This window comes from Sodalis ligni (genome assembly GCF_016865525.2).
GTDB lineage: Bacteria > Pseudomonadota > Gammaproteobacteria > Enterobacterales > Enterobacteriaceae > Acerihabitans > Acerihabitans ligni.
Map to the genome: position 1 here is coordinate 1,038,090 of NZ_CP075169.1, position 57,671 is coordinate 1,095,760.

The window sequence follows — 57,671 nt, forward strand, 5'->3', positions numbered from 1 at the left end:
CTGCAGGCGATCCGTGCTGTCGGATATCGGATGGCTTGAACAGATAAAAGCGATGCGCCGGTGGCCCTGCTGAATCAAATGCCGGGTGGCCAGCCAGGCGCCATACCGGTCGTCCAGCGCCACGCAGCGGTGGACATAATCCGGCAATATGCGATTAATCAGCACCATCCCGGGAATATGCGCCATCAGCGCGCTGAGTTCCGCCTCTGGTATCATCTGGGCGTGCACCACCAGCGCAGCGCAGCGGTGCCGTATCAGCTGCTCGATGGCCTGACGCTCTTTGTCGATGATATGATAGCCGTTGCCGATCAATAAAAAATTGCCGGTGCGGTACGCAACCTGTTCCACCGCCTTGACCATCGCGCCAAAAAAAGGATCGGAGACATCCGCCACAATCAACCCCAGGGTTTCCGTCGACTGTTGCGCCAGTGCGCGGGCATTGGCATTCGGATGGTATTGTAGCTCTTCCATGGCGCCGAGCACCGCCTGACGCGAACTATCACTGGCTTTTGGCGAATTATTGATAACCCGCGAAACGGTGGCGACGGATACGCCCGCCAGTTTCGCTACGTCCTTAATGGTGGCCATATCGCTTACAGGCTCTCAAAGAAAAATCGTTTACCCGTTAAGTTTTACGGAAAAGGCCCGACGATGCAAGGCGTTAGCGCACAGGTTGAGCAAACAGTTCACAAATAGGATTATCGGCAACGCCGGAATGCCGGTGTTCCCGGTTTCCTCTCCCTCTTCATGACGCCAAGGCCCGCGCCAAACCGGCGCCGCGGCTTTAAACCGGCTGTGGATATAATCCTGGGGTAAATTTTACAGTTGGTTTCATTTCGAGCAGCAATCTTTCGATTGAGCGGTAGTTTATTCATATCACCCCCATTAGAGTAGGTATTCCCAGAGGTATTGATTGGTGAGAAATCAGCATACCTTGTATGCTGAGACCATTTCAGTTGCACCAACCTACGCGGATGCGTAGGTTTTTTTTTGTGTGCGCCGGGCATGGCGCGTAGCGCCTTGACGGGCGCTGTCCCTGGACCGTGGTGGTCAAGGGGCGACTTGGAGGTGAAAGTCCTTTGCACACCCGGCAAGGGGAAGTGCTAGCCGAACGGCAAGGGTGCCCACCGCGAGGCGGGATCTGAAGGAAGCCGAAGGCAAAATGCTGGCCTGACGAACAGGAAGCGACTTAGGCGTGACAGCGGGGTAAGGCGGCACATATCGTCAAAGCCCGATACTTGCACGGAACGCTGTTACGTAGAGTCGACAGGTATAAGCATGAAGGTCGCGCGAATTACCCCGGGAGGTCTGTACGTCTGCCTTGGTGCTACCGGGCGTCGAGAGGCGACGGGATGAATGTACAGAAGTCAGCCGAGGCCATAGTAGCGGTGCAAAACCGGTATCGTGAAGGGCCGAACATTTACAACCGTGATTAGGACAGGTTATCTCGATGGGTATTGATGAGGCACAAGCGCAGGACACTGCGGCCCGGACAGGAGGAAGCGAACAGTATTCGCAAGGGCCTGACACGGGTGCTGAAATACCCACGGCGAAAGCTGAGCAAACGAAAGCGGAACAACCGTTGTCAATCGAGGCGGTGATAACACGCGGCAACCTGATGCTGGCCTATCAGCGGGTTCTTGAGAATAAAGGCGCAGCAGGGTCGATAATCTGGGCGTCGGCGAACTTAAAGACTGGCTGAAATGGCACTGGCCGACGGTGAAAGCGGCCCTGCTGGACGGAAGCTACCTGCCGCAGGCGATACGCCGGGTCGAACTGCCCAAGCCTAACGGCGGAGTCAGGGTCCTGGGTATCCCCACGGTGGTGGACCGGCTTATCCAGCAGGCCATCCAGCAACACCTTACCCCCTATTATGAACCTGAGTTCTCCGAATCCAGCTACGGCTTCAGACCGGGCCGCAATGCGTGGCAGGCGGTGCGACAAGCACAAGCCTACGTGCAAGGCGGCCGGCGCTGGGTGGTGGACATGGATCTGGAGAAGTTCTTTGACCGGGTTAACCACGACATCATGATGTCGAGGCTAAGCCGCAAAATCAAAGACGTCAGACTGCTCAGGCTCATCAGGCGTTATCTGGAAGCGGACATGGTCAGCGGCAAAGTGGTGACAAAACGGCGGGAAGGGATGCCGCAAGGCAGCCCGTTATCGCCGTTGCTCTCCAACCTGCTGCTGACCGACCTTGACCGTGAACTGGAGCGCAGGGGCCACCGGTTCTGCCGTTATGCGGATGACTGTAATATCTACGTGAGCAGCCGCAAGGCGGGAGAACAGGCGATGAACTCGATAAGCCGGTATCTGGAAAAGCACCTGCGGTTGACGGTGAACCGAGATAAAGCGCGGTGGCCAGGCCCTGGGAGCGCAAGTTCCTGGGATATAGCCTGACGTGGCACAAGCAGGCAAAACTGAAGATAGCGGCGAGCAGCGTGTCCAGGCTGAAGGAGAAAATCCGCAGCCTGACGACGGAAACAGTTCAAAAGCGCTGAAAGCGGTTATCGACGGGCTTGCTCCGGTGCTGCGAGGTTGGATAAGTTACTTCCGGCTGACCGAAGTCAAAGGGATACTGGAAGAACTGGACGGCTGGGTCCGCCGTAAGCTGCGTTGTCTGCTGTGGCGGCATTGGAAAAGGCCATACAAACGGGCAAGGATGCTGATGAAAGGCGGCCTGAGCGAAGAAAGGGCGTGGATATCGGCGACGAACCAGCGCGGACCCTGGTGGAACGCGGGGGCAAGTCATATGAACCAAGCGCTGCCGAAGAAACTCTTCGATCGTGCAGGTCAGTTATCGCTGCTGGAGTTGCACAGGCAGTTCCAGTGTTGTAAATGAACCGCCGTATACGGAACCGTACGTACGGTGGTGTGAGAGGACGGCGGGAGTAATCCCGCCTCCTACTCGATCTGTCGTTTACCTCCGGATTTTCCTCGGACCTATCGAGTTTGCGGTATTGATCGCGTCTTTCACCGGCTTTTCCTGAAGTCGGTTGCGCAGGTTCCCTGTTTTAAGGCAAGTTATTCAAAGGCGAATCTTTTTCAGCTCATGCCAAATTCCTGCTTTCCAAGGAGATCCAACCGATGCCTGCCGTGAATCAATATGATCAGCCCCTGGGTGACGCCCTGCCTGACTGGCAACCCAGGGAACGCCCTGAAAAACGGATACTGACGGGCCGCTTTTGTCGTCTGGAGCCGCTGTCCCTCAAGCATAGCGCCGCGCTGTTCAATGCCTGGCACAGCATCAACGATGAGCGGGACTGGACCTATTTTTCCATCGCGCGCCCGGCCACACCGTCGGCGTGCGATACACTGATAGCCGGCAATGCGGCTTCCGGCGACCCGATGCATTATGCGGTGATTGATTTGACCACCGGCCTGGCGGTGGGTACGGTGGCGCTGATGCGCATCGACCCGGCCAACGGAGTGCTGGAGATTGGCTGGGTCAACTGGTCGCCGCTGATGAAACGTTCGGTATGCGGTACCGAAGCATTGTTCCTGCTGCTGAATTATACCTTCGATACCCTGGGCTACCGGCGTTGCGAATGGAAATGCCACAGCCTGAACCAGGCCTCCGCGCTGGCGGCCAAACGCCTGGGCTTCCAGTACGAAGGAACCTTTCGCCAGGCGGTGGTCAATAAAGGCCATAATCGCGATACCTGCTGGTATTCCATTATCGATAAAGAGTGGCCGGCCATCAGCCGGGCGCTGCAGGGTTGGCTGCGGGCGGATAATTTCACCGCCGTGGGGGGACAAAAGCGGCGGCTGGGAGATTTTATGGCCGCCAGGAGCGGGTCTTAGCCGTTGGCGTACGCGGGCAATCGATTGTGTGCCATGTGTTCCCCGGCGCCGTTATCACTATGCCGTTGATTAAAAGGCCTCTTAACCTGCTAATATAAACTTTACCTGATTCTGCTTGCGGGAAGCCGGCTTAGGGCGCTCTTATGCCAGCCACACTATTCAATGACAAGGAGACGGCATGCTTTTTTCCCTGCTGCGACATTTTTTCCGGCTGCTTTACCGGGTGGAGATCATCGGCGATACGCAGGTGCTGGAACAGCCCGGGGTAATGATTACCCCTAACCATGTGTCCTTTCTCGACGGCATACTGCTGGCCGTTTTTTTGCCGGTAAAACCGGTATTCGCTATTTATGCCGATATCACCGACGCCTGGTTTATGCCCGTGATCAGGCGTTATGTGGATGTCCTGCCGCTGGATCCCACCAAGCCGCTAAGCATTAAAAAACTCATCAAATACGTCGGTCACGGCCGGCCGGTAGTGGTATTTCCGGAAGGACGGATTTCGGTTACCGGCTCACTGATGAAAATCTATGACGGCGCCGCTTTTGTCGCCTCACGCTCCGGCGCCACCGTGGTGCCCGTCTGGCTGGACGGGCCGGAGCTGACGCCCTTTAGCCGCATGGGCGGCATTATCAAGCGGCACTGGTTCCCCAAAATTACCATCCACGTTCGGGCTCCCACTAAACTACCCATGCCGGAAGCCCCGCGGGCACGGGATCGACGCCGTATCGCCGGTGAAAATCTGCATCGGATCATGATGGAGGCGCGGATGGCGTCCCGCCCGCATCCCACTCTGTACCGGGCGCTGCTGGCGGCGGCATGGCGCTATGGCGCCGGCAAACCCTGTATTGAGGATATCGCCTTCAAAGCGGACAGCTATCGCGGGTTGTTGAAAAAAATCTTCGGCGTCAGCCGCATACTCGAACGTTTGAGCGCGCCGGGGGAGCCCCTGGGGTTATTGCTGCCCAATGCCGCCATTACCGCGGCGGTTATTCTCGGCGCCAGCCTGCGCGGACGCGTCCCGGCCATGCTTAACTACACCGCCGGCGCCAGCGGCCTGAACAATGCCGTGAAAGCCGCGCAATTGAAAACCATCGTCAGTTCACGCCAGTTTCTGGACAAAGCGAAATTGACCGCCTTGCCGGGGCAGGTGACCGGCGTGCGCTGGGTCTATCTGGAAGATCTGAAAGACAGCCTGGGCCTGCGGGATAAGCTTTGGATTCTCTTCCATTTATTGGCGCCTTATCGTGCCGAAGCGCCGCAACAGGCTCGTGGCGATGCGCTCATTCTGTTCACATCGGGCTCCGAGGGCACGCCCAAAGGCGTAGTGCATTCCCACGACAGCATCCTGGCGAATATAGAACAAATCCGCTCGGTGGCGGATTTTACCCCCCGGGACAAGTTTTTATCGGCGCTGCCGCTGTTTCATGCCTTCGGCCTGACGGTGGGATTGTTTACCCCTTTGCTGACCGGCGCCAGGGTACTGCTTTACCCCAGTCCGTTACACTATCGGGTGATACCTGAACTGGTGTATGACCAGAATTGTACCGTACTGTTCGGTACGTCGACGTTTCTGGCCCAGTATGGCCGCCTGGCCCACCAGTATGATTTCGCCCGGGTGCGTTATATCGTCGCCGGGGCGGAAAAACTGGCGGAAAACACAAGGCAGCTGTGGCTGGATAAATTCGGCATCCGTATCCTGGAAGGCTATGGCGTGACGGAATGTGCGCCGGTTGTGTCCATCAATGTTCCATTGGCGGCAAAACCGCATACCGTCGGCCAAATCCTGCCGGGTATGACAGCGCGCATCATCCCCGTGCCGGGCATTGAACAGGGCGGGCAGCTGCAATTGCGCGGACCGAATATCATGAACGGCTATCTTCGGGTGGAGCATCCGGGGGTATTGGAGCCGCCGGCCGCTGAAAACGCGGGCGGACGGCGGGAGGAGGGGTGGTATGACACCGGGGATATCGTCTTTATCGACAGCCAGGGGTTCTGCACCATCCAAGGCCGTGTCAAGCGCTTTGCCAAGCTGGCGGGAGAAATGGTTTCTCTGGAGAGCATCGAAGGGCTGGCGGCGCGCGTTTCGCCGGATGCCCACCATGGCGCGGCGGCGAAAACCGATCGCGTGAAAGGAGAATCACTGGTGCTGTTTACCACCGATACGGCGTTAACCCGCGATATGCTGCTACAGCAGGCGCGTAAAGACGGCATGGCTGAGATTGCCGTACCGCGCGATATCCGCCCTGTCAAGGAAATACCTTTGCTGGGCAGCGGCAAGCCCGATTTTGCCGCGTTGAAAAAGATGGCGGAAACCCCGGAGACCCAGGCATGAGCCAATCGGCGGTATTATCCGATCGCCTGCTGTCACGGCCCATGATAGCGGTGATCAGCGCGCAGTTTTTTTCCGCATTCGGCGATAATGCCCTGCTGTTCGCCACCTTGGCGCTTATCAAGCAGCAGCACTATCCCGCCTGGAGCCAACCGGTATTGCAGATGCTGTTTGTCGCCGCCTATATCTTCCTGGCGCCCTTTGTCGGCAAATTTGCCGATAACTTCCCCAAGGGCCGGGTATTGATGGCGGCCAACGGCCTTAAGCTGGCCGGGGCGTTATTGATTTGCGCCGGTCTCAATCCTTTTTTCGGCTATTGCCTGGTGGGAGTCGGGGCGGCCGCCTACTCCCCCGCCAAGTACGGTATCCTGGGTGAACTCACCCAGGGCGGTCTGCTGGTAAAGGCCAATGGTTTAATCGAAGCGTCCACCATTGCCGCCATTCTTATCGGTTCGGTGGCCGGCGGGATACTGGCGGACTGGCATGTGCTCGCGGCGCTGTCCGTCTGTGCCGTGACCTATGGCGTGGCGGTGGTGGCTAATCTCTTTATCCCGCGGCTGGTCCCGGCGCGCTCCGGCGGTTCCTGGCATCCCGTCCGGATGCTGGGCGCCTTCACCGCCGCCTGCCGCAGCCTTTGGCAGGATGGCGAAACGCGTTTTTCCATTATCGGCACCAGCCTGTTCTGGGGAGCCGGCGTGACGCTGCGTTTTCTGCTGGTGCTCTGGGTGCCGGTGGCGCTGGGCATCAACGATAACGCCACCCCAACCATGCTTAATGCCATGGTGGCGGTAGGCATCGTGTTCGGCGCCGCGGCGGCGGCGAAACTCATCAGCCTGGAAACGGTACGGCGCTGCATGCCGGCGGGTGTCATCATGGGCGGAGTGGTGGTGGCCCTGAGTTTGCAGCACCACCTGATGCCATCCTACCTGCTGCTGGCGTTCATCGGTATCCTGGGCGGCTTTTTTATCGTGCCGCTCAATGCCTTGCTGCAGCATCGCGGCAAACAGAGCGTGGGGGCGGGCAATGCCATCGCCGTACAGAATTTCGGCGAGAATACCGCCATGCTGCTGATGCTGGGGCTTTATTCGCTGGTGGTGAAACTGAATGTTCCTGCGGTGGTGGTCGGTATTGGTTTTGGCCTGCTGTTTTCGGCGGCGATAGCGACGCTGTGGTTTGCGACCCGAGCCGGTAAAAGCACCCGTACCGGCGGCTCCAAGTGATAAGAAAGCCGCCGGACCTTGGGATTAGGGTGCGGGAAAGGTAAAGCGCTGATGGATTTCTTCCAAGGCGTCGATGATTTCGTCATCCAGCCGCAGCGTCAGGCTGGCCAGATTGCTTTTTAACTGATCCAGTGTGGTGGCGCCCAGCAGGGTAGATGCCACAAAGGGCTGCCGGCGTACAAACGCCAGGGCCATTTGCGCCGGGTCCAGGCCAAAACGTCCCGCCAGGGCGACATACTCGGCGATTGCCCGCTGGGTGTGCGGCGAGCTATAGCGCGTGAAACGGCTGAACAGGGTATTGCGCGCGCCGGCGGGCTTTGCGCCGTTGAGGTACTTGCCGGTCAGGGTGCCGAACGCCAGGCTGGAATAAGCCAGCAGCTCCAGCCCTTCAAACTGGCTGATTTCCGCCATGCCGACTTCGAAACTGCGATTGAGCAGGCTATAGGGATTCTGCACCGTAACAATGCGCGGAAGATCGTGTTTTTCCGCCAACTGGAGATAACGCATGGCGCCCCATGGGGTCTCGTTGGAAATACCCAGATAGCGGATTTTACCGGCCCGCACCTGCTCATTCAGCGCTTCCAGGGTTTCCAGTATGGTCACTGCCAGTTTTTCATCGGTGTAGCGGTAATTCAGTTGGCCGAAACAGTTGGTGGCCCGCTGCGGCCAGTGCACCTGGTAAAGATCCACATAATCGGTTTGCAGTCGCTGCAGGCTGTCGTCCAGCGCCTTGCGGATGTTTTTGCGATCGAGAATCTGCTGTGGCCGGATAGATGCGTCATTGCCCCGTGACGGGCCGGTGACTTTGGTGGCCAGGATGATTTTTTCCCGCTGGCCGTGTCTGTGCAGCCAGTTACCGATATAAGTCTCCGTCAGTCCCTGGGTTTCAGGCCGGGGCGGGACCGGATACATTTCAGCCGTGTCGATCAGGTTGACGCCTGCTGCGACGGCATGATCCAGCTGCTCATGGGCCTGGGCCTCCGTGTTTTGTTCACCAAAAGTCATGGTGCCCAATCCCAGAACGCTGACTTCAAGAGAACTGTGGGGGATACGGTGATAATACATTGAGGCTGGTTCCTTAGTGTCTGAAAAGAGCGGGCGTTGATCTTCCTCCGATGTAATCGACTATAACCAAGCCAGGCCGCGGGGAAAAGCAAAAACGGCCCGGCCAATGGGTATTCATCGCCAGGGAGGAATCAACGTTCGATCATTTGCGACACGTCATTACCGTTGATTTGCATTTCATTGCCCTGCTCATCGGTATAGCTTATCACCCCGGTGGATTTATCCACTTCGGGTTTTCCCTTGGTCAGAATCATCCGACCGTCTTTGGGTGGCCATAACATAATCACTTGCACATCCCGACAGTAAACCCGCCAGGAGAATAGCCGAACAGATCATGATGCTTTTTTTCATTGTGATTTTCCGTCCATTGAGCGTTGGGATAGGCAATAAGTTTAGCAAAACACCAGGCTGCTATGCCTTTGCCAGGCTTTTTTAAGACTGCTTTTCAGACAAAAAAAAGCTGTTCAATGGGCCCGGTACCCCATAACAACTACTTCATCCCTCAAGATCCGAGCCGGAGCGCCCGGCCTGATCGGTTTTTTTGCTTCTGGCGAGATTCAGCGCTTCCACCGCCATCGAAAAGAACATGGCGAAATAAATGTATCCCTTGGGCACATGAACATCAACGCTTTCCAAAATCAGCGTGAAGCCTATCAAAATCAGAAACGACAGGGCTAGCATCTTCACGGAAGGGTGCCTGGCGACAAACTCGCCGATGGGCCGGGCGGCATACAGCATTACCCCCACGGAGATCACCACCGCCAGCATCATGATGAACAGATGATTGGACAAACCCACCGCGGTTATCACCGAATCCAGGCTGAAGATGATATCCAGCAGCATAATCTGCACGATGGCGCCGGTAAAGGAGCTGACGCGGCTGTTTTGCGCCTCTTCGCTCCCTTCCAGCGACTGGTGGATTTCCTTGCTGGATTTCCAAATCAGGAACAACCCGCCGAGCATGAGAATCAAATCCCGCAGGGAGATGGCGTTGCCCAGAACGGTGAACAGGGGAAACGTTAAACGGATCACCCAGGAAATAGATGCCAGCAGACATAACCGCATCACCATGGCGCCGAACAGCCCCATGCCGCGAGCTTTGCCTTGCTGGGTAGGGGGAAGCTTGGCGACTACCAGAGAAAGGAAAATGATATTGTCGATACCAAGGACGATTTCCAAGATAGTCAGGGTGCCCAGCGCCAGCCACGCGTTGGGGTCCAGGATCCAATCAAACATAAAGAGTTAACAACCTAAACGAATATTAAACGAATAGTATATACCCAAAAGATTTCATACTGCAGCCAACACAGCTGTAACGTGAAAGATGATGGGTATAAACAATACTGAATGCCCGCGGGCAGGCAATGACTGTCTAAATCAGGAAATGCCGGGCCAGCAACGGGCCGGTGAAGGTTTTCTTCAGGTAGAATCCCCTGGGCAAGGTCATGATCGGCTGCCCGAATTCGCCGATGGCGGCGGTAAGAGCCCGGCTATTAGCGGCTTTGGGACGCAGCTGCAGAACCTCGCCGTGCCGGGCAGTGATTTTTTCCACCTGCCCCAATACGATAAGATCCATCAATTCCTCCCAGTCCTGCTTTAGCCTCAGCTCTTCTTGGGCGTCAGGGCTCCACAGCAACGGCGTGCCGACCCGGCGCGCGGCCAACGGAATATCCCGGCTGCCTTCCACCGGTATCCACAGCACCCGCGCCAGCTTATAGCGTACATGGCTGGTTTCCCAAGTGACGCCGCTATTGCCGGTGAGGGGCGCCACGCAGACAAAGGTGGTTTCCAGCGGCCTTCCCGCGCTATCCACCGGGATGGTCTTGAGTTCAACGCCGATATCGGCAAAGTCTTGTTCCGGTTTGCTGCCGGCGCTGGCGCCGAGATAACGCTCCAGTAGCACGCCGATCCAGCCTTTGTCGCGCTTGAGATTGGCGGGCAGCACCAGTCCGGCATGGGTTGCCAGCTCACCCAGGGTATAACCCGCCAGGGCACTGGCGCGGGCCAATAATTCAACTTCATTGACCGGCGGCGTCACGAGAGTTGAAACCAACGGCAGGGTCATCGCTGTGTTATCCGCATGGTGTTTAAAAACTAGGCTGTCATTTTCAATGAGCCGTATTTAATGATCATATAAATTGACGCCATTAATAATAGCATGATTTTTCTATTATTTTTATTCCATTATCTGAACTCTACAACGGTAAGCAAAAGGGTTGTGCACCAGTAGAGGAGAACAATGAACAGGATCTTACACCAGGTTATCCACAGATTTATGGGATAACCTTAATAAAAACTCACTACTGTAGCTATTTACAGCCTTGACGCCCTGTTATATTGCTGGTTTGTTCCGATATGGCAGTGATTTATCCACGAAATTGTGGATAAAACCAGCATTGACTGATTTTTAGCTTTACCGGCCCCCGGAATGAAGCCACAAGATCCCGATGGATCCCGCCGTGGCGGCATGGGATCCTAGCCGCATGAAATCCCAAAGGATTTCTCCGCCGGGAATTCGTTTCCCGAAGGGTTGGCTAAAAGTTTTCCCCTACTAATTCAGCGTTCTGCACAGTACTATCCACAGAAAAAGTGCATAAAGCCATACGGCGCGGATCGAAACTGTTGATAACCTGGCCGCCAAATCCCGCTGAAACCACGATTGAGGCCGGACATTACTGAAAAGCAGTGGTTTACCCTATTGAGGGGATGTGAAACAATCAAGTCATGTTTGCACTATAAGTAATCGAGGTAGTCCAGTGATCGATGATGATGGCTACCGCCCGAATGTTGGTATCGTAATCTGTAATCGTGACGGACAGGTCTTGTGGGCCAGGCGCTACGGACAACACTCATGGCAATTCCCCCAGGGCGGCATTAATGCCGGCGAGACCGCTGAGCAGGCAATGTACCGTGAATTGTTCGAAGAGGTGGGATTAAGTCGCAAAGATGTGCGCATACTCGCCGCTACCCGCAACTGGCTGCGTTACAAACTGCCAAAGCGGCTGGTTCGCTGGGACACAAAGCCGGTCTGTATCGGGCAAAAGCAAAAGTGGTTTTTGCTACAGATTATGTGTCAGGACGCCGATATCAATATGCAGCGCGGGGGCACACCTGAATTTGATGGCTGGCGCTGGGTCAGCTTTTGGTACCCTGTCCGCCAGGTGGTTTCGTTCAAGAGGGACGTTTACCGCCGGGTCATGAAAGAATTCTCTACCACTGTCATGCCGTTGCAGGAAGGCGCTCCGCAACGGTCTTGTCCTGCTTATCGACGAAAGAGGGGATGAGCTACGCAGAACATGCTCACGCGTTTACGAGAGATCGTTGAGAAGGTTGCCGCCGCGCCGCGTTTGTCGGATACGCTGGATATCCTGGTTAATGAAACCTGTCTGGCGATGAACACTGAGGTTTGCTCGGTTTATCTGGCGGACAACGATCGTCGCTGCTACTACCTTATGGCTACGCGCGGTTTACAAAAACCGCGCGGGCGCACCATCACGCTGGCATTCGACCAAGGGATCGTCGGGCTGGTGGGACGGCTGGCGGAACCCATCAACCTGGCCGATGCCCATACCCATCCCAGTTTTCAATACATCCCCGCCGTAAAAGAAGAACGTTTTCGTTCCTTCCTCGGCGTACCGATTATCCATCGCCGCCAACTGCTGGGCGTGCTGGTGGTGCAGCAGCGCGAACATCGCCAGTTCGATGAAAGCGAAGAGTCGTTTATGGTGACGCTGGCCACGCAAATGGCCGGCATTCTTTCGCAGTCCCAGCTGAACGCCCTGTTCGGCCAGTATCGCCAGACACGCATCCGCGCGCTGGCGGCCGCGCCGGGGGTGGCTATCGCCCAGGGCTGGGTGGATACCAGCCAGCCGTCGCTGGATCAGGTCTTTCCGGCGTCGTCACTGGACAGCGCCCTGGAACGGGAGCGGCTGACCTTTGCCCTTGGCGAGGCGGCGGCGGAATTTCGCCGTTTCAGCAAACGTTTTAACGCCAGCGCCCAGCAAGACAGCGCGGCCATCTTCGATCTTTATTCCCATTTGCTTAACGATGCCCGCCTCAAGCGCGAGCTGTTTGCACAAATCGACGGCGGATCGGTAGCGGAATGGGCGGTGAAATATGTCATTGAACAGTTCGCCGAACAGTTCGCCCAGCTTAACGACAGCTACATGCGCGAGCGGGCCAACGATTTACGGGCATTGGGGCAACGGCTGCTGTTCCATTTGGACGACAGCACCCAGCGCGTGACGCAGTGGCCGTCCCGTTTTGTGCTGGTGGCCGATGAGCTGAGCGCCACGCTGCTGGCGGAAGTGCCGCAAAGTAAAATGGTCGGCGTGGTGGTGCGCGACGGGGCCGCCAATTCCCACGCCGCCATACTGGTCCGGGCCATGGGCATTCCGACGGTGATGGGCGCGGATATCCAACCCTTGCTGCTGAACCAGCGCCTGCTGGTGGTGGACGGTTATCGCGGCGAGCTGCTGGTGGATCCGGAACCGGTGCTGGTGCAGGAGTATCAGCGCCTCATCAGCGAGGAAAAAGAGCTTAGCCGCCTGGCGGAAGATGATGTGGAACAGCCGGCGCGGCTTAAAAGCGGCGAGCGGATCCAAATCATGCTGAATGCCGGTCTAAGCGCCGAGCACGAACAGCGGCTGGGTGACCGGGTGGATGGGGTCGGGCTGTATCGTACCGAAATCCCTTTTATGCTGCAAAGCGGTTTTCCGTCGGAAGATGAGCAGGTGGCGCAATATCAGGGCATGCTGCAGCTGTTTCCCAGCAAATCCGTTACGCTGCGTACCCTGGATGTGGGGTCGGATAAACAGCTGCCCTATATGGCCCCCATCAACGAAGAGAACCCGTGCCTCGGCTGGCGCGGAATCCGCATTACCCTGGATCAGCCGGAAATCTTCCTGATCCAGGTGCGGGCCATGCTGCGCGCCAATGCGGCCACCGGCAACCTCAGCATTTTACTGCCGATGATCACAAGCGTGGACGAAATTGACGAGGCCCGGCGGATGATCGACCGGGCCGGCCGCGAAGTGGAAGAGATGCTGGGCTATGCGTTGCCGCCCCTGCGGGTGGGTATCATGATTGAAGTGCCCGCCATGGTGTTTATGCTATCTTCCCTGGTGAACCGGGTGGATTTTATTTCGGTGGGCACCAACGATTTGACCCAATATCTGCTGGCGGTGGATCGTAACAATACCCGGGTGGCGGCTATGTATGACAGCCTGCACCCGGCGATGCTGCAGGTGCTGCAAAAGATTATCGTGGAATGCGGGCGGCTGGGGCTCGATTGCAGCCTGTGCGGGGAGATGGCGGGGGACCCCATGGGGGCACTGCTGCTCACCGGCATGGGCTATCGGTCCCTGAGTATGAACGGACGCACCGTGGCCAGAATCAAATATCTGCTGCGCAACGTTGAGCTCAGCGATGCCGAACAGCTGGCGGAGCGGGTGCTGGTGGCGCATAACGCCATTGACGTACGCCATCAGGTGGCGGCATTTTTAGAACGTCGCGGCCTGGGCGGCCTGATTCGCGGCGGTCGCTGAATACCGCCGTCAATGAATATAGCGTACACGAGCGACGGGTAAATTTACCGCCGGTCCGCCGCGAAAAATGTATCCCCTATGCTATGATACCCTAAATAATCCAAGTTGCAGGCAGGCCAACGTACCTGCAATTCGACGTATGACGGGTATATACGCCCTGAAATAAACTCTGTTGTGGTGATGAATGACAACGAATTATCTGGCTTTTCCTCAGTTTGACCCGGTGATTTTCTCCGTGGGTCCGGTTGCCCTTCATTGGTACGGTCTCATGTACCTGATTGGTTTCGTCTTTGCCATGTGGCTGGCGGTGCGCCGGGCCAATCGTCCCGGCAGCGGCTGGACCAAAGAGGAAGTGGAAAACCTGTTATATGCCGGTTTTCTGGGCGTGTTTCTGGGCGGACGCATCGGCTATGTGCTGTTTTATAACCTGCCGCTGTTTCTTGACAATCCGCTTTATCTCTTCAAGGTCTGGGACGGAGGCATGTCGTTCCATGGCGGTTTGATTGGCGTAATCTGCGTCATGCTGTGGTTTGCCCACCGCACCAAACGCCACTTCTTCCAGGTGGCGGATTTTATCGCGCCGATGGTTCCCTTCGGGCTGGGGGCCGGCCGGCTTGGCAACTTCATCAATGGTGAACTCTGGGGGCGGGTGACCACCGATACCCCGTGGGCCATGCTGTTCCCCGGATCCCGCGACGAGGATTTAGCGCTGTTGCCGTTTCATCCGGAATGGCAGACGATCTTTGACCGTTATGGGGTATTGCCCCGCCATCCCTCGCAGCTATATGAATTATTGCTGGAAGGGGTAGTGCTGTTTATCATTCTTAACTTTTTTATCCGCAAACCACGCCCGTTGGGCAGCGTATCGGGCCTGTTTCTCATCTGTTACGGCGCGTTTCGCATTATCGTGGAATTCTTCCGCCAGCCCGATGCGCAATTGGGGTTATTCGACGATGCCATCAGCATGGGGCAGATCCTGTCGCTGCCGATGATTATTGCCGGTGTGATTATGATTATCTGGGCCTATCGCCGTCGTCCGCAGCAACAATTGTCCTGAGGTTACATGAAACAGTATTTGGAATTGGTGAGGCTGGTCCGTGAACAAGGCACGCCGAAAGCGGATCGCACCGGTACCGGCACCCTGTCGATTTTCGGCCACCAGATGCGCTTTGATTTGCGGCAGGGTTTTCCGCTGGTGACCACCAAGCGGTGCCATCTTCGTTCGATTATTTACGAGCTGCTGTGGTTTCTCAACGGCGACACTCATGTCGGTTATCTCCATGACCATAACGTTTCCATTTGGGACGAATGGGCGGATGAAAACGGCAATCTCGGTCCGGTTTACGGTAAGCAGTGGCGCGCCTGGGGTGCGGCGGACGGTCGCCAAATCGATCAGTTAAGCCGGGTGCTTGAACAACTGCGCCAGGATCCGGATTCGCGTCGCATCATGGTTTCCGCCTGGAACGTGGGGGAGCTGGACCAGATGAAACTGGCCCCCTGCCATGCGCTGTTCCAGTTTTATGTTGCCGACGGTACGCTTTCCTGCCAGCTTTACCAGCGCTCCTGCGATATTTTCCTCGGCCTGCCGTTTAATATAGCCAGCTATGCGCTGTTGGTGCATATGGTGGCGCAGCAGTGCGATCTGAAGGTGGGGGATTTTGTCTGGACCGGCGGTGATACCCATTTGTACAGCAACCATCTGGATCAGGCGGATTTGCAGTTGACCCGCGAGCCGCGTCCTTTGCCGACGCTGACGATTAAGCGTAAGCCCGCTTCGCTGTTTGATTACCGCTTTGAGGATTTCGATATCCAGGGTTACGATCCCTATCCCGCCATCAAGGCGCCGGTGGCGGTTTAAGCCAGGATTTTGTCTTGACCGGGCATGGTCTCCCTTGAACACGTTCGATGCATGCCCGGTGGCAGCGGGCCAGTCTCCAATTGCAGTTTGCCTCGCATTTTTTTGTCGTTTTGCCTTCTCCTCCTCGATTGTTTGCGCACTGCTTTCCTCCCTGACATTAACCCCATGGCATGGCCGGGCGGTATCGCGTTACGCTTTGCGGCATGAAGAACCCTATTTCCTCGCAGCAGGGTTATACCCTGATAGAAATGATGCTGGTGCTGCTGTTGGCGGCGCTGATGACGCTTTCCGGCAGCGTTTGCTGGCAACACCACCGTAACCAGTGCCGGTTATCCCAGGCCGGCCAGCAGATCGCGGACTTTTTGTCGCGTTTGCAAGCGCACGCGGCGCGTAATAATCACAACTGCCGCATTGCGATGAAAACCGGCGTCGGTGGGGAGCTCTCCGCTGTCTGCACCTCCCGTCCGGATGAGATGCTTCGGTTCGGGCCGCCGCTCTCCGATATGCGCTTGGAGATGTCGTCGCCGGGGTATCTCACCTTCAGAGGGCTGCACAATACCGCCACGCCGGCGCACGTTGTGCTCAGTAATCCGGCCGGACGCATCAAAATCATCGTATCCGGCGCCGGACGGGTGCGATTGTGCAGCGTGAAGGGGAGCTTTGGGGGCATCTCGCCATGCTGAAAGCCGGTGAATCAGGTTTTAGCCTGGCCGAAACCCTGTGTGCGATGGCGGTGGTAAGCCTGGTGCTGTTATCCGGCATGCGTCTGTTACCGGTGATGTACAGCCAATGCTACGGCGGCATCCAGCATATGCGGTTGATTCGGCACCTTAACCACGGCCTGCTGTTGATTGAAAAAGATCTCCGGCGCGCCGGACACTGCTCGCCTTCCTGCGGACGACCGGCCGTGGTCATCGGCCATCGGCGAGGAGAGGGGCAACAATCCTGCCTGGTGGCTACTTACGCTTTTATACCCTCCTCGGGCGTAGCCGCCGGCGGAGTGCTGGAAAACGAAACCTTCGGCTACCGGCTGCATCGGGGGGCGCTGGAGACGCAGCGCGGCGTAACGCACTGCAACGGCCCGGGGTGGGTCAAGATGCACGATCCGAAGTTATGGATAATAAAGCAGTTGCGGTTTGAAACAGTGGGGAACAATGCCTATCGGGTAACCCTGACCGGCGCTGCGCGAAGCACGCCGTCAATCAGGCATCGCGCCAGCCGGATTATGGTGGGGCGTAACGGATGATGCCGGTAGAAGAGCAAGGCAGCGGCGCGCTGGCGGTGTTGCCGATCCTGCTGATTATCGGCTTGACGGCCATGCTGGGCTGGCAGCGTTTTTTAGATGGCGCGGTACCCCTGATTCATGACGAGCAGCGTTATCTGACAGCATTCCATCGCGCTGAATCCGCATTATCCTGGGCAATGACCGTACCCTGGCGGGGGGAGGACGGCGAGTGCCGCCGCCCTGAAGGAGAAGCCTTCCGGGCCTGTCTTTGCGCGCCGCGTCTGACGGTCGGCTGGGTGCTGCATGCGCAAAGCGGCGTCCTGGAAGACGCGCGCGGGCCCGGGGAGATAAACCTCTATCGGCGGGTGGCGCTGACTAGAATGAAAGAAGACCTTGGGGAGACAGGTAAGGAGAGGCGAAGCTGCATGCTGACGCCGCTGGCCAGTGGCTGGCTGGATTATTATCCAGGCTGACTGTGCGTGGCCGGATAGCGTACCGGCACCGCGGCATACCGGCGTCGGTATTCGGCGGCGGATTGAATGGTTCTTCTGGCCGTACACAAGACCGGGGAGCCTTGCATGTAGCCAAGTGTTCAACTGACGGCGAGTTTGCCCCGGGAGCGAGAGCCGGTAGCCGGGGCTGCGGAACCCGACGCGAAGGAGACAGTTTATGCATGGTGGCGATGAGCGGGGACTGGGCATGCCGGAAGCCATGGTGACGGTGCTGCTGTTTTCCGTGATTGCCCTGGCCTTTATAAATTACCTGCAAGCGCTTAAGCAGACCCAGGACGGACTGGTTCAGCGCCAGCAGGCGTTGGCCTTTGCCCACCAGGCGCTTGAGCTTCATCGTCTTGGAGGACGGGACCTCTCATGGGATCTGCCCCAGGGCTGGCGGATAGACAGGGTAGAGCAGCCCCGCGGACCGGCTTGCCGACGGGTTACCGTCGAAGTGCGAATCCCGTCGGGGGGTAGCGCTGCGCTTAGCGAATGGTTTTGTCGAAAAGATTCCGGCGGTGCTCCGCCATAGCAACTGATGACAGCTTGTTTTCAGCGCCAATCCGGTTAAAGTGTCCCCATGAGTAGCGGGGAGCGGCAGGGAAGTCCAGGCTCGGAGGGGCGGCATGTTTAGAATTTATCATTCAAATCAGTTGGATTTACTTAAATCCCTGGCCGCTGCCTTGATTGAAGGGCAACCGCTGCCGGATCCCTTCCAGCCGGAAGTGATTCTGGTGCAAAGCACCGGGATGGCCCAATGGCTGCAAATGGAATTGGCGGCGCGTTTCGGTATTGCCGCCAATATCGAATTCCCGCTGCCGGCCAGTTTTATCTGGCAGATGTTTACCCGTGTATTGCCTGATATTCCCGCGGAGAGCGCTTTTTCCAAGGATGCAATGACCTGGAAACTGATGGCCCTGCTGCCGCAGCTCTGCGAGCAGCCCGGGTTTGAGGTGATTTGCCGATACCTTGAAGACGACGGCGACCAGCGGAAATGCCATCAGTTTGCCGCCAGACTGGCGGACCTTTACGATCAGTACCTGGTGTTCCGCCCCGACTGGCTGGAAAGCTGGCAACGGGGCGAGCGGGTGACGGGATTGGGGGAAGAGCAACAGTGGCAGGCCCCGCTCTGGCTGGCATTGGTTGGGTATACCGCCCGGGCGGGCCAGTCTCCTTGGCACCGGGCCAATCTTTATGAGCGCTTTATCCATGCCCTGGAGCAGGCGGAGCACTGCCCGCCGGGATTGCCGCCGCGCGTGTTCATCTGCGGCATATCCGCGCTGCCGCCCACCTATCTCCACGCTTTGCAGGCGCTGGGCCGCCATATCGATATCCATCTGCTGTTCACCAACCCCTGCCGTTATTACTGGGGCGACATCCGCGATCGGACTTTCCTTGCCAGGCTGCAGAACCGCACGCGCAGCCATTACCAGGACCGGCTGGAGAAGGGTATTTTCCGTCGGCCGGAGCAGGCCGGCAGCCTGTTTAACGACGAAGGGGAGCAGGCGGTAGGGAATCCGCTGCTGGCCTCATGGGGAAAACTGGGCCGGGATAATATTTTTTTGCTGGCCCAGCTCGACAATGCCCAGGAAGTGGATGCGTTTGTCGACCCTTCCGATGAAGGACTGCTCTCCCTGTTACAGCGGGATATCCTTGAACTTGAAGACCATAGCTGGGTGGGAACGAGCGCCGAGACGCTGTCCAACAGCCGGGGCAAACGCCTGTTGGCGGCGGATGATCGGACATTGAGCCTGCATGTCTGCCACAGTCCGCAACGGGAGGTGGAAGTATTGCATGACCAGCTGCTGGCCATGATGGGCGCCGATGCGGAACTCTCGCCGCGGGACATTATCGTGATGGTGGCGGACATTGATCGTTATACCCCCGCTATTCAGGCGGTATTCGGTAATATCGCCACCGGCCGCCAGCTGCCGTTCGCCATTTCCGACCGGCGGGCGCGACAGATTCATCCGGCGCTGCCGGCGTTCCTCTCCTTGCTGGAACTGCCGCGCAGCCGCTTTGCCGCCGAAGAGGTATTGGCGCTGCTGGAGGTCCCGGCCCTGGCTGCCCGCTTCGCAATCAAAGAAGAGGATCGGAAACTGCTCCGGCAGTGGGTGGATGAATCAGGGATTCGCTGGGGACTGGACGACGAAAATATCCGCGAACTGATGCTGCCTGCCACCGGACAGCACACCTGGCAGTTCGGCCTGACGCGCATGCTGCTTGGTTACGCCATGGACAGCCATAGCGGCGATTGGCGCGGAATATTGCCCTATGATGAATCCAGCGGATTGATTGCCGAACTGGTGGGACATCTGGCGGAGCTGCTGGCGCAGCTCAGGCGCTGGCGCGACATCCTGAGCCGGCCACGCATGTTGGAGGACTGGTTGCCCTGTTGCCGGGCGTTGATAACCGATTTTTTCCTGCCGGATGCCGAAGCCGAGATAGCCCTGGCGCTGCTTGAAACCCAATGGCAGCAGATTGTGCAGTTTGGTTTGCAGGGAGGTCTCGATAAGCCTGTTGCCGTGACCCTGCTGCGGGACGAGTTGTCCACGCGTCTGGATCAAGAGCGGGTAAGCCAGAGATTCCTGGCCGGGACCATCAATTTTTGCACCCTGATGCCGATGCGTTCCATCCCCTTCAAAGTCGTCTGCCTGCTGGGCATGAATGACGGCGTCTATCCCCGCTCGCTGCCGCCGATGGGTTTTGATCTCATGGCAAGACAGCCCAGGCGCGGCGACCGCAGCCGCCGCGACGACGATCGCTACCTGTTTCTGGAGGCCATGCTCTCGGCGCAGCGGCGTTTTTATATCAGCTTTATCGGCCGCTCCATTCAGGACAATACCTTGCGTTATCCTTCGGTGCTGGTGAGCGAGCTCACCGACTATATCGCCCAGAGCTTTTATTTGGCCGGGGATGAAGACGCTGATGCGGATGCCAGCGCCGAACGGATACGTGAACATCTTTACCAATGGCATCCCAGAATGCCGTTCGCGGCGGAAAACTTTATCGCCGGAACCGAACTGCAAAGTTATGCCGCGGAATGGTTGCCCGCCGCCAGCGCCGGCGGCACGCCCCATCCCGAGTTCAGCCGGCCGCTGGAGAATCGGCCTATCGCGGCGTTGTCCTTCGACTCCCTCAAACGCTTTTACAGCCATCCGGTACGCGCTTTTTTCCAGCAGCGCCTGGGGGTCTATTTCCGCCTGGAAGAGCGGGAGCTCTCCGCCGACGAGCCCTTTGTCATCGAGGGCCTGACGCGCTATCAGCTTAATGATCAATTGCTCAATACCCTGATTGCCGACGAGGACCCCGGGCAGCTATTCCGTAAAGTCCGGGCCGCCGGCTATCTGCCCTACGGCGCGTTCGGCGAGCTTTACTGGAACCGGCAGTGCGACGAAATGTCCCGTCTGGCTGAAACGGTGCGCGAACACCGCCGCGAGGAAGCGCACAGCCAGGAAGTGTACCTGATGCTGGATGAGGTCGAATTAAGCGGCTGGCTTTCCCAGGTGCAAAGCGACGGTTTGCTACGCTGGCGGCCCGGCGCTTTGTCCATGAAGGACGGACTCTCCTTATGGCTGGAGCACCTGGTCTGGTGCGCCATGGGCGGCATGGGTGAGAGCCGCATGTTCGGCACCAAGGGAGAGTGGCGGTTCGCGCCTTTATCCCCTGAACAGGCAAAATCATTTTTAGTTACGCTGGTATCAGGTTATGTTCAAGGGATGAATTCCCCGCTGTTGTTATTGCACCGTTCAGGCGGCGCATGGCTTGATTACTGTTTTGACCGTGACAAAGGCGACATCGACTGGAGCGAAGAGCGCCAGCGCCAGGCACGGGATAAACTCTTGTACGCGTGGCTGGGGGACGATTATATGCCCGGTGATAGCCAGGATCCCTATATACAGCGCCTCATGCGCCAGTTGGACGGGGATCGTGTCGAGGCGATAATCCAGGCCGCGCAAAACTATTTATTAACGCCGTTCAGCCTTAATCTGGCCGCGACATCGGAAAAGTCAAAGCGGCCCCGGGCGGCTCTGTAGGGATTTGCTGGAGAGTGGAATGCGAAGACTGGTTAGCGGATTATTAAGCGGTATTTTAATTGGCGTTTTTTGCTTTTCAACCGGCTGGGCCGCCACCGGTTGGCAACCCATCAACGAGACGATTCAAAAAAGCAGCAAGGATGCCCGGCAATACCAGGCCGTCAAACTGGCCAACGGCATGACCGTTCTGCTGGTCAGTGATAAGCAGGCGGTGAAATCCCTGTCCGCCATAGCGGTGCCGGTGGGTACGCTGCAAAGTCCCGACAGCCAGCTCGGGTTGGCCCATTATCTTGAACATATGATTCTGATGGGCTCCAAAAAATACCCGCAGCCGGAAAACCTGTCGGAATTCCTTAAAAAGCACGGCGGCGACCATAATGCCAGCACGGCCTCCCACCGCACCGCTTTTTATCTCGAGGTGGAAAACAGCGCCCTGCTGCCGGCGGTGGATCGTCTGGCGGACGCCATTGCCGAACCGCTGCTGGATCCTGCCAGCGCGGACAAAGAACGCCATGCGGTGAATGCCGAGCTCACCATGGGCCGTTCCAACGACGCTTTGCGCATGGCGCAAATCCGGGCCGAAACCATGAATCCGGCCCATCCGGCGGCCCGGTTCTCCGGCGGCAATCTGGAAACCCTGCGGGATAAACCCGGCAGCAACCTGCACCAGACGTTAACGGCGTTCTATCATCGTTATTATTCCGCCAACCTCATGGTGGCGGTGATTTATGGTAACCAGCCGCTGCCGCAGCTGGCGGCGATCGCCACACAAACCTACGGACGCGTCGCCAATCACAACGCCGTGGTGCCGCCCATTACCGTACCGGCGGTGACCAAAAAACAAACCGGCATCGTGATTCACTACCAGCCGGTGCAGCCGCAAAAAATGCTGCGCATAGAATTTCCCATTGCCAATAACAGCCGTGCGTTCCGCAGTAAAAGCGACACCTATATCAGTTACCTAATTGGTAATCACAGCCCCAATACCCTGGCGGACTGGCTGCAAAAGCAGGGCCTGGCGGATGCTATCGACGCCGGCGCGGATCCGATGGTGGATGGAAACGGCGGCGTTTTCTCCATCGCCGTATCCCTGAGCGATAAAGGCTTCGCCCAGCGGGATGAGGTGATCGCCGCGATTTTCAGCTACCTCAAGACTCTGCGCGAACACGGCATCCAGCGGCAATATTTCGACGAAATCGCCCATGTGCTGCAGCAGGATTTTCGTTATCCCATTATTACCCGCGATATGGATTATATCGAGTGGCTGGTGGATTCCATGCTCAAGGTGCCGGTACAGCACGTCCTGGACGCCCCCTATCTGGCGGATCGCTACGATCCCAAGGCAATCGCCGCCCGTCTGGACAGCATGAAACCGGAAAATGCCCGTATCTGGTTTATCAGTCCCGACGAACCCCATGATAAGGTCGCCTATTTCATGAACGCGTCCTACCGGGTGGATGCATTGACGCCGGAACACATGGCGGCCTGGCGGCAAAGAGAACAGAACATCGATTTGTCGCTGCCGACGCTCAATCCGTATATCGCCAGCGATTTCTCCCTGATCAACGCGGGCAAGGTCCCTGCGCACCCTGAAACCCTTGTTGATAAACCCGGACTGCGTCTGCTGTACATGCCCAGCCGCTATTTCGCCGATGAGCCGCGGGCCGATATTACCCTGAATTTCCGCAACCCCAATCTGATGGATACGCCCCGGGATCAGGTGCTGTATGCCATGAATGATTACATCGCCGGCCTGAATCTGGCGGAGCTGAGCAATCAGTCCTATGTCGGCGGCATTAATTTCTCCACCTTTGAAAGCGATGGATTAACCGTCAAAGCCAGCGGTTATACCCAGCGGCTGCCGCAATTGGTGATAAGCCTTATCGAACGCTATGCCGCCTTCACGCCCACCGAAGATCAGCTGGCACAGGCCAAGACCTGGTATCGTCAGCAGCTTGACGGCACCGATAAAGGCAAGGCCTATTCCCAGGCCGTGATTCCGGCCAGGGTGCTTTCCGAATGGCCTTACGTGGAGCGGGATGAACGGCGGGGGCTGATTGACGGCATGACGCTGCAGGATTTGATCGATTATCGCCAGAAAGTATTCAAACCCGCCGCGCTGGAAATGCTGGTGGTGGGCAATTTGACGCCGCAGCAGTCTACGGCGCTGGCCGATCAGCTGAAAAAACACGTCGGCTGGACCGGTATCCGCTGGCAGCGAACTCCCAGGGTGGAAATCAGGCAACCGCAGCTGGCGCTGATCCAAAAAACCGGCAGCACCACCGATTCGGCGCTGGCGGCGGCCTACGTACCCACCGGTTACGATCGGATTGCGGGCATGGTCAATAGCTATATGCTGTCGCAGATTGTCGAATCCTGGTTTTATCAGCAGCTCCGTACCCAGGAACAATTGGGTTATGCCATCTTTATGACGCCGGTTTTTGTCGGCGATCAGGGGGGCGTCGAATTTGTGCTGCAGAGCAGTACGAAACAGCCCGCTTATCTTTATGATCGATTCCAGGCGTTCTTCGGCCAGACCGAACAGCGTTTACGCGCCATGTCGCCGGCGGATTTCGAACAGTACAAACAGGGCGTTATCAGCCAGGTGCTACAGCAGCCGCAGACATTGGGTGAGGAAGTGGATCAATATACCGATGAGATGGCCCGGGACAATGCCGCCTTCGATACCCGTGACAAAGGAGGGGCGGGGCTGCGGCAATTGACCCTGGACCAAATGGCGGAGTTTTTTCACCGGGCGGTGATCGAGCCGCAGGGCCTGGCGTTATTGTCGCAAATCGGCGGCCAGGGTCACGACCCGGTCTCCTTTGCCGCGCCCCCAGGCTGGACGCTGTATCCGAACGCGGCGGCGCTGCAAAAAACCTTGCCGGTCATCCGGCCCCAGTAAAGGAATCGGTTATCCTTGACCCCGTTGACACTTGATCCGCTGACCCTGCCGCTGCGTGGGACGAGCCTGATAGAGGCTTCGGCGGGCACCGGTAAAACCTATACCCTGGCGGCGCTCTATCTGCGCCTGCTGCTGGGCCTGGGACAACAGGCGGCTTATCCCCGTCCGTTGAGCGTGGAAGAGATCCTGGTGGTAACTTTTACCGAAGCGGCCACCGAGGAGCTGCGGGGCCGTATCCGGGATAATATCCATCGATTGCGGCTGGCCTGCGTGCGCGGCGTCAGCCGTAATCCCTTGTTCAGCAGCCTGCTGGAACATATTCCCGATACGGACTATGCCGCCCGTCTTCTGCTTGCGGCGGAACGGCAAATGGATGAAGCGGCGATTTACACTATCCATGGTTTCTGCCAGCGGATGCTTAGCCACAGTACCGTTGAATCCGGCCTGCTGTTTCAACAAACCCTGGTGGAAGACGAATCGGATTTGCGGCGCCAGGTATGCGCCGATTTTTGGCGTCGCCACTGCTACCCGCTGCCGGTGGCCGTGGCACGGGTCATCAATAAAGACTGGGATGGTCCCCAAAAGCTTCTGGCGGAGTTGCTTCCCTATTTGCAGGGGGAGGCGCCGGTGGTGCGCAACCCGCCGGAAAAGGCCGAAACCATCCTTGAGCGCCATGGGCGAATCGTCGCCCGTATCGATGAACTCAAACGGCGCTGGCGCCTGGCCGCCCCAAATCTGTTGCCTCTCATCAGCGGATCGGGGGTGGACAAACGCGCCTACAGCAGTAAAAACCTGCCGGCGTGGCTGGAAAAAATCTCCCTCTGGGCCGCCGCGCCCACCGAAGATTATGATGTGCCAAAGGAGCTTGAGCGTTTCCGGCAATCGGTGTTGGCGGCTAAAACCCTCAAAGGAACGCCGCCGGTCCATGAGGTGTTTGACCATATAGAAGAATTTTTGCGGCAGACGCTGACCCTGCGTGAATTGATTTTTGTGCTGGCGCTGGATGAGCTGCGCCTGGCGCTGGCGCAGGAGAAGCGGCTGCGGGGCGAAATGGGCTTTGATGATTTGCTGAGCCGTTTCGACCAGGCGCTGCAAGGGGAAGGGGGTGAGGCATTGGCGCTGTCGGTTCGCGCGCGCTATCCGGTGGCGTTGATCGATGAATTCCAGGATACCGACCCGCAGCAATACCGTATTTTCCGTCGCCTCTACCAGGGGCGGCCTGACTGCGGACTGGTGCTGATAGGGGACCCCAAACAGGCGATTTATGCGTTTCGCGGCGCGGATATTTTCACCTATATGCGCGCCCGGAGTGAGGTGAGCGCCCACTATACTTTAGACACCAATTGGCGTTCGTCACAGGCGATGATCAATGGAGTCAACCGGCTGTTCCAGTCGCTGCCGCAGCCGTTTATCTTTGAACAAATCCCCTTTTTGCCGGTGCGTGCTGCGGCGGATAACCGCGGCCTGGCGCTGGAAATCAACCAGCAGGTCCAGCCGGCCCTGGAGCTGTGGCTGCAGCCGGGAGCGGGGGTTGGTGTAAGTGAGTACCAACACCTGATGGCGCGCCACTGCGCCGCCACCATTCGCCACTGGCTGAGCGCAGGCCAGGACGGACGGGCCGTTCTGGTGGGCCCTGAAGGGCGCCTGGGGCTGCAGGCGTCCGATATTACGGTGCTGGTGCGTAACCGCAATGAAGCGGCCCTGATCCGCGATACCTTAAGCGCACTGTCGATTCCGGCGGTCTATCTATCCAATCGCGACAGCGTGTATGAAACTCCCGAAGCGAGGGAGCTGCTCTGGCTGTTGCAGGCAATACTGATTCCGGGGCAGGACAACGCCCTGCGCTGCGCGCTGGCTACCAGCCTGATGGGGCTGGATGCCCCGGCCATTGAAGATATCAATAACAACGGGCCGGCATGGGATGCCCTGGTGGATGAATTCGCCGGGTATCGCCAGGTATGGCGGCAGCGTGGCGTATTGCCGATGTTGCGCCAACTGATGATTCGCCACCGCATGGCGGAAAATCTGCTGGCGTCGGTGAATGGCGAGCGGCGTTTGACGGACCTTATGCACCTGGCGGAGCTGTTGCAGGAAGCCTCGGCGCAGCTGGAGAACGAGCACGGTCTGGTTCGCTGGCTGGCGTTGCAGATTGAATTGCCCGATACCCAGGCTGAAAATCAGCAGTTAAGGTTGGAAAGCGATCGCCATCTGGTGAGGATAATCACGGTGCATAAGTCCAAAGGGCTGGAGTTTCCCGTGGTGTTTTTGCCCTTTATCGCCGATTTCCGCCAGCAAAAACGCCCGTTGTTTCACGATCGCCGCGATTTTCAAGCCTGGCTGGATCTTTCCGAATCTGCTGAAAGTCTGCAATTGGCGGAGGAAGAGCGTCTGGCGGAAGATCTTCGCCTGCTCTACGTGGCGGTGACCCGTTCCATCTACCACTGCGGCATCGGCATCGCCCCGCTGTTTCGCGGCCAGCGGAGCAAAACCGGCAACACCGATTTGCACCTGGGCGCGCTGGGTTATCTGGTCCAGGGAGGAGAAGCCTGTGACGCCGCCGCGCTTTTATCCCGCCTGCAGGCGCTGGCGACGGAAGATATTGCCGTCACCGTTATCGGCCAGCCCGATGCTTTGCCCTGGCGGCCGCAGGACAGCGCCCGGCAACGTTTGTCGGCCCGTGAATACCGGCCACGCGCCGCTGAAAACTGGCGTGTTACCAGCTATTCCGGGCTGCAGCAGCATGGCGGAGGCTCATCGCTGATGGATTTGCAGCCCCGGCTGGACGGCGACGCGGTGGGCGAACGGCAACGGGACGCGGAACGGGAGCATTCTCCCCATACGTTTCCCCGCGGCGCGTCGCCGGGGACGTTTTTGCACGGCCTGTTTGAAACGGTAGACTTTACCCAACCGCTGGATCCGGTGTGGCTGGACGCGCAGCTCTTGCAGTACGGCATTGATGAAAGCTGGCAGCCGACTCTCGCCCGTTGGCTGGAGGATGTACTGCACGCGCCCCTCAACCAGGAGGGTATCCAGCTGTCGCGCATCGCCCCGGCGGACCGGCAGGCCGAGCTGCAATTTTATCTTCCCATCGACGCGCTTATCACCGCCGCTGGGCTTGATGCGCTGTGCAAACGTTACGACCCCCTGTCCGCCGCCTGTCCGCCCCTGAGCTTCCCCCAGGTCAAAGGGATGCTGAAAGGCTTTATCGATCTGGTTTTTCGCTACGACGGCCGTTATTACCTGCTGGATTATAAATCCAACTGGCTGGGGGAGGATAATGCCGCCTACACGCCCGAGGCGATGCTGGGCGCCATGGCTGAGCATCGCTATGATTTGCAATACCAGCTTTATACCCTGGCATTGCACCGCTACCTGCGGCATCGCCTGCGGGATTATGATTACCGCCGCCATTTCGGCGGAGTATTTTATGTCTTTTTGCGCGGGGTCTCACCGGACAATCCCGGTGACGGCGTGGTGTTCCGCCGCCCGGAACCGGCATTTGTGGATGCGCTGGACGCCCTGTTCGGCGGGGAAACGCCGTTATCGGCTGAACCTGAGGCGAATAAATGAATTCACTCATTGAACAGGCGCAGCAGCTTAGGCTCTGGCGGCCGTTGGACATCCAGTTCGCCCGCATGCTGGCGGCGCCGGACGAAATAGCCGTCATGCTGGCCTGCGCCTGCCTTAGCGCCGACGCCGGCGACGGACACGTCTGCCTGCCGTTGAGCCGCCTGTTGCCCGAGGGATTGTTTGACGGCCGTTATCCCGAACTGGCCCGCCGGGCCTGGGGGCTTGCCGGCGAACCGTCCCTGGCGGACTGGCGGGAGATATTGCTGGCCTCGCCGGCGGTAAGCGATGGTTCCAGGCCCACGCCCCTGGTACTGGATAACCAGCGGTTATATCTGCAGCGCATGTGGCAAAACGAGTGCCGGGTGGCGGAATTTTTCAACGCCGTCCGGCCCGCGGACCTGGCGGATGAAGCCGGAATCCGGCAGGTTTTGCAGCGCTTTTTCCCTGCTTTCGAGGGGGCGCCGGACTGGCAGAAGGTAGCGGCCGCGGTGGCGGTCAGCCATCCGGTGAGTCTGATTTCCGGCGGACCCGGTACCGGCAAAACCACGACGGTGGCTAAGATACTGGCATCCCTGGTGGTGCTGGGGCAGGGCAAGCGCATGCGCATCCAGCTGGCGGCGCCTACCGGCAAGGCCGCGGCGCGCCTGAGCGAATCCCTGGGAGACGCCCTGGACGCCCTGCGGCTTGACGAAGAGCAAAAGCGGCTGTTTCCGCCGGAAGCGGTGACGTTGCATCGCCTGCTGGGGGCGCAGCCCAACAGCCAGCGTTTGCGGTACCACCGGGGCAATCCGCTCCACGTTGATGTATTGGTGGTGGATGAAGCCTCAATGGTAGATCTGCCGATGATGGCCAATCTGATTGCCGCGCTGCCGGCGCAGGCCAAGGTGATTTTTCTCGGTGACCGCTGTCAATTGGCCTCGGTGGAAGCAGGCGCGGTACTGGGGGATATTTGTTATTTCGCGGAAAAGGGCTACAGCGCGGCCCGCAACCAACAGCTGGCGCGGTTAACCGGCTGTGCCCTGCCCCCTTGCAACGACGGCACGGGACCCGCCGTTGGGGACAGCCTGTGCCTGCTGCAAAAAAGCTACCGGTTCGATGATGGTTCGGGCATCGGCCGGCTGGCCAATGCCGTCAATGCCGGCGATACCGCCGGTTCCCTGGCGTTATTGCACGCCGGCAGGGATGACGATGTCCGCTATGCCCCCGTGCGGGACGGTGATGACTACCGGCGCCTGCTGGAAGGGGCTGTGGCAGGCTATCGGGACTACCTGTCGCGGGTCGGGGCCAATGAAAGCCCGGCGGTTATCCTCAAGGCGTTCAACCGCTTCCGGCTGCTCTGCGCCCTGCGGGAAGGGCCGTTCGGCATCACCGGCTTGAACAGCCGCATCGAGCAGGCCCTGTCCCGGGCCGGCCTGATAAATCCTCCGGCGGATTCTCTGGCCAAGGGCTATGCCGGACGCCCGGTCATGATCGTGCGCAATGCTCCTTCCCTTGGGCTCTCCAATGGCGATATCGGCATTATGCTTGCCGATGAGGCGTCGGAATTGCGGGTCTATTTCTCCTTGCCCGACGGTACGCCCAAGGCGGTTCCCCTAAGCCGGTTGCCCGAGCATGAGACCGCTTTCGCCATGACGGTGCACAAATCCCAGGGGTCGGAATTCTTGCATACCGCGCTGGTGCTGCCCAATCAGTTGTTGCCGGTGTTGACGCGGGAACTGGTCTATACCGCCATCACCCGGGCCCGCCGGTCTTTGTCCCTTTATGCCAACGATGATGTATTGAGCTACGCCATCGCCACGCCGACCCAGCGGCGCAGCGGACTTATCGATCGCTTACGGAAAGGGGCGGCGGGCTAACCCGGCTCAGCTATCAAGCAGGTCCGTCACCAGAATCTTGGAACGCCGGTGGTAATTATAAAGGGCCTGTTTTTGCTGCGGCAGCACTTCCACTTCCGCCGGCGTAAAGCCGCGCTCCTGAAACCAGTGAATGCTGCGGGTGGTGAGCACAAACAGCTTCTTCAGTCCCAGTTGGCGCGCTTGCTGCATGATGCGCTGCAACAGCATTTCCCCGCGCGAGGAACTGCGGTAATCGGGATGCACCGCCACACACGCCATTTCACCTACCTGCTCCTCCGGGAAAGGATACAAGGCGGCGCAGGCGATGGTCAGATTGTCCCGTTCGATAATGGTGAATTTATCGATTTCCATTTCCAGCTGTTCCCTGGAACGGCGCACCAGAATCCCCTGCTGTTCCAACGGGCGGACCAGCTCAAGAATACCGCCGATATCGTTAATGGTCGCCCGGCGAACCTGTTCGGCGCTTTCCATGACAATCTGCGTGCCGATACCTTCACGGGAAAACAGTTCCTGCACCAGGGCGCCGTCGTCCTGGTAGCTTATCAAATGACAGCGCCGCACGCCGCTGCGGCAGGCTTTAACCGCACCGCGTAAAAAACGGACCGTGCCCGAGTAATAATCCCCGGTTTTCTCAAGCGCATCGATATGCTGCTGCGCATCGTTGGGAAACAGCTCGGAGATGATCTCCCCTTTGTTATCTATAACACCCTGGGAAGAGCAAAAACCGATCATTTTCTCTGCTTTAAGCTTTATCGCCAGTTGGGTGGCCACTTCTTCCGCCGTCAGGTTAAAACTTTCCCCGGTAACGGATACCGCCACCGGCCCCAGCAGCACAATGGCGTTGCTGTCCAGTTGGCGATGGATGGCTTCGTCATCGATGCGCCGTATGCGCCCGCTATGGCAATAATCCACCCCGTCGTCGACGCCCAGGGGTTGCGCGATGATGAAATTACCGCTCACCACGTTGATGTGCGCCCCCTGTAGCGGCGTATTGTTCAGGCTCATGGATAAACGGGCGGTGATATCCAGCTGCAGCAACCCCGCCGCCTGCTTCACCAGCTCGAGGGTTTGGGCATCCGTGACCCTGGTATGCTTGTGGTAAATGGGCTCCAGATGATGCACCGCCAGATTGGCGTCAATCTGCGGCCGGGCGCCGTATACCAGCACCAGACGAATGCCCAGGCTATGAAGGAGACCGATATCGTTAACGATATTGGCGAAGTTTTCATGTTCTATGGCTTCACCGCCCAGCATGACGACAAACGTCTTGCCACGATGAGCATTGATATAGGGAACTGAGTGGCGAAAGCCCTGGACCAGTTCAGTACTACGTTCCTTCACGGCAAACCCTCTGTGAATGGTTATTCGGATTTCGTGTATTTTTATGCTATTAACGCCAGGTTGGCAAGCAGCATTTATCGCCAATTTTCATTGTAAAGAAAGGAAAATAACCCCTTGGCAGATAAGCATAGAGTCTTTTGGAGGTGACATAAACCCGCAGATTGGGTAAAGTTTTTGGCGTAGTAAAAAAAAGCCTGATTTATCATTAGAATAACTTCAAGTAAAGGGGGTTCATGCCGGATCATGATTTTTTACCGTCTCGCCGCCGCCTGCTAAAGGGGGCGGCGGCCACCTGGCTGCTGAGTCTCAGCCGGGCGGGCGCGGCCGCGCCGGTGGCGCTGGTTGCGGTGCGTATCTGGCCGGCCACGAGTTATACCCGCATGACATTGGAATCCCAGTCAGTGTTGCAGTACCGTCATTTCATGCTCCGCGATCCCCTTCGTCTGGTGGTGGATATCCAGGGGATGCATTTGAATGCAATCATGCGAGGCGTGGGCGCACTGGTGAAAGAGCAGGATCCCTATATCAGGGGGGTGAGGGCGGGGCAGTTCGACGGCCATACCGCCCGGCTGGTGGTGGAACTCAAACAACCGGTGGAGCCGCGGTTTTTGACCCTGCCGCCGGTGGCCGGTTTCAAACACCGGCTGGTGATGGATCTTTACCCCAAAGCCGGCAGCCGGGGCGCCGTGCAGGACGATCCGCTGCTGGCGCTGCTGGAGGATTACAATCAGGGCGATCTGGCGCGAAATCTGCCGCCGGAGTCTCAGGGACCGCGGGCAGGAAAGGCCGGGCGCGATCGTCCCATCGTGATTATGCTGGATCCCGGCCATGGCGGCGAGGATCCGGGAGCCATCGGCAAGCGGCGCACCCGTGAAAAGGATATTGTATTAAAAATCGCGCGGCATCTGCGGACGTTAATTGAACGCGAAGCCCATATGAAAGTGTATATGACCCGCAATGAAGACGTCTTTATTCCACTGCAGGTTCGGGTGGCGAAAGCGCGCAAACTCCGGGCGGATCTGTTTGTTTCCATACATGCTGATGCCTTTACCGACCGTTCTGCCCGCGGCGCCTCGGTATTTGCCCTGTCCACCAAAGGCGCCACCAGCGCCGCCGCGCGTTTTCTGGCGCAGACGCAAAATGCCGCCGATGAAATAGGCGGCGTGGGCAAGAGCGGCGATAGGTACCTCGATCATACCCTGTTTGATTTGATGCAAACCGCCACCATCACCGACAGCCTGAAATTCGGCCGGCAGGTATTGTCCCGACTGGGTAAAATCGCGCATTTGCATAAAAACACCGTTGATCAGGCCGGTTTTGCGGTGCTTAAAGCGCCGGATATCCCTTCAATCCTGGTAGAGACCGGGTTTATAAGCAACATCGACGAAGAGCGGCGGTTGGCCACCTCCAGGTATCAACGGCAACTGGCGGAATCAATTTTGGCCGGCATCAAGGGATACTTTGCCGCGGGCGGGGTATTGGCGCATCGTTGAAAGGGGACTAAGGGCTGTTTTGCCGCGGGAAACGCCGTGGCGAAGGAAATAACACAAAAACCCGCCTGAAAAGGAGGGGAGAAATACGACTGAATGTTTTACGACAGGCTTGCTTGAAGTTGGTTGCGGGGGCCGGATTTGAACCGACGACCTTCGGGTTATGAGCCCGACGAGCTACCAGGCTGCTCCACCCCGCGTCCGATAATGACATCTGTGAGCAGTCAGATGTTGACTTCGTACGGTATGACGTTTTGTTGATTGGTTGCGGGGGCCGGATTTGAACCGACGACCTTCGGGTTATGAGCCCGACGAGCTACCAGGCTGCTCCACCCCGCGTCCGTGGATGCGCACTATACTCCGGACAGTAACTGATGCAACCCCTTTTTGCGATTAATCGCGTAGAATAATGATTTTTGTTTATACAGAGGCATTTTTGCTGGTTTTATAGACATATCCTCATGTTCTTTTTGAATTAATACATTTATCTATTGATTAACGTTTGCTATCTTTCGGCGTAAATGCAAGAGCATGGTTTTCACATGAGAGCAATATGAACAAGCACTGGCTTCGCTATCTTTCCATTGGTCTGGCTATCGCCATCCTGGCCGGATGTTCGTCCCGGCCCACCGATCGCGGGCAGCAATATAAAGATGGTCATCTTACGGAGCCCTTTGGGCTGGTTAACGAGCCTAACGCCAAAGGCCGACCAGTGAATGCCAAGGATTTTGCCGATCAGGTGACGCAAACCCAGTTTGCCGCCACCGGGCTTTATAACCGCAATTACGCCGATTATGATGCGGTCAAGCGCTGGGCGATGGCGGGAGCCGATACCCGGCAACTGAGCCAGTTCGGTATTAAAGCCTATCAGATGGAAGGTGTGGATAATTACGGTAATGTTCAGTTCACCGGTTATTATACTCCGGTGATCCATGCCCGCTATACGCCGCAGGGGGAGTTCCAATATCCCCTATACCGTATGCCGCCGCGAGGGGCCAAGCGACGGTTGCCCGATCGCGCGGCCATCTATGCCGGCGCCCTTGAGGGCCGGGGACAGGCTATCGCCTATAGTAATTCCATGCTGGATAATTTCCTGATGGAAGTTCAGGGCAGCGGTTATGTGGATTACGATGACGGGCGGCCGCTGATGTTTTTCGGTTATGGCGGCAATAATGGCCATCCTTATCGCAGCATCGGCAAAGTACTTATCGACCGCGGGGAAGTGGCGCGGGAAAATATGTCGATGCAGGCGATACGGCAATGGGCCGCCCGCCACAGCCCGTCTGAAGTGCAGGAACTGCTGGAACAGAATCCGTCCTATGTGTTCTTCAAACCGATTCCCTTTGCGCCGGTGAAAGGCGCCAGCGCCGTACCTCTGGTAGCCAAAGCATCGGTGGCGTCTGACCGTTCGCTGGTTCCGGCGGGAACCACTTTGCTGGCGGAAGTACCGTTATTGGATGATAACGGTAAATTTACCGGCAAATATGAAATGCGGTTGATGATAGCCCTGGATGTGGGCGGCGCCATCAAAGGCCAGCATTTTGATATTTACCAGGGAATCGGTCCGCAGGCGGGCCAGGCCGCCGGCTATTACAATCATTATGGCCGGGTCTGGGTGCTCAAGGGGACGGGGTCGCTGAACGCGGTACCGTTAATGATCGGCAATAGCGGCGCGCCCGCCGCTGCGGCCAATACCGTGCAGGTCAGTTACGATAACTGAACGGCCAACCGAGGTTTCAGCCATGAGCGGTCAATATACAGACGCCTATTTACAACGTTTTGGCGGCACCGCCCGGTTATACGGTCAACAGGCGCTGGCGGTGTTTCATCGCGCCCATGTTTGCGTGATAGGTATCGGCGGCGTGGGGTCCTGGGCGGCGGAAGCGCTGGCGCGTACCGGGATCGGCGCGTTGACCTTAATCGATATGGACGATGTCTGCGTCACCAATACCAACCGGCAGATCCATGCGCTGAAGGAACAGGTGGGGCGGCCTAAGACCGAGGTTATGGCGGCGCGCATCGCCTCCATTAATCCGGAATGCGTCGTGACCAGCGTGGATGATTTCATTACCGTGGATAATGTCGCCGCTTTACTGGATCGCGGTTTTGATTATGTTATCGATGCGATTGACAGCGTGCGGCCGAAAGCGGCCCTGCTGGCCTATTGCCGGCGCAATAAAATTCCGGTGGTGACCATCGGCGGCGCCGGCGGACAAATCGACCCGACGCAAATCCGCGTCGCCGATTTGGCGAAAACCATCCAGGATCCGCTGGCGGCAAAGCTGCGTGAACGGCTTAAGCATGATTTCAACGTGGTGAAAAGCAGCAAGGGAAAGCTCGGCATCGACTGTGTGTTTTCCACTGAGCAGCTGGTTTATCCGCAGGCGGACGGTACGGTGTGCGCGTCGCCTTCCACCGCCGAGGGGCCCAAGCGTATGGATTGCGCCTCCGGTTTCGGCGCGGCCGCTATGGTTACCGCCAGCTTTGGTTTTATCGCGGTTTCCCATGCGCTGAAGAAGATGCTTGCCCGGCAGGCGAGGCTGGCTGAAGCCGCCACGTCGCCTGAATCTCGGCCCGAGCCTGAGGTACAGTGCGCGGCCGGCGGCGGACAATAATCCCGCCGCCTTAGCGCCGGAGTCAACCGCCGTGCCGGCGGCCACATCACCTTCCCGCTATGCCTTTTTCGGCCATGGTTCCATCACCTCCCCACCCTCAATTGGCGATATAGCTGTCGACAATGGCGTTGATGCGGCCGGCAATGGCGGCGAGTCCGCCGGCCCGGCTGACGCTGAGTTCAGCCCGCAGGCCCAGGTCAACGAACGGCGCGAGGGGATCCTGCCCTGCCAGCTGTGCCGGCGTTTTACCTTCCACCGCCGCCAATACGATGGCCAGCAGGCCTTTAACGATACGGCCGTCGCTGGCGGCATAAAAATGCAGGCTGCCGTCCTCTTGCCGCACGTGGCCAAGCCAGACGCGGTTTTCACACCCAGACAGGGCGGTTTCAGGCGTCTTCAATGCTTCCGGTAATTCCGGCAGGGCCTTGGCCAGCAGAATAATCTGTCGCAGGCGCTCTTCCCATTGCCGGCAGCCGGCAAAACGCGCCCTGATTTCCTCGCTGGAAATAGCGTGGCCGAAGGGGTGTCGGTCCGTTATCGGTTCGTTCATGGCGTCAATGTTTCCGTCGGTTTTATCGTGGACTATCAATCCCGCAGCAGCGTCAGCGCTTTTTCCACCGCCGCCGCCAGACGGTGAACGTCCCGGCGGGTGTTATAGGGGGCGAACGAGGCGCGCAGCGTGCCGGTAACCCCCAACGCCGCCATCAGCGGCTGGGCGCAGTGCTGCCCGGCGCGCAGGGCAATGCCTTCCTGTGCCAGTATCATGGCGATATCCTGGTGATGAATACCGGCAAAGTCGAACGAAAGCAGGCTCGAACCGGGACAACGAAAGGCGCGAAAGCCCGGCAGCGCCGACAGGAGTTCTTGCGCCAGGTCCGCCAGGGAGACGCTGTAGCGCTCCGCCCCATCCCGGTCTTGCCATGAAAGCCAGTCCAGGGCGGCGCCAAGCCCTATCACGCCGGCGATATTCGGCGTGCCTGCCTCAAAGCGCTGCGGCGGAGCCATGGGAGTGAATCCCTCGAAAGCGGCCGCGCTCAGCATTTTGCCGCCGCCTTGCCAGGGCGGCATTTGCGCCAAAAGTTGCGGTTTGCCGTAGAGCACGCCAATCCCGGTGGGACCGTACAGCTTATGGCCGGAAAAGGCATAAAAATCAATATCTGCATTTATCAGGTCCGGCGGCCGGTGTACTGCTCCCTGGGCTCCGTCCAGTACGATGACCGCCTGGGGAAAACGGCGGACGAGCGCGATTATCGCTGCCAGGTCCGGGCAGCCTCCGGTTACGTTTGACATTTGCGAGACGGCCACCAGGCGGGTCCGATCGTTCAATAATCGCGCCAGACCGGCCGGCGAGGGCAATAAATCCGCAGCCAGCGGCCATTTGACGACCTTGGCGCCGGTTTGTTGCGCCACCATCAGCCAGGGCACCAAATTGGCGTGATGCTCGGCTTCACTGACAATAATCTCATCCCCCGGCCGCAGGCGAGGTCGCGCATAGCTTTGCGCCACGAGGTTGAGGGATTCGGTGGTGCCGCGAGTCCAGACTATGCTGTCAGGCCCCGGCGCATTCAGCCAGTCCGCCACCTGCCGCCGGGCCTGTTCGTAGCGAACCGTGAGGGCCATGGCCGCTGCATACTGGCTGCGATGTACGTTGCCGCTATCATGGCGATAAAACGCCTCGGTGGCGGCAATCACCACCTCCGGTTTCAACGCGGTGGCGGCACTGTCCAAATACGCCACCTCATCGTTCAGCGCCGGGAATTGCCGGCCATAGGCCATGAAATCAAATTCACTCATCACCACGTTCTCACTGTCATAAAATTACAGACTTGTCCTATTATCGCCGTCTGTGGCGGGGAAGCGGCAGGATTTTATTCCCTTTTTTGGGAAAAAGCCCCCTGCTTTTTTTGTTAATTATCATAAGGTAAGAAAAATGACCTGCTTGCCTAAATGTTCCAGTTAAGTTTTTTTAATCTGCGAGGAGTTAATGATGAAGAAAACAGCCGCAGTTATCTCTGTTTTTCTGCTTGGGTTAACCCTGAGTGCCTGTTCGAGCAATTATGTCATGCATACCAACGATGGTCGCACCATTGTCTCTGACGGTAAACCCAAAGTCGATGATGAAACCGGCATGATAAGCTACAAGGACGCCAACGGTACACAGCAGCAGATCAACCGTGCCGATGTGAAAGAAATGATGGAAGCGAAATAATATAGACTTTTTATACCGCCTCCTTATTTTGGCAGCATAAAAAAGCACCGCTTCCGCGGTGCTACATATTCACTAGGGACAGACAGAGAAATGTACAGAAATGCCAAGGAGTAATTAAAGCGGCCTGAATCCAGGCCAAATCCGCAAACACAACATCACTCGGCAAGCCAAAAGCCATCCGGACTCCCCAACATTCAAGAACCCGCATACCTTTTCGTTCCGGCTCACCGGTGGCGGAACTATAGGTATTTGCTGGTGCATCCACAACGGACAATTTATAATGCCTCGGATAAAAAAAACTAATAGGTCAGGTATCTGTGTCTAATTTGCAATCCACCAGCGCTGATAAAGTGTCCCAACATGTCTAAACGCTTACCGCCGCTCAACGCCTTGCGGGCTTTCGATGCGGCAGCGCGCCATTTGAGCTTTACCAAAGCGGCGGAAGAACTGTTCGTAACCCAGGCGGCGGTCAGCCATCAAATCAAATCGCTGGAGGATTTCCTTGGGCTTAAGCTGTTTCGCCGGCGCAACCGTTCGCTGCTGCTGACGGAAGAGGGTCAGAGTTATTACCTTGATATAAAAGAGATTTTTTCTGATCTGGCTGACGCTACCCGTAAACTGCAGTCTCGCAGCGCGAAAGGCGCGCTCACCGTCAGTCTATTACCCAGCTTCGCTATTCAGTGGCTGGTGCCGCGGCTGTCCAGTTTTAATGCCGCCTGGCCGGGCATCGACGTGCTGATCCAGGCGGTGGATCGCGAGGAAGACAAGCTGGCGGACGACGTGGATGTGGCGATATTTTACGGGCGCGGCAACTGGCCGGGGCTCAAGGTGGAGAAACTCTATGCCGAGTATCTTTTACCGGTGTGCTCGCCGTCACTGCTCAGCGGCCTGCATCCGCTGGCCTCCCCGGCGGATTTGATTCATCACACCCTCTTGCACGATGCTTCGCGCCGGGACTGGCAGGCTTATACCCGCCAGTTGGGGCTGACGCACATCAACGTTCAGCAGGGGCCGATTTTCAGCCACAGCGCCATGGTCTTGCAGGCGGCGATCCACGGTCAGGGCGTTGCCTTGGCAAATAACGTCATGGCGCAGACCGAGATAGAAGCAGGCAGGCTTATCTGCCCCTTCAACGAAGTGCTGGTAAGTAAAAACGCTTTTTATCTGGTTTGTCATGACAGCCAGGCTGAAGTAGGTAAAATAGCCGCCTTTCGTCAGTGGATAGTCGGGCGTGCCGCCAGCGAGCAGGAAAAATTCCGGGTCCGTTACAATAACGGCCAGACAGTCGAACCACAATAACACTGATAATATACCCAATAGATTCCAAGCTGGGGGCAGCCAAAACGCCTGCGGCTTGAAAGGTGAAGGGTATAACAGCGTAATCATTAGGATTGTAAGATGCGAAGTCGCGCCATGTTGGTTTTTGCCGCCGTCAGCGGCCTGGTCTATGTCGTGCTCGGCGCTTTCGGCGCCCATGTGTTGAGCCAGACGCTGGGTGAAATGGAGATGTCCTGGCTGAAAACCGGCCTGCAATACCAGGCGTTCCATACGCTGGCCATTATGGCGCTTAGCGTCGCCACGCAGCGCCACGCCAGCCTGTGGTTTTATTGGAGCGGCGTCATGTTGGCTATCGGAATCGTGCTGTTTAGCGGCAGCCTTTATTGCCTGGCTTTGTCGCACCTGCGCATGTGGGTGTATATCACGCCGGTGGGCGGGGTCTGCTTTTTGGCCGGGTGGATTTTAATGTTGTCAGGCGCGTTGCGTCTTAAAAAGAAGGCCGAACGCCGTGAATAAAGTGATTTTATATTGCCGCCCCGGGTTTGAAAAAGAGTGTGCGGCGGAAATAACCGACAAGGCCGCCGGACTGGAGATTTTTGGCTTTGTCCGGGTGAAGGAGCACAGCGGTTATATCATATTCGAATGTTATCAGCATGATGAAGCCGATCGTTTGCTGCGGGAAATCCCCTTCGCCGACCTGATATTCGCCAGGCAAATGCTGCTGACCGGCGAGCTGTTGCGTGATTTACCGCCGGAGGATCGCATAACCCCCATCATCGGCATGCTGACCGGCGCCGTTAACGGCGCGGGGGACGTGCGGGTGGAAGTGCCCGATACCAATGAAAGCAAAGAGCTGATGAAGTTCTGCCGTAAATTTACGGTGCCCCTGCGCGGGGCGCTGCGGGCCCAGAAGCTGCTGACCCCGCAGGAAAAAGCCAATCGTCCGGTTATCCATGTATTTTTTATCGCGCCGGGCTGTTGTTATGTGGGGTATTCCTACAGCAATAACAACTCGCCTTTTTATATGGGCATCCCCCGCCTCAAATTTCCCACCGAGGCTCCCAGCCGGTCCACGCTGAAGCTGGAAGAGGCGTTTCATGTCTTTATCCCCAGCGATGAATGGGATGAGCGGCTGGGCAGCGGCATGTACGCGGTGGATTTGGGCGCCAGCCCCGGCGGCTGGACCTATCAACTGGTGAAACGCAGCATGATGGTGCATGCGGTGGATAACGGCGACATGGCCGCCAGCCTGATGGACACCGGCCAGGTCATCCACCATCGTGCCGATGGGTTTAAATTCGAGCCGCCGCGCAATAATGTCTACTGGCTGGTGTGCGATATGGTGGAACAACCGGCGCGTGTGGCGCAGCTTGCCGCCGACTGGCTGGTTAAGGGCTGGTGTCGCGAGGCTATCATCAATCTCAAACTGCCGATGAAAAAGCGTTATGAGGAAGTCTGCCAAAACCTGGACCTGCTGCGCAACAGCCTGAAGGAAAACAGCGTTTACGGAGAGATCCATGCCAAACAGCTCTATCACGATCGGGAAGAGGTAACGGTGCATATCCGCCGTTTCTGGAGCGCAGTGCCCGGACGCCGGGACGAGCGATAAGTCACGAACCCGGCGGCTCAATGGTCCGCAAAGGCTTGCGCTCGCAGGCATCCTGCCGCTTACAGACACCGCCGCGGCCACCGACGCGAATGATATTGACCGCGTCATGATGCCCGCTATGGCTGCTTGCGGCGCCTAGTTTGTCAGTCCGAAACCGCGGGGGTATTTCAGCTCCTTGACACGCCCGCGGCTATTGACATTATAGATATTAACCGGCAGCTTGCCCCGCGGCGGCAGTTTGCCGATGATTATCTCGGCGACTGCATTAAGAGACGTGGCCAGTGAACTGCCCTTTTTGGCACCATAAAAGGAGTAGGTCGCCAATACCGCATCCGCCATATCGCCATAACCAACGACGTCATAGGGCGTTTTTAAGGAGAGATATATCACCTTCTTTTGCCTCCGTTTGGCAAAGGCCATCGCTTCTTGAACGCTGTTCTTACGAGAAAGGACCGGCGTGGTTTGCCGGGATAAACCCGGGGCGTCCGCTAATCCTTTGGCCCGATCCAACATGTTGCCGATAATTAAGATATCGCATTGATTGATGCTGACATTACGGAGCCAATCTGCTTCAATCAGATCGCCGCTCTTAACCATATGGTAACCATTTTCCCACAGAGTATGTTCAATGGCCGCGCCCTGTTCGGCCAAGGGTGTCAAAATATAGATGGATTGGGAATTATCCTCCAGGGAATAAGCTGACCGATATTTTTCAATAAGGTTACCGAGCGGTCGGTAATTTCTTTTCCAATGTTCTGCTCAAGGTGATATCTCCAGGAGCGGTTCCGTTGAACGGGGCGATAATATTTCTTTTCAGCTTAAGTTCGATAATCCGTTTGACGGACTCTGACACCATGTGCTCATCAATGACCCGGGCGGTAATTTTTCCCGACAGAATATTAATCAGCGACTGCAATCGGTGGACGTCGGAGATGTGGTATATGCTAACCGGCATAAGCGCAATATCCACGCCGGCCTTGAAGGTGAATTCCATCACGGTGTGAATATCGAAATTATCGCTGATGGCCTTCATATTCAGCGCATCGGTTATAGTAACTCCCTGAAATTCCAGTTCCTTTCGCAATAGGTCGGTCTGTATTTTTTTTGACAATGTCGCCGGCACTATGATCTCTTCTCCGGCCCTGTTTTTAATGCAGGTGTTATCCAGGGACGGGTATTGGATATGTGCGGTCATAATCATATCCGGCGCTTCGCCGGATGTAATAGCGTCGCGATAGGGCGCCAGATCGATCTCATTGGCGTCTTGGCGGTTTTTGTTTACCATCGGCAAGCCAAAATGGGAATCGGTCACCGTGTCCCCATGGCCGGGAAAATGCTTGGCGACGCTCACTACGCCTTTGCTGCCGATGCCGGCTATCATTTCCCGTGCCAATCGCCCTACGCTGGCCGGGTCGTCGCCGAATGAACGAACATTAATCACCGGATTATTTGGGTTGCTGTTGACATCCATCACCGGCGCGAAAATGGTATTAATGCCGAGTGACGACAGATCCCGGGCTAGAACACATCCCTGCTTATAGGCCAATTTACTATCCACCGTGTCCATACAGGCGGCGCCCAGCGCCATATTGCCCGGGAAAGCAGAGAACTCGCCGCGGGGCAGCCGAAAGACGCTGCCCCCCTCGTTATCAGTGGCAATAAATAAAGGGATGCCTCCCGCCGGTATGGCATCCTGCAGATCGTCGGTGAGTTTTTGTATTTGTTCTTTATTCTTCAGGTTATTGGCAAACAGAATAATTCCACCAATATGATTGTTTCTAATAATATTTCTTATTGTTTCCGTTAGCTGCACCATATCCTGCTTAACGCTTGTTTTGGTATCTTCTCGCCAATAACGGAAGTCCAGCATGATTTTCTGACCTATTTTTCTTTTAAAGTCATTTTGCTACTATTTCATCGCTTTGACTTGCCGCTGTCAGATTTTTCCAATAGACAGATGATTTGACGCGTTATGGTGCAAATCAATGGGGCGTGAAGGGGAGGGCATGGACTTGGCACAGGCGGAGTGTGATTCTGATATCATATATGACTCACGTTATTAAGATGGAGCAGCAGGGTAAATAAATCACTCAGATAAGCACCAATGTAAGAATATAGTTCCTTTGAAATAAAGAGATTATCTTACCGGAGAAACTTGAACAGGAGGGAAACGCAGATGAAATATCAACTCAGGAGGCTTCGCATATTTTCTATATGAAAATATCAAAGCGTTTTTTTGTGCCAACGGTGGCCGTCGGCCACCTGCGGGGGGATTAACGGGGTAAACGCAGCTGCTGCAGGTTCCCTTCCAGGGTTACGCCGGTATCCAGCGTCGCCACCCGGCGACATATAAAGGCCATTTCCCGCTGCGGTTCCAGTTTATTCCGCCATTTAGGCGGGATATCGGCCAATCGCCCATAAAGCGTTTCCAGGCTGCCGGCCTGGCTGATTAACTGCGTAGCGGTTTTGGCGCCGATACCGGCGACACCGGGAATCTTACTGCCGCTGATGCCGGCCAATCCCCAGTAATCGGGCAATTGTTGCGGCTGCACGCCGAAGGTCTCGGTAATAAAGGGCAGATCCAGCCAGCGTTTTTGAAAATAGTCCCTGATGTGGATTGCCGGCGATAATAGCTGGCAATATCCCTTATCGGTTGAAATCAAAGTCACGCGATGTCCGGCGGCGGCGACTTTGAAGGCCAGCGTCGCGGCGATATCGTCCGCTTCGTATCCTTTTAGCTGCCACGATGCCACGCCGGTTTGGCTGAACAGCCGCCTGATGTCCGGCAACAGTGCGCGCAGCTCGTCGGGCATCGGCGCGCGTCCGCCTTTATAGGCCGGTAAAAGTTGATGGCGCCAGCTTTCGTCGCGTTGTTCATCGTCAAATACCGCCACTGCGTGGGTCGGTTCACTATGAAAAATCAGCTGCTTCAGCGCATGGGTACAGGCTGATGGGCAGGAAGAACCCTGGGTGGCATGCATGCGGCGAATCAGGTTCAACGCATCCACAATCAATAAATGAACCGTCATGGCGTGTCGTCCTTATCATCATCCATCGGGAGGCAGGACAGGACGCCGGAATTGGCTTTGTCCTGTCGTCAAGTCGGGCCCGGCGTTAAATACAGATTTCGTAGCAAGGGATATAGGCGCTGCCCGGTAATTTCATGCGGTGTTGCGCGACAAAACCCTGTAATAAGAAATCCATGCGTTTCATAATGTCCGGATCGCCGCGCAGCTTGTAGGGGCCGTGCTGCTCTATGGACTGGATGCCGTTTTCCTTTACGTTGCCGGCAACAATGCCGGAAAACGCCCGCCGCAGCGCCGCCGCCAGCTGTTCGGCCGGCTGGTCGCGATGCAGATTCAGGTTGGCCATGTTTTCATGGGTGGGATCGAACGGGTGCTGAAGATCCTGCGCCACCTTCAGCGACCAATTGAAGCTATAGGCATCGCCGCTGCTGCGCCGGTTTTCCTTGACCCTGGGCATGGCTTTTTTCATTTGGCGGGCCACTTCCGCCGCATCGTCAATGATGATGGTGTAATATTTGCGGGCCTGCTCGCCCAGGGTACTGACGACAAATTCATCCAGCACCCGGAAGTAATCGGCGCTGATGCCCGGACCGGTAAGAATCAGGGGCAGCACCTGTTCTTTATTGGCCGGATTCATCATGATCCCCAGCAGGTACAGCAGCTCTTCCGCGGTGCCCACCCCGCCCGGGAAAATAATGATGCCGTGGCCGATACGGACAAACGCTTCCAGCCGTTTTTCAATATCCGGCATGATAATCAGCTCATTTACCAGCGGATTGGGCGGTTCGGCGGCGATAATGGACGGTTCGGTCATGCCGATAAAGCGTCCTTCCTTGTAGCGCTGCTGGGCATGGCCCACCGCCGCGCCTTTCATCGGCGCCTCCATGGCGCCCGGTCCGCAGCCGGTGCAGATATTGAGTTCACGCAGACCCAGCTGGCTGCCTACTTTGCGGCCATAGAGATATTCGGTTTCGCTGATGGAATGGCCGCCCCAGCAGACAATCATATTCGGCGCTTCGCCCACGTGCAGGCCGCGGGCGTTGCGCATAATGGAGAATATCAAGTTGGTGATATGCACCGAGTTATTCAGGTTAAGGCTCTGATGGTGGCCGGCTGAGGCAATCTGGCCGTTGACGAACAGAATATCCCGCAGCACGGCGAACAGATTCGCCTGGATGGAGCGGATAAGACTGCCGTCGACAAAAGCCTCTTCGGGCGGGTTCACCAGCTCAAGCTTCACGCCGCGCTCGCGGCGCAGCACATTAATATCGAAATCCTGGAAACGGGCCAGCAGTTCTTTGCTGCTGTCGGTTTGAGCGCCTGAATTCAATACCGCCAGCGAACAGTTGCGAAACAGACGATAGAGATCGCTGCTGGCGGTACGTTTGAGCATATCCACTTCGAGTTGTGACAGTAAATCCATGGAGCCTAGGGGGCTGATATGGGTAATCAAAATAACTCCTTGGTGCGCGGTTTCGCACAAAATTTTTCTTCGAACGCGTCTTGTTGTAGCATTATTGCCGCGCCAGCCGGCCGGCTGAGGGAATGAATGGCGTATTGCTCCGCCACGGGTTGATATCCAGCCCGCCGCGACGGGTGTAGCGGGCATAAACCGACAGCTGCTCGGGATGACAAAAATGCATCAGGTCGGTAAAAATCCGTTCCACGCACTGTTCATGGAATTCATTATGATGGCGGAAAGAGACCAGATAGCGCAATAAGGCTTCCCGATTGATGCGCGGGCCGCGATAGGTGATTTGCACCGATCCCCAATCCGGCTGGTGGGTGATCAGGCAATTGGATTTCAGGAGGTGGCTGACCAGGGTCTCGCTGACCTGCGCGTTATCGTCCGCGGCGTGCCGAATCCATTCATTGCTGAAGGTATAATCATCAATGAGGATATCCTGCTCATCAATGCACTCGCCGGCAAAGTCGGCGATGCAACGGCCGGCAATATCGCCGAGGCGGAACAAATCCACATTCACGTCACCTGCGGCGCAGCGGGCGAGGTCGCGGATCAAAACATCCCGTACCTGGTCCCAGTGGGCGAATCGCGTCTGGTTAAAGCTGTTAAGATAAAGCTTGAAGCTTTTGGATTCGATAAGATTGCGGCTGGCGGCGTCAAGGCGCATTTCGCCGATGGCCACCTGCGGCACGCCCTTGTCGTTGAGCCAGGACAGTTCGTACAGCGTCCAGATATCGGCACCGTGGAATCCCAGCGTATGCGGCGCCAGACCCAACGGTTCCCGGTTGAGCGCGCGCGGTACCCCTTGCAGCAAGGCGGCATCGTATCGATCGCTATAGGGGGTGGGTTTGCCCAGTGTCAGCGATCCTAACGCCGGTTGATTTTCATAATCGGACATATTATAAGCGGACATAAATAAATGGTTACCCTGAATCCTTCTTATTACACAAGGTCTAGTGTAACGTAGAGCGCCGCAAGATGAGAGAGATTATGGATTACCAAGTGTCACAGGCATTGCAGGCATTCACCCGCCGCTACCAGCAGCACTGGCGTACCGCTACCGGCGGCGCCCCGGCCAGCCGCGCGCTGTTCGGCGTGCCGTCCCCTTGCGTGATCGGTGAGGATGGGGATCAGGTCTACTGGCAGCCTTGCCCGCCGCCTGAAAGCCTGACCCTGGCGGGGGTGGAACGGGCGTTGGAGCTGCGGTTGCAGCCGGCGGCGGAAGCATTTTATTGCAGCCAGCTGGCGGGAGATATGGCGGCAAGCTATCTCGCGCGCCCGCTGGAATTGCTGCAGGTTTGGAGCGAGGCCGATGGTATCCGCATCCAGGAAAATCTTATCGGTCATCTGCTGATGCAAAAAAGGCTGAAACTGCCGCCGACGCTGTTTATCGCCACTACGGATTCCGAACTGACGCTTATCTCAATTTGCAATCTCAGCGGGCAAATCCTCCTTGAAGAGCTCGGGCGCAAAAATCGCACGGTGCTGGCTGATAACCTGCAGGATTTCCTATCCCTGCTGGAACCTAAAGTAGCATGAATGTATCTGTCGTGTTTGTTGATTAGAGCGTAAGAGATCTCCTACAAATACTGTGAGATATTGCCGGCAATATATATTTACACCCTAAGCGTTAACGCTAATTATTCTATTTTAATCAATGAATTAATTAGCAATGTTAACTGTGCAACTTGGAACAATATCTGCGGCTATGCATAACCGTCTTGTATATTGCCTTCGATTAAGCGATCTTATCAATCAATTTGACGATGCGGCTATCACGTTCGTTTTCCGGTTTTAGCCGCTGGCTGACAAGGATGGGTTCAGGACGAACCGCTATAGGGAGGGCCGCAGGACCGCGCCCGGATGTTTCAGGACGATGATCGGGACACCTCCAGGATGGAGAATGTGAGTGGATTAGGAAGATTCCGCGGGCAGGAAGGCCAAAAGGACATACGTCGGACGACGTAGCCGGTTTCAAGGATGGGATTGCCGATACGGAGCGTTTCAAGGTTATAGTGATTATAACTTTTCACGGATGAACGCAGGGAGCACAGCGATAGCGGGAATGCTATAAATGAACCGGGGGTACTGTTTCGACAGTACCCCCTTTTCTTTTATCTGATTTTCTATCTGATTTTCTCCTCGTCAATGGCAGAGATCCCTCATGATGGCTTATCATAGGCCACTATAATTCATAAAGGACCTTCGCTATGTTTTCAGCCGCCCAGGCAGCGGATGTCAATCTGCTGGCATCTTTTTTGTCCTGCGATCAGACCCTTGACGCCACGCCGCAACGGCTGGCCGGGCGTGGCAATGCCGATCTGCTGGTGTTGCTGGGCAATGCGGTGCTTATTACCGCCGAACGCGTGTTCCAGGCGGCCTGCGCCGGCGTCGCGCCGAAAATCCTTATCGCCGGCGGCGTGGGGCATGCCACCGAACTGTTATACCGGGCGGTGCGGCAGCATCCCCTTTATCATGACATCGCCACCGCCGGGCGTAGCGAAGCGGAAATATTGCGGGATATCGGCCGGCGTTTTTTCGGTTTGGCCGATGACCGGATATTGCTGGAAACCCAGTCCGCCAACTGCGGCGACAATGCCCTGCGGGCCCGCCAGGTATTGACGGCGGCCGGTGAACAACCTCATACCGTGATCCTGACGCAGGATCCGCTGATGCAGCGGCGAACCGATGCCAGTTTCCGCAAGGTCTGGCAGGATAGCCCGGATGTACGTTTCATCAACTGGCCGACGCTGATACCGCGCTTTGAAGTGAACGCGGGACAAGTGGCATGGGGCAACCGGGAGTGCGCTGAATCCTGGCCGCTGCCGCGATTCGTTTCCCTGCTGCTGGGGGAGATCCCGCGCCTGCGCGACGCCCCCGGCGGCTACGGCCCGGCGGGGACCGGCTTTATTGCCCATGTGGATATTCCGCCGCACGTTGAAGCGGCGTATGCCCGTCTCGCGCCCGCGCTCAGAACCGAATTCGGCGACCGGTTGATTTGAGCGCCAAAGCCGCCATTAGCGCCCGGACGCGTTCAATGCTATCCTCAGCCGTTTTGCGAAGGGCCGTTACGGCGGAGTTGCGACGTTTTTGCAACCGCGAGGGCGTCCCGCCAGCAGGATTTATGCTGTTTTACCACCGGCGGCGGCCTTTGGGTCAGGAGCACACCATGAGCTTACATCTTGAAATCCGTCAGCATTTGTTTGATATCGAACAAACGATGAGGACCCTGGCGATTTGGCAGGCGCAACCGCCGGCGCGGGCGGCTTTTGAAAGCGTTGAGCCTTTTTGTATCGATACCATGCAGGCGGAGCAGTGGCTGCAGTGGATATTGTTGCCCCGCATGCATGCGTTACTGGATAAGCGCGCACCGCTGCCGGCCCGTTTCTCCATTGCCCCGTATTTTGAAGAAGCATTGCCTGACGCCGCGCCGCTGTTGGTACAGCTGCGCCGGTTGGACGATTTGCTCAACTCGAGCCCCACTTCCGGCGCGCGGATAATCCAGCATGATTGAAATATGTTATCGGGATGAGTTTTTGGTGGCGGTGAACAAACCGGCCGGCTGGCTGGTGCATCGCAGCTGGCTGGATCGTCGGGAGAAGATTGTGGTCATGCAAACGGTACGGGATATGCTGGGACAGCATGTGTTTACCGTGCACCGACTGGACCGGCCCACCTCGGGGGTGCTGCTGCTGGCGTTGTCCGCCGAGGTAGCCCACACCCTGTCCGGGCAGTTCGAGCAGCACCGGGTGAAAAAAACCTACCATGCGGTAGTGCGGGGCTATATGGAAGGCGACGGCACCATCGATTATGCCCTGACGCAGGAGCTGGATAAGATCGCCGATAAATTCGCCCAGCCGGACAAAGCGCCGCAGCCGGCGGTCAGCCATTATCGCGGACTGGCTCAAGTGGAGATACCGGTGGCTATCGGCCGCTATCCCACCTCCCGATACAGCCTGATGGAACTTACGCCGCAAACCGGCCGAAAGCACCAGCTGCGCCGCCATCTCTCCCATATGCACCATCCGCTGATTGGCGACTCGACCCATGGCGATCTGCGGCAGAATCGCGGTTTCGCCCGCACATTCGACTGTTCTCGCCTGATGCTGCACGCCAGCCGGCTGGAGTTGGCGCATCCGGTGACCGGACTGCCGCTGGTTATCGACGCCAGATGGGATCAGACCTGGCAAAACCTGGTGGAGCGGTTTCACTGGAACGGCATTCTCCCTGCTTATGAAAGGGTTGAGTTTGCCGCGGTCACAGGTCAGGATATGGCGACATTTATCTGAAAGCATCAATGAAAGGGAGTTATGCCAATGGCACAAGTGGGCATTTTTGTCGGCACGGTGTACGGTAATGCATTGCTGGTGGCCGAAGAAGCGGAAACCATTCTGGTGGAACAAGGCCACGAGGTGAAATTGTTCGAAGAGGGTACGCTGGAATCCTGGCAGTTTTATCGCCATCATTTTGTGCTGATCATTACCTCCACCACCGGCCAGGGAGATTTTCCCGACAGTATTGCCCCGCTGTTCCAGGCGGTGAAAGACCATGTGGGTTATCAGCCGGAATTGCGTTACGGTTTGATTGCCCTTGGCGACAGCAGCTACGAAAATTTCTGCGGCGCGGGGCATACCTTTGATGCGCTGCTCCAGGAGCAGGGGGCGGTCAGGATCGGCGAACTGCTGGAAATCGACGCGCAGGAAAACCCTGAGCCGGAAGTCGTGGCCGGCCCTTGGGTGGAAAAGTGGAGCGGGCTTCTCGGCGCCTGAAGCGTCCGGCCCTGGACTGTCTGACCGCCGGGGCGGCGGCCTGGATCTTGCCCTTAGGATTTGCCGCGGGTCAGTTTTTCCAGATCCGCTTCGATCTCGGCAATCTTGTTGGTGACCACGCTGTCGAGGTGGCGCAGATCGTCGAGGATTTTTTGCTTCAAATCCACTTCGGTCTGATCCCGCAGGCAGAGCTGATCCAGTTCGTCGATGACATAACGGAGGTTGGGACTGATTTCGTTGATTTCGCGATAACCTTCGGCGACGTTGTCGGAAACCACGGTTTTACGCTGGCGCGGATATTTGAACTTCACGCTTTTAGCGAAGAATTCACCTTTATCCCGGCGAAAATAAATTTTCAGAATGTCGTTATTGGCTTCCTGACGCAGGCTGTAACGGTCGATATCGTCCGGATGATTTACGCCAAGGCTTTTCAAGTTATCGTACATAGGACTACCTCTGGTGTGTAATATCCTGTGATGAGTATAACGCCCGGGGGCGCCATATACCCTTTATACCCGTCATACTTCAAGTTGCAGGTGTGTTGGCAATACTCGGCCCCTCCATGGGCCTCGCCCCTTCGGGGCCGCTGCAAGCAGCGTTCAAATCTGCTCCCGGCAGATTTGTCCTCGCTTACCCCAGTCACTTACTTGAGTAAGCTCCTGGGGATTCGCTGCGTCGCCGCCTTCCTGCAACTCGAAGTATTTAGGGTATATCTTGCTGAAGCCTTGCCGCAGCAAGAAATCAATCGGGTATACAATGTGATAAACGGCTTACATTACAGCCGGCTCTCTATCCATGGGGGCCGCGCGGGAAGCGCATTCGCCAATAAAGATATTAGTCTATCGTCCGTAATAACTCATTGATACCCACCTTACCGCGGGTCTTCTCGTCGACTTTTTTGACGATGACCGCACAATACAGGCTATAGCGCCCGTCTTTGGAAGGCAGATTGCCGGAGACCACCACGGAACCGGCCGGAACGCGTCCATAATGCACCTCGCCGGTTTCTCTATCGTAAATCTTGGTGCTTTGGCCGATAAAAACCCCCATGGAAATTACCGAGCCGGTTTCCACGATTACCCCTTCCACGACCTCGGAGCGCGCGCCGATAAAGCAGTTATCTTCAATAATGGTGGGATTGGCCTGTAACGGCTCAAGTACGCCGCCGATGCCGACGCCGCCGGACAAATGGACATTCTTGCCGATTTGCGCGCAAGATCCCACGGTCGCCCAGGTATCAACCATGGTGCCTTCGTCGACATAGGCGCCGATATTGACATAAGAGGGCATCAACACGGTATTGCGGGCGATAAACGCCCCCTGGCGGACGGTGGCGGGGGGCACTACCCTGAAACCTTCCCGCTGGAAGCGTGCCTGATCGTAACCGGCGAACTTCATCGGCACTTTATCGAAGTAACGCGTTTCCGCTCCGTCCATAAGCTGGTTGTCGCTGATGCGAAATGACAGCAATACCGCTTTTTTCAACCATTGATGGGTTATCCATTCACCATTGATTTTTTCCGCCACCCGCAGCGTACCGCTATCAAGACGGGCGATAACCTGGTTAACCGCGTCGCGGGTAACGCTGTCCGCCGTTGTCGGCGTGATGTCCCCGCGGCGCTCAAAGGCGTTTTCAATGATCTGTTGTAATTGCTGCATCCTATCTGTGTCCCGTATCTTGTCGAATGAAATAAATTATACCCATCATCACTTGTATCATACTTTTTCGTTCGGGGTGAGAGCCTCCGTCAGCTGCCGCTGCAATTCCTCACGGATCTCCCGGCTCAATGCGCGGCGGTCGCTGCCGGCCAGGATAAACAGGTCCTCCACCCGTTCGCCGATGGTGGAAATCCGCGCGCCGTGGAGCGATACGCCCAAATCCACGAACACCTCGCTGACCCGGGCCAGCAGGCCGGGCTGGTCCAGCGCCGTCAATTCTAGATAACTGCGCCGGTCCGAGTGCCCCGGCAGGAAATCCACCACGGTAGGCACAAAGAAGTGACGGAGTTTGGGGGAGGGGCGCCGTGAGCGCGGATGCTGGTATTTGCCGGGCTGCAGCGTTTGCAGCAGCGCCTGGCGAATGATGCTGTGGCGATCCGGCGCCAGCGGGCTGCCGTCCGGCTCAAGCACCACAAAGGTGTCCATGGCCATGCCGTCGCGATTGGTGAAAATCTGCGCGTCGTGGACGCTCAGGTTGCGCCGGTCCAATTCCCCCGCCACGGCGGCGAACAGGTAAGGACGATCCTGGCTCCAGATGAATATTTCCGTACCGCCGCGGGTAGCCTGGGGGCTGATGAGCACCAGGGGCTGGTCGCTATGGTGTTCCAGCAGATGGCGGGCGTGCCAGGTCAGCTGATTGGGGGAGTGGCGCAGGAAATAATCCGCGCGGCAACGGCTCCAGAGGCGATGCAGCGCCTCTTCGTCGACGTTTTCCATGCGCAGCAGCGCCAGCGCCTGCGAACGGTGGTGCCGGATGCGCGCGCGCATGTCCGGCATATTCTGCATGCCGCGCCGCAGCTGTTTTTCCGTGGCGAAAAAGAGTTCGCGCAGCAGGCTTTGTTTCCAGCTGTTCCACAGGGTTTCATTGGTGGCGCAGATGTCGGCCACCGTCAGGCAAAGCAAATAGTGCAGCCGGCTTTCCGTCTGCACTTCGGCGGCAAAGTGCTGCACTACCGCCGGATCCTGGATATCGCGCCGCTGGGCCGTTACCGACATGACCAGATGGAACCGTACCAGCCAGGCCACCAGCTGCGCTTCCCGGGAATGCAGGCCGTGCAGCTCGGCGAATTCCATCGCATCCTTGGCGCCCAGGGTGGAGTGATCGCCGCCGCGTCCTTTGGCGATATCGTGAAACAGCGCCGCCAGCAATAACAGGTGGGGGTGCGCCAGCCGGGGAAACAGCTCCACGCACAGCGGATGCCTGGGCCGCTCGTGCTCATCGGCGAAAGTCTCCAGCTTCATCAGGACCTGGATGGTATGCTCATCCACGGTATAGGTGTGGAACAGGTCGAACTGCATCTGACCGACGATATTGCCCCACTGCGGCATGTAGGCCCACAGCACGCTGTGCCGGTGCATGGGCAGCAAGGCATGCTTGACCGCCCCCGGGTGGCGCAGGATAGCCATGAAAAGCTGCCTGGCCTCGGGTATATTGCACAGCGGGCCGTCGAGATGGCGGCGGGCGTAGCGCAGTTGGCGAAGGGTGGAGGAATAGATGCCTGAGATGTTCTGATGCTGCACCATGCGGTAGAACATACGCAGTATCGCTTCAGGCTGGCGGGCGAACAGGGTTTCGTCCCGTAAATCGATGAGATCGCCGCGCAGCTGGAAGTCATCGTCCAGCGGCTGCGGTTTTCATCGGGCGCCAGGGCCAGGATAGCCTCATCGAACAGCTGCAGCAGCATCTGATTCAGTTCGCTGACGCGGCGGGTGACGCGGAAAAATCCTTCATCATGCGTTCCACCGGCACATTGCCCTCGCCGCGATAGCGCAGTATCTGCGCCACGCTTTGCTGCCGGTCGAACAACAGACGATTATCATAGCGGCTGATGGCCAGATGCAGCGCAAAACGAATACGCCACAGGAAACTCTGGCATTCGTTGAGCTCATCGCGCTCCGCCTGGGTCAAAAAACCAAACCCCACCATTTCGTCCAGGGAAGTGGCGCCAAAATGGCGATGGGCCACCCATAACAGCGTATGGATGTCCCGCAAACCACCGGGACTGCTTTTGATATCCGGCTCCAGGTTGTAACTGGTGCCGTGGTAGCGCTGGTGGCGCTCCTCCTGCTCCGCCAGCTTGGCGGGGAAAAATTGGCTCGAAGGCCAGAAATCCTCGCTGAAAATGCTCTTTTGCAATTTTAGGAACAGCGCCACATCGCCGCAGATCAGCCGGGACTCGATAAGATTGGTGGCGATGGTCAGATCGGCCTTGCCCTCCTGCAGGCATTGGTCGATGCTGCGAACGCTTTGGCCCACTTCCAGTTTCAAATCCCACAACAGCGTCAGCAATTCGCTGATATGCTGCGCCTGCCCGGCGGTAAGAGGGTTCTGGCTCAATACCAGTACATCGATATCGGATAACGGATGCAGTTCGGCGCGTCCATAGCCGCCCACCGCCACCAGCGCGGTTTCCGGCGCCGCGTCGAAACCGTGAAAGCGCCAAAGCTGCCGCAGCAGCTGATCGATATAGAGGGCACGGGCGTCAATGAGCGTCTCCGCCGGAACGCCGGCGTTGAAGGCATCCGCCAGCCAGGCATGAAAATCATCCAGCCGGTCCTTGAGAAATGCGCGATTCAGCGCCTCATCGGGCCAGGTCAACGGCGATGCGGGTTTGACAGGCAACGCGCTGTCGACGGGAGGGGCGGCGTACTGAAGGATTTTGTCCGGCATATAAGGCCCATGATAAAGCCGGTAAGTCCGTGGTGGGGGCAGCCCAACCCCGGCGTTACCGCACGAGTAGTAGGTCTGTGCCGGGGAACGGGGGTCGGCAACTGCCGCCGGTGGCCCGCCCCGGGGTACTGATTAAGCCCGCCGCTTCAGCTCCGGGCCCGCTGTGGTAGCGGCCCGCGTCGCAAAAAAGCCGGACCGGCGCTCAGGCCGGGTGCGTGATAACCGTGGGCAGGGTATCGTCGCTGCGCAAGGTCATAATTTCGCATCCGTTATCCGTTACCACAATAGTATGTTCATATTGCGCCGACAAGCTGCGATCCTTGGTTTTTACCGTCCAGCCGTCTTTCATGGTGCGGATGCGGTAGTCACCCGCGTTGACCATGGGTTCGATGGTGAACGCCATGCCCGGCTGCAGCACTACGCCGCCGTCATCGGCATCATAATGCAGCACTTGCGGCTCTTCATGGAAGCCTTGGCCGATGCCGTGGCCGCAGTACTCCCGCACCACGGAAAACCCCTCCGCCTCGACGAATTTCTGGATGGCCTTGCCCAGGCTGCGCAGGCGAATGCCCGGCTTCACCATTCTGATGGCCAGATAGAGGCTCTCCTTGGTGATCCGGCACAGGCGCTCGCCGAGGATGGTGGGTTTGCCCACGAGGTACATTTTCGAGGTATCGCCATGGAAACCGTCTTTGATGACCGTAACATCGATATTGATGATATCGCCGTCTTTCAGCTTTTTTTCATCCGAGGGAATTCCGTGGCAAACCACTTCGTTCACCGAAATACAAACCGATTTGGGAAAGCCGTGATAGTTAAGGCTTGCGGAAATGGCGTGCTGATGCTCGGTGATATGCTGATGGCAGAGCCGATCCAATTCCCCGGTGCTGACTCCCGGCACAACATAAGGTTCGATGATTTCCAGCACTTCGGCGGCCAGACGGCCGGCAACGCGCATTTTTGCTATATCGTCTGAATTTTTAATGGGAATAGCCATGAATAGATCCGCAGTCGGCGTGTATGTCGACGATTTATGATTACAATAAAATAAAGGATAATGTTATCAGCCAAGCCGTGGACTGCCAAATTATCATTTGGCGCGGCGCCGTCTGTGAACAAATGGTGGAGTCTCGGCGCGGATTATGGTATAAAGCGCGCCGACGATCGGCGTAGAGTATTTTGGTCTTATGCGCCGTTCAGATCAACTATACCTAAGTGTTATTACACACACGTATCGGCACATGTGCCGGGGTGCCTTGGCCTGGATGGCGGGGTCGGCCGCATGGGATACGTGGAGGCATAACCCCAAACTATCTATAGAGGTTTAATCATGGCAACTGTTTCCATGCGTGACATGCTCAAGGCCGGTGTGCATTTCGGCCACCAGACCCGTTACTGGAATCCGAAAATGAAACCCTTCATTTTTGGTGCGCGTAATAAAGTTCACATCATCAACCTTGAGCAAACCGTACCGATGTTCAACGACGCCCTGGCCGAGCTGAACAAGATTGCCTCCCGCAAAGGCAAAATCCTCTTTGTCGGCACCAAGCGCGCGGCAAGTGAAGCGGTAAAAGAAGCGGCCAACAGCTGCGATCAATTCTTCGTGAATCATCGCTGGTTAGGCGGGATGTTGACCAACTGGAAAACGGTTCGTCAATCCATCAAGCGTTTGAAGGATCTGGAAACCCAGTCCCAGGACGGCACTTTCGAAAAGCTGACCAAGAAAGAGGCGCTGATGCGCACTCGCGAACTGGACAAGCTGGAAAACAGCCTGGGCGGTATCAAGGACATGGGCGGGTTGCCTGACGCGCTGTTTGTTATCGATGCGGAACACGAACACATCGCTATCAAAGAAGCCAACAACCTGGGCATTCCGGTGTTCTCCGTGGTGGATACCAACTCTGATCCGGACGGCGTTGATTTCATCATCCCGGGTAACGACGATGCCATCCGTGCCATCAATCTCTACCTGAGCGCCGTGTCCACCGCCGTTCGCGAAGGCCGCTCGCAGGATTTGGTTGAACAGGCCGAAGAAAGCTTTGTGGAAACTGAATAATAAGGCATGCTCTTTTTGAGCCCTTATTAACCAAGTTTAAACTATGTTGGTTAGAGGGCCTGTCTTCAGGCCCTCTTTTTTACCTATCCCGCCACGGGATAACGAGGAAAAAATAATGGCTGATATTACCGCCGCCCTGGTTAAAGAACTGCGCGAACGTACCGGCGCAGGCATGATGGAATGTAAGAAAGCCCTGGTTGAAGCGCAGGGCGATATCGAGCTGGCTATCGATAACATGCGTAAATCCGGTCAGGCAAAGGCGGCTAAGAAAGCCGGCCGTGTCGCCGCCGAAGGCGTGATCCTGACGAAAATCGCTCAGGACGGAAAATACGGCGTTATCGTTGAACTCAACTGTGAAACCGATTTCGTGGCCAAAGACGGCGGATTCAAAGCCTTCGGCGACGAAGTGGTGAGCGCCGCCCTGGCGGATCGCATTACCGATATTGAAGCGCTGAAAGCCAAATTCGAAGATCAGCGCGCCGCGATGGTGGCCAAGATCGGTGAACATATCAATATCCGCCGCGTGGCCGCGCTGGAAGGGGACGTGCTGGGTTCATACCTCCATGGAGCCCGTATCGGCGTTCTGGTTGCCGCCAGCGGCGCCGACGATGAGCTGGTGAAGCATGTGGCCATGCATATCGCCGCCAGCAAACCCGAATATGTCAATGCCGAAGATGTGCCGGCCGACGTTGTGGCGCGTGAGCACCAGATTCAGCTGGATATCGCCATGCAGTCCGGCAAGCCTCGTGAAATCGCCGAAAAAATGGTGGAAGGCCGTATGCGCAAATTCACCGGCGAAATCTCCCTTACCGGTCAGCACTTCGTCATGGATCCGAACAAGACCGTCGGCCAATTGCTGCAAGAGCATAAAGCCGGCGTGACGGGCTTTATCCGTTTTGAAGTGGGCGAAGGCATCGAAAAAGCGGAAGTGGACTTTGCCGCTGAAGTCGCCGCCATGAGCAAACAGTCTTAATAAGCCGGTCCGAACCGCTGTCGCGGGCTCGGACCGGGCAAGCTGTCTTTATGCCCTGAATCCATCGGTGGCCCCCGTGGCGCCGATGGCGTTTGTCAGCAAGTTGGTTTTTAACAAAAAGTCAGGCGACTTGTGCCGCATCTAACCAGCCGAATGCGGTATGGAAGTCAAATCCTCTCATCTTGTTATCGCTGCTTTAGGAACAGAAAAATGGCAACCAATGCGAAACCCGTCTACCAGCGTATCCTGCTTAAATTGAGTGGCGAAGCCTTGCAAGGCGCGGAAGGTTTCGGTATCGACGCGAGCGTTCTGGACCGCATGGCCCAGGAAGTGAAGGAACTGGTGGAGTTGGGCATTCAGGTCGGGGTGGTGATCGGCGGCGGCAATCTGTTCCGCGGCGCGGGATTGGCCCAGGCCGGCATGAATCGCGTCGTGGGCGACCATATGGGCATGCTGGCGACGGTGATGAACGGATTGGCGATGCGCGATGCGCTTCATCGCGCCTATGTCAATGCCCGCCTGATGTCGGCTATTCCGC

At 57.2% G+C, this 57,671-nt stretch carries 48 protein-coding genes, 2 tRNA genes and 2 pseudogenes (2 of these 52 cut by a window edge); 33 read left to right on the forward strand and 19 right to left on the reverse strand.

The features are described 5' to 3' along the window. On the reverse strand, positions 1 to 588 hold the 5' portion of the coding sequence (gene galR, locus GTU79_RS04860; RefSeq protein ID WP_132923274.1) for an HTH-type transcriptional regulator GalR. Its footprint begins 426 nt before the window's first position; 588 of the gene's 1,014 nt are visible here — the first part of the coding sequence; its start codon is at positions 586 to 588; its stop codon lies beyond the left edge, outside the window. Positions 589 to 1,450: 862 nt separating this feature from the next. Here galR and GTU79_RS30070 point away from each other — a divergent pair. The 6 genes from GTU79_RS30070 to lplT all read left to right on the forward strand — a co-directional run bounded on the left by GTU79_RS30070 (position 1,451) and on the right by lplT (position 7,356). Next, complete coding sequence (locus GTU79_RS30070; RefSeq protein ID WP_253073399.1) at positions 1,451 to 1,702, forward strand: hypothetical protein; 252 nt, start codon at positions 1,451 to 1,453, stop codon at positions 1,700 to 1,702. A 17-nt stretch (positions 1,703 to 1,719) separates the two neighbouring features. After that, on the forward strand, positions 1,720 to 2,400 hold the full coding sequence (locus GTU79_RS30075) for a reverse transcriptase domain-containing protein (protein ID WP_253073489.1): 681 nt from the start codon (positions 1,720 to 1,722) through the stop codon (positions 2,398 to 2,400). 1 nt (position 2,401) lies between these two features. Then, positions 2,402 to 2,842 (forward strand): group II intron maturase-specific domain-containing protein, encoded by a 441-nt coding sequence (locus tag GTU79_RS30080; protein ID WP_253073404.1) that lies wholly within the window; start codon positions 2,402 to 2,404, stop codon positions 2,840 to 2,842. A 245-nt stretch (positions 2,843 to 3,087) separates the two neighbouring features. Continuing rightward, positions 3,088 to 3,804, forward strand: coding sequence for a GNAT family N-acetyltransferase (locus GTU79_RS04875; protein WP_203522696.1), 717 nt, complete (start codon positions 3,088 to 3,090; stop codon positions 3,802 to 3,804). A 178-nt stretch (positions 3,805 to 3,982) separates the two neighbouring features. Further along, complete coding sequence (gene aas, locus GTU79_RS04880) at positions 3,983 to 6,139, forward strand: bifunctional acyl-ACP--phospholipid O-acyltransferase/long-chain-fatty-acid--ACP ligase (RefSeq protein ID WP_203522695.1); 2,157 nt, start codon at positions 3,983 to 3,985, stop codon at positions 6,137 to 6,139. After that, entirely contained in the window at positions 6,136 to 7,356 is a 1,221-nt protein-coding gene (gene lplT, locus GTU79_RS04885) for a lysophospholipid transporter LplT (RefSeq protein ID WP_203522694.1), read from the forward strand. Before aas ends, lplT begins: the two co-directional genes overlap by 4 nt. A gap of 24 nt (positions 7,357 to 7,380) precedes the next feature. On the opposite strand, the gene GTU79_RS04890 is transcribed toward lplT, so the two are convergent. The 4 genes and pseudogenes from GTU79_RS04890 to mutH form a co-directional block, all read right to left on the reverse strand. Next, entirely contained in the window at positions 7,381 to 8,421 is a 1,041-nt protein-coding gene (locus tag GTU79_RS04890) for an NADP(H)-dependent aldo-keto reductase (protein ID WP_132923270.1), read from the reverse strand. A 131-nt stretch (positions 8,422 to 8,552) separates the two neighbouring features. Next, a pseudogene (locus GTU79_RS04895) lies at positions 8,553 to 8,772 on the reverse strand (YgdI/YgdR family lipoprotein). Between the two features lie 144 nt (positions 8,773 to 8,916). Then, the gene (locus tag GTU79_RS04900; protein ID WP_203522692.1) at positions 8,917 to 9,657 is read right to left on the reverse strand and encodes a TerC family protein; all 741 of its coding nucleotides are present in this window, start codon (positions 9,655 to 9,657) and stop codon (positions 8,917 to 8,919) included. 136 nt (positions 9,658 to 9,793) lie between these two features. Next, positions 9,794 to 10,486: a DNA mismatch repair endonuclease MutH gene (mutH, locus tag GTU79_RS04905; protein WP_132923267.1), complete on the reverse strand. Its 693-nt coding sequence runs from the start codon at positions 10,484 to 10,486 to the stop codon at positions 9,794 to 9,796. Between the two features lie 691 nt (positions 10,487 to 11,177). Between mutH and rppH the strand changes: the two genes are divergently transcribed. The 12 genes from rppH to recD all read left to right on the forward strand — a co-directional run bounded on the left by rppH (position 11,178) and on the right by recD (position 29,912). Further along, positions 11,178 to 11,705 carry an RNA pyrophosphohydrolase gene (gene rppH / locus GTU79_RS04910; RefSeq protein ID WP_132923266.1) on the forward strand — a complete coding sequence of 176 codons (528 nt, stop codon included), beginning with the start codon at positions 11,178 to 11,180 and terminating at the stop codon, positions 11,703 to 11,705. Positions 11,706 to 11,717: 12 nt separating this feature from the next. Beyond that, complete coding sequence (ptsP, locus tag GTU79_RS04915; RefSeq protein ID WP_132923265.1) at positions 11,718 to 13,967, forward strand: phosphoenolpyruvate--protein phosphotransferase; 2,250 nt, start codon at positions 11,718 to 11,720, stop codon at positions 13,965 to 13,967. A gap of 184 nt (positions 13,968 to 14,151) precedes the next feature. Continuing rightward, the gene (gene lgt, locus GTU79_RS04920; protein WP_132923264.1) at positions 14,152 to 15,024 is read left to right on the forward strand and encodes a prolipoprotein diacylglyceryl transferase; all 873 of its coding nucleotides are present in this window, start codon (positions 14,152 to 14,154) and stop codon (positions 15,022 to 15,024) included. 6 nt (positions 15,025 to 15,030) lie between these two features. Beyond that, positions 15,031 to 15,825 (forward strand): thymidylate synthase, encoded by a 795-nt coding sequence (gene thyA, locus GTU79_RS04925; protein ID WP_203522691.1) that lies wholly within the window; start codon positions 15,031 to 15,033, stop codon positions 15,823 to 15,825. Positions 15,826 to 16,028: 203 nt separating this feature from the next. Next, the gene (locus tag GTU79_RS04930; protein WP_203522690.1) at positions 16,029 to 16,508 is read left to right on the forward strand and encodes a prepilin-type N-terminal cleavage/methylation domain-containing protein; all 480 of its coding nucleotides are present in this window, start codon (positions 16,029 to 16,031) and stop codon (positions 16,506 to 16,508) included. After that, positions 16,466 to 17,071, forward strand: a complete 606-nt coding sequence (locus GTU79_RS04935) for a prepilin peptidase-dependent protein (protein WP_203522689.1) — start codon at positions 16,466 to 16,468, stop codon at positions 17,069 to 17,071. The genes GTU79_RS04930 and GTU79_RS04935 overlap by 43 nt, the downstream gene beginning before the upstream one ends. After that, positions 17,068 to 17,523: a DUF2509 family protein gene (locus GTU79_RS04940; RefSeq protein WP_203522688.1), complete on the forward strand. Its 456-nt coding sequence runs from the start codon at positions 17,068 to 17,070 to the stop codon at positions 17,521 to 17,523. Before GTU79_RS04935 ends, GTU79_RS04940 begins: the two co-directional genes overlap by 4 nt. Positions 17,524 to 17,719: 196 nt before the next feature. Continuing rightward, positions 17,720 to 18,076, forward strand: coding sequence for a prepilin-type N-terminal cleavage/methylation domain-containing protein (locus tag GTU79_RS04945; protein WP_203522687.1), 357 nt, complete (start codon positions 17,720 to 17,722; stop codon positions 18,074 to 18,076). Between the two features lie 94 nt (positions 18,077 to 18,170). Continuing rightward, a complete protein-coding gene (recC, locus tag GTU79_RS04950) occupies positions 18,171 to 21,581 on the forward strand; it encodes an exodeoxyribonuclease V subunit gamma (RefSeq protein ID WP_203522686.1) in 3,411 nt (1,136 codons plus the stop codon). A gap of 19 nt (positions 21,582 to 21,600) precedes the next feature. Continuing rightward, a complete protein-coding gene (gene ptrA / locus GTU79_RS04955; protein WP_214513732.1) occupies positions 21,601 to 24,486 on the forward strand; it encodes a pitrilysin in 2,886 nt (961 codons plus the stop codon). Positions 24,487 to 24,501: 15 nt separating this feature from the next. Beyond that, positions 24,502 to 28,056 carry an exodeoxyribonuclease V subunit beta gene (recB, locus tag GTU79_RS04960; protein ID WP_203522684.1) on the forward strand — a complete coding sequence of 1,185 codons (3,555 nt, stop codon included), beginning with the start codon at positions 24,502 to 24,504 and terminating at the stop codon, positions 28,054 to 28,056. Beyond that, positions 28,053 to 29,912, forward strand: coding sequence for an exodeoxyribonuclease V subunit alpha (gene recD / locus GTU79_RS04965; RefSeq protein ID WP_203522683.1), 1,860 nt, complete (start codon positions 28,053 to 28,055; stop codon positions 29,910 to 29,912). The genes recB and recD overlap by 4 nt, the downstream gene beginning before the upstream one ends. A gap of 6 nt (positions 29,913 to 29,918) precedes the next feature. On the opposite strand, the gene argA is transcribed toward recD, so the two are convergent. Further along, positions 29,919 to 31,253 (reverse strand): amino-acid N-acetyltransferase, encoded by a 1,335-nt coding sequence (gene argA, locus GTU79_RS04970; RefSeq protein WP_214513733.1) that lies wholly within the window; start codon positions 31,251 to 31,253, stop codon positions 29,919 to 29,921. 233 nt (positions 31,254 to 31,486) lie between these two features. Between argA and amiC the strand changes: the two genes are divergently transcribed. Further along, positions 31,487 to 32,746, forward strand: coding sequence for an N-acetylmuramoyl-L-alanine amidase AmiC (amiC, locus tag GTU79_RS04975; protein ID WP_203522682.1), 1,260 nt, complete (start codon positions 31,487 to 31,489; stop codon positions 32,744 to 32,746). 120 nt (positions 32,747 to 32,866) lie between these two features. Here the strand turns inward: amiC and GTU79_RS04980 are convergent. Next, positions 32,867 to 32,943 (reverse strand) — tRNA-Met (locus tag GTU79_RS04980). A gap of 62 nt (positions 32,944 to 33,005) precedes the next feature. Next, positions 33,006 to 33,082, reverse strand: a tRNA-Met gene (locus GTU79_RS04985). Between the two features lie 214 nt (positions 33,083 to 33,296). On the opposite strand from GTU79_RS04985, the gene mltA reads away from it, so the two are divergent. Both mltA and tcdA read left to right on the forward strand, forming a co-directional pair. Next, a complete protein-coding gene (mltA, locus tag GTU79_RS04990) occupies positions 33,297 to 34,463 on the forward strand; it encodes a murein transglycosylase A (RefSeq protein ID WP_132923252.1) in 1,167 nt (388 codons plus the stop codon). A 22-nt stretch (positions 34,464 to 34,485) separates the two neighbouring features. Continuing rightward, positions 34,486 to 35,358, forward strand: coding sequence for a tRNA cyclic N6-threonylcarbamoyladenosine(37) synthase TcdA (tcdA, locus tag GTU79_RS04995; RefSeq protein WP_203522681.1), 873 nt, complete (start codon positions 34,486 to 34,488; stop codon positions 35,356 to 35,358). 97 nt (positions 35,359 to 35,455) lie between these two features. Here tcdA and csdE read toward each other — a convergent pair whose 3' ends face one another. Together csdE and csdA are read right to left on the reverse strand one after the other, a co-directional pair. Further along, positions 35,456 to 35,908: a cysteine desulfurase sulfur acceptor subunit CsdE gene (gene csdE, locus GTU79_RS05000; protein WP_203522680.1), complete on the reverse strand. Its 453-nt coding sequence runs from the start codon at positions 35,906 to 35,908 to the stop codon at positions 35,456 to 35,458. A 35-nt stretch (positions 35,909 to 35,943) separates the two neighbouring features. Next, positions 35,944 to 37,152 carry a cysteine desulfurase CsdA gene (csdA, locus tag GTU79_RS05005; protein WP_203522679.1) on the reverse strand — a complete coding sequence of 403 codons (1,209 nt, stop codon included), beginning with the start codon at positions 37,150 to 37,152 and terminating at the stop codon, positions 35,944 to 35,946. 193 nt (positions 37,153 to 37,345) lie between these two features. Between csdA and GTU79_RS05010 the strand changes: the two genes are divergently transcribed. The 4 genes from GTU79_RS05010 (at position 37,346) to rlmM (ending at position 40,454) form a co-directional block, all read left to right on the forward strand. Then, a complete protein-coding gene (locus GTU79_RS05010; protein ID WP_132927868.1) occupies positions 37,346 to 37,567 on the forward strand; it encodes a YgdI/YgdR family lipoprotein in 222 nt (73 codons plus the stop codon). A 360-nt stretch (positions 37,568 to 37,927) separates the two neighbouring features. After that, on the forward strand, positions 37,928 to 38,866 hold the full coding sequence (locus GTU79_RS05015; protein WP_132923246.1) for a transcriptional regulator GcvA: 939 nt from the start codon (positions 37,928 to 37,930) through the stop codon (positions 38,864 to 38,866). A 99-nt stretch (positions 38,867 to 38,965) separates the two neighbouring features. Beyond that, on the forward strand, positions 38,966 to 39,361 hold the full coding sequence (locus GTU79_RS05020) for a DUF423 domain-containing protein (RefSeq protein WP_203522678.1): 396 nt from the start codon (positions 38,966 to 38,968) through the stop codon (positions 39,359 to 39,361). Continuing rightward, positions 39,354 to 40,454, forward strand: a complete 1,101-nt coding sequence (gene rlmM, locus GTU79_RS05025; RefSeq protein ID WP_203522677.1) for a 23S rRNA (cytidine(2498)-2'-O)-methyltransferase RlmM — start codon at positions 39,354 to 39,356, stop codon at positions 40,452 to 40,454. Before GTU79_RS05020 ends, rlmM begins: the two co-directional genes overlap by 8 nt. Positions 40,455 to 40,589: 135 nt before the next feature. Here rlmM and GTU79_RS05030 read toward each other — a convergent pair whose 3' ends face one another. From GTU79_RS05030 to queF, 5 genes are all read right to left on the reverse strand, one after another. Next, positions 40,590 to 41,051, reverse strand: a complete 462-nt coding sequence (locus tag GTU79_RS05030) for a glycoside hydrolase family 3 protein (RefSeq protein WP_214513734.1) — start codon at positions 41,049 to 41,051, stop codon at positions 40,590 to 40,592. A gap of 124 nt (positions 41,052 to 41,175) precedes the next feature. Continuing rightward, positions 41,176 to 42,324 carry a glycoside hydrolase family 3 N-terminal domain-containing protein gene (locus GTU79_RS05035; RefSeq protein WP_214513735.1) on the reverse strand — a complete coding sequence of 383 codons (1,149 nt, stop codon included), beginning with the start codon at positions 42,322 to 42,324 and terminating at the stop codon, positions 41,176 to 41,178. Between the two features lie 403 nt (positions 42,325 to 42,727). Continuing rightward, complete coding sequence (xni, locus tag GTU79_RS05040; RefSeq protein WP_203522675.1) at positions 42,728 to 43,483, reverse strand: flap endonuclease Xni; 756 nt, start codon at positions 43,481 to 43,483, stop codon at positions 42,728 to 42,730. A gap of 85 nt (positions 43,484 to 43,568) precedes the next feature. Next, positions 43,569 to 44,933: a nucleotide 5'-monophosphate nucleosidase PpnN gene (gene ppnN, locus GTU79_RS05045; protein WP_203522674.1), complete on the reverse strand. Its 1,365-nt coding sequence runs from the start codon at positions 44,931 to 44,933 to the stop codon at positions 43,569 to 43,571. 61 nt (positions 44,934 to 44,994) lie between these two features. Then, positions 44,995 to 45,843 (reverse strand): NADPH-dependent 7-cyano-7-deazaguanine reductase QueF, encoded by an 849-nt coding sequence (gene queF / locus GTU79_RS05050; protein ID WP_203523150.1) that lies wholly within the window; start codon positions 45,841 to 45,843, stop codon positions 44,995 to 44,997. Between the two features lie 92 nt (positions 45,844 to 45,935). Between queF and syd the strand changes: the two genes are divergently transcribed. The 5 genes from syd (at position 45,936) to GTU79_RS05075 (ending at position 49,714) form a co-directional block, all read left to right on the forward strand. Further along, entirely contained in the window at positions 45,936 to 46,484 is a 549-nt protein-coding gene (gene syd / locus GTU79_RS05055; RefSeq protein ID WP_132923240.1) for a SecY-interacting protein, read from the forward strand. 671 nt (positions 46,485 to 47,155) lie between these two features. Further along, positions 47,156 to 47,947, forward strand: coding sequence for a YdcF family protein (locus GTU79_RS05060; protein WP_203522673.1), 792 nt, complete (start codon positions 47,156 to 47,158; stop codon positions 47,945 to 47,947). Positions 47,948 to 48,114: 167 nt separating this feature from the next. Beyond that, the gene (locus GTU79_RS05065; RefSeq protein ID WP_132923238.1) at positions 48,115 to 48,459 is read left to right on the forward strand and encodes a YqcC family protein; all 345 of its coding nucleotides are present in this window, start codon (positions 48,115 to 48,117) and stop codon (positions 48,457 to 48,459) included. Next, entirely contained in the window at positions 48,452 to 49,234 is a 783-nt protein-coding gene (gene truC / locus GTU79_RS05070; RefSeq protein WP_203522672.1) for a tRNA pseudouridine(65) synthase TruC, read from the forward strand. Before GTU79_RS05065 ends, truC begins: the two co-directional genes overlap by 8 nt. 27 nt (positions 49,235 to 49,261) lie before the next feature. Continuing rightward, positions 49,262 to 49,714: a flavodoxin gene (locus GTU79_RS05075; protein WP_203523149.1), complete on the forward strand. Its 453-nt coding sequence runs from the start codon at positions 49,262 to 49,264 to the stop codon at positions 49,712 to 49,714. 53 nt (positions 49,715 to 49,767) lie between these two features. On the opposite strand, the gene GTU79_RS05080 is transcribed toward GTU79_RS05075, so the two are convergent. The 4 genes and pseudogenes from GTU79_RS05080 to map all read right to left on the reverse strand — a co-directional run bounded on the left by GTU79_RS05080 (position 49,768) and on the right by map (position 55,101). After that, complete coding sequence (locus GTU79_RS05080; RefSeq protein ID WP_132923236.1) at positions 49,768 to 50,160, reverse strand: DUF3461 family protein; 393 nt, start codon at positions 50,158 to 50,160, stop codon at positions 49,768 to 49,770. Positions 50,161 to 50,548: 388 nt separating this feature from the next. Then, positions 50,549 to 51,373 carry a 2,3,4,5-tetrahydropyridine-2,6-dicarboxylate N-succinyltransferase gene (dapD, locus tag GTU79_RS05085; RefSeq protein ID WP_203522671.1) on the reverse strand — a complete coding sequence of 275 codons (825 nt, stop codon included), beginning with the start codon at positions 51,371 to 51,373 and terminating at the stop codon, positions 50,549 to 50,551. Between the two features lie 57 nt (positions 51,374 to 51,430). Then, positions 51,431 to 54,104, reverse strand: a pseudogene (gene glnD, locus GTU79_RS05090) (bifunctional uridylyltransferase/uridylyl-removing protein GlnD). Positions 54,105 to 54,306: 202 nt separating this feature from the next. Beyond that, positions 54,307 to 55,101 carry a type I methionyl aminopeptidase gene (gene map / locus GTU79_RS05095; protein WP_203522669.1) on the reverse strand — a complete coding sequence of 265 codons (795 nt, stop codon included), beginning with the start codon at positions 55,099 to 55,101 and terminating at the stop codon, positions 54,307 to 54,309. Between the two features lie 333 nt (positions 55,102 to 55,434). Between map and rpsB the strand changes: the two genes are divergently transcribed. From rpsB to pyrH, 3 genes are all read left to right on the forward strand, one after another. Further along, on the forward strand, positions 55,435 to 56,160 hold the full coding sequence (rpsB, locus tag GTU79_RS05100; protein WP_132923232.1) for a 30S ribosomal protein S2: 726 nt from the start codon (positions 55,435 to 55,437) through the stop codon (positions 56,158 to 56,160). A 115-nt stretch (positions 56,161 to 56,275) separates the two neighbouring features. Further along, complete coding sequence (tsf, locus tag GTU79_RS05105; RefSeq protein WP_132923231.1) at positions 56,276 to 57,133, forward strand: translation elongation factor Ts; 858 nt, start codon at positions 56,276 to 56,278, stop codon at positions 57,131 to 57,133. Between the two features lie 210 nt (positions 57,134 to 57,343). Then, positions 57,344 to 57,671 carry the 5' end (the start) of a UMP kinase gene (gene pyrH / locus GTU79_RS05110; RefSeq protein WP_132923230.1) on the forward strand. The gene runs 398 nt beyond the window's last position, so the window shows 328 of its 726 coding nt (coding positions 1-328); it begins with the start codon at positions 57,344 to 57,346; the stop codon falls past the right edge of the window.

Coding starts and splice junctions, on each gene's coding strand:
- GTU79_RS30070 (WP_253073399.1), top strand. CDS start 1,451: ATGGGTATTGATGAGGCACAAGCGCAGGACACTGCGGCCCGGACAGGA.
- GTU79_RS04875 (WP_203522696.1), top strand. CDS start 3,088: ATGCCTGCCGTGAATCAATATGATCAGCCCCTGGGTGACGCCCTGCCT.
- aas (WP_203522695.1), top strand. CDS start 3,983: ATGCTTTTTTCCCTGCTGCGACATTTTTTCCGGCTGCTTTACCGGGTG.
- lplT (WP_203522694.1), top strand. CDS start 6,136: ATGAGCCAATCGGCGGTATTATCCGATCGCCTGCTGTCACGGCCCATG.
- GTU79_RS04890 (WP_132923270.1), bottom strand. CDS start 8,421: ATGTATTATCACCGTATCCCCCACAGTTCTCTTGAAGTCAGCGTTCTG.
- GTU79_RS04900 (WP_203522692.1), bottom strand. CDS start 9,657: ATGTTTGATTGGATCCTGGACCCCAACGCGTGGCTGGCGCTGGGCACC.
- mutH (WP_132923267.1), bottom strand. CDS start 10,486: ATGACCCTGCCGTTGGTTTCAACTCTCGTGACGCCGCCGGTCAATGAA.
- ptsP (WP_132923265.1), top strand. CDS start 11,718: ATGCTCACGCGTTTACGAGAGATCGTTGAGAAGGTTGCCGCCGCGCCG.
- lgt (WP_132923264.1), top strand. CDS start 14,152: ATGACAACGAATTATCTGGCTTTTCCTCAGTTTGACCCGGTGATTTTC.
- thyA (WP_203522691.1), top strand. CDS start 15,031: ATGAAACAGTATTTGGAATTGGTGAGGCTGGTCCGTGAACAAGGCACG.
- GTU79_RS04930 (WP_203522690.1), top strand. CDS start 16,029: ATGAAGAACCCTATTTCCTCGCAGCAGGGTTATACCCTGATAGAAATG.
- GTU79_RS04940 (WP_203522688.1), top strand. CDS start 17,068: ATGATGCCGGTAGAAGAGCAAGGCAGCGGCGCGCTGGCGGTGTTGCCG.
- GTU79_RS04945 (WP_203522687.1), top strand. CDS start 17,720: ATGCATGGTGGCGATGAGCGGGGACTGGGCATGCCGGAAGCCATGGTG.
- recC (WP_203522686.1), top strand. CDS start 18,171: ATGTTTAGAATTTATCATTCAAATCAGTTGGATTTACTTAAATCCCTG.
- ptrA (WP_214513732.1), top strand. CDS start 21,601: ATGCGAAGACTGGTTAGCGGATTATTAAGCGGTATTTTAATTGGCGTT.
- recD (WP_203522683.1), top strand. CDS start 28,053: ATGAATTCACTCATTGAACAGGCGCAGCAGCTTAGGCTCTGGCGGCCG.
- amiC (WP_203522682.1), top strand. CDS start 31,487: ATGCCGGATCATGATTTTTTACCGTCTCGCCGCCGCCTGCTAAAGGGG.
- mltA (WP_132923252.1), top strand. CDS start 33,297: ATGAACAAGCACTGGCTTCGCTATCTTTCCATTGGTCTGGCTATCGCC.
- tcdA (WP_203522681.1), top strand. CDS start 34,486: ATGAGCGGTCAATATACAGACGCCTATTTACAACGTTTTGGCGGCACC.
- csdE (WP_203522680.1), bottom strand. CDS start 35,908: ATGAACGAACCGATAACGGACCGACACCCCTTCGGCCACGCTATTTCC.
- csdA (WP_203522679.1), bottom strand. CDS start 37,152: ATGAGTGAATTTGATTTCATGGCCTATGGCCGGCAATTCCCGGCGCTG.
- GTU79_RS05010 (WP_132927868.1), top strand. CDS start 37,346: ATGAAGAAAACAGCCGCAGTTATCTCTGTTTTTCTGCTTGGGTTAACC.
- GTU79_RS05015 (WP_132923246.1), top strand. CDS start 37,928: ATGTCTAAACGCTTACCGCCGCTCAACGCCTTGCGGGCTTTCGATGCG.
- GTU79_RS05020 (WP_203522678.1), top strand. CDS start 38,966: ATGCGAAGTCGCGCCATGTTGGTTTTTGCCGCCGTCAGCGGCCTGGTC.
- GTU79_RS05030 (WP_214513734.1), bottom strand. CDS start 41,051: ATGGTTAAGAGCGGCGATCTGATTGAAGCAGATTGGCTCCGTAATGTC.
- GTU79_RS05035 (WP_214513735.1), bottom strand. CDS start 42,324: ATGCTGGACTTCCGTTATTGGCGAGAAGATACCAAAACAAGCGTTAAG.
- xni (WP_203522675.1), bottom strand. CDS start 43,483: ATGACGGTTCATTTATTGATTGTGGATGCGTTGAACCTGATTCGCCGC.
- queF (WP_203523150.1), bottom strand. CDS start 45,843: ATGTCCGATTATGAAAATCAACCGGCGTTAGGATCGCTGACACTGGGC.
- syd (WP_132923240.1), top strand. CDS start 45,936: ATGGATTACCAAGTGTCACAGGCATTGCAGGCATTCACCCGCCGCTAC.
- GTU79_RS05060 (WP_203522673.1), top strand. CDS start 47,156: ATGTTTTCAGCCGCCCAGGCAGCGGATGTCAATCTGCTGGCATCTTTT.
- GTU79_RS05065 (WP_132923238.1), top strand. CDS start 48,115: ATGAGCTTACATCTTGAAATCCGTCAGCATTTGTTTGATATCGAACAA.
- truC (WP_203522672.1), top strand. CDS start 48,452: ATGATTGAAATATGTTATCGGGATGAGTTTTTGGTGGCGGTGAACAAA.
- GTU79_RS05075 (WP_203523149.1), top strand. CDS start 49,262: ATGGCACAAGTGGGCATTTTTGTCGGCACGGTGTACGGTAATGCATTG.
- GTU79_RS05080 (WP_132923236.1), bottom strand. CDS start 50,160: ATGTACGATAACTTGAAAAGCCTTGGCGTAAATCATCCGGACGATATC.
- dapD (WP_203522671.1), bottom strand. CDS start 51,373: ATGCAGCAATTACAACAGATCATTGAAAACGCCTTTGAGCGCCGCGGG.
- map (WP_203522669.1), bottom strand. CDS start 55,101: ATGGCTATTCCCATTAAAAATTCAGACGATATAGCAAAAATGCGCGTT.
- rpsB (WP_132923232.1), top strand. CDS start 55,435: ATGGCAACTGTTTCCATGCGTGACATGCTCAAGGCCGGTGTGCATTTC.
- tsf (WP_132923231.1), top strand. CDS start 56,276: ATGGCTGATATTACCGCCGCCCTGGTTAAAGAACTGCGCGAACGTACC.